Annotated in this window: 47 protein-coding genes (1 of these 47 only partly in view); 33 read left to right on the forward strand and 14 right to left on the reverse strand. The window is 59.3% G+C overall.

Annotation, left to right across the window (positions count from 1 at the left end):
* The 5 genes from nqrE to sthA all read left to right on the forward strand — a co-directional run.
* A protein-coding gene (gene nqrE / locus KQ940_RS14120) for an NADH:ubiquinone reductase (Na(+)-transporting) subunit E (protein ID WP_217414349.1) crosses the window boundary here: on the forward strand, positions 1-214 show its end. 395 nt of this gene lie to the left of the window's left edge; the window shows 214 of its 609 coding nt (coding positions 396-609); its start codon lies off the left edge, out of view; it ends in the stop codon at positions 212-214.
* A gap of 36 nt (positions 215-250) precedes the next feature.
* Positions 251-1,480 carry an NADH:ubiquinone reductase (Na(+)-transporting) subunit F gene (nqrF, locus tag KQ940_RS14125; RefSeq protein ID WP_217414350.1) on the forward strand — a complete coding sequence of 410 codons (1,230 nt, stop codon included), beginning with the start codon at positions 251-253 and terminating at the stop codon, positions 1,478-1,480.
* Positions 1,481-1,485: 5 nt separating this feature from the next.
* Positions 1,486-2,514, forward strand: a complete 1,029-nt coding sequence (locus tag KQ940_RS14130) for an FAD:protein FMN transferase (RefSeq protein WP_217414351.1) — start codon at positions 1,486-1,488, stop codon at positions 2,512-2,514.
* Positions 2,514-2,762, forward strand: coding sequence for a (Na+)-NQR maturation NqrM (gene nqrM / locus KQ940_RS14135; protein WP_217414352.1), 249 nt, complete (start codon positions 2,514-2,516; stop codon positions 2,760-2,762). Before KQ940_RS14130 ends, nqrM begins: the two co-directional genes overlap by 1 nt.
* 91 nt (positions 2,763-2,853) lie before the next feature.
* Positions 2,854-4,254: a Si-specific NAD(P)(+) transhydrogenase gene (gene sthA, locus KQ940_RS14140; protein WP_217414353.1), complete on the forward strand. Its 1,401-nt coding sequence runs from the start codon at positions 2,854-2,856 to the stop codon at positions 4,252-4,254.
* Positions 4,255-4,309: 55 nt separating this feature from the next.
* Here the strand turns inward: sthA and KQ940_RS14145 are convergent, their stop codons facing one another.
* Entirely contained in the window at positions 4,310-4,618 is a 309-nt protein-coding gene (locus KQ940_RS14145; RefSeq protein WP_217414354.1) for a hypothetical protein, read from the reverse strand.
* Complete coding sequence (locus KQ940_RS23085) at positions 4,611-5,174, reverse strand: PilZ domain-containing protein (RefSeq protein WP_217414355.1); 564 nt, start codon at positions 5,172-5,174, stop codon at positions 4,611-4,613. The genes KQ940_RS14145 and KQ940_RS23085 overlap by 8 nt, the downstream gene beginning before the upstream one ends.
* 89 nt (positions 5,175-5,263) lie before the next feature.
* Between KQ940_RS23085 and KQ940_RS14155 the strand changes: the two genes are divergently transcribed.
* Positions 5,264-6,505, forward strand: a complete 1,242-nt coding sequence (locus KQ940_RS14155) for a lipoprotein-releasing ABC transporter permease subunit (RefSeq protein WP_217414357.1) — start codon at positions 5,264-5,266, stop codon at positions 6,503-6,505.
* Positions 6,498-7,190 carry an ABC transporter ATP-binding protein gene (locus KQ940_RS14160; protein ID WP_217414358.1) on the forward strand — a complete coding sequence of 231 codons (693 nt, stop codon included), beginning with the start codon at positions 6,498-6,500 and terminating at the stop codon, positions 7,188-7,190. The genes KQ940_RS14155 and KQ940_RS14160 overlap by 8 nt, the downstream gene beginning before the upstream one ends.
* On the opposite strand, the gene KQ940_RS14165 is transcribed toward KQ940_RS14160, so the two are convergent.
* On the reverse strand, positions 7,181-7,720 hold the full coding sequence (locus tag KQ940_RS14165) for a DUF2062 domain-containing protein (RefSeq protein ID WP_217414359.1): 540 nt from the start codon (positions 7,718-7,720) through the stop codon (positions 7,181-7,183). The genes KQ940_RS14160 and KQ940_RS14165 overlap by 10 nt on opposite strands.
* 74 nt (positions 7,721-7,794) lie before the next feature.
* On the opposite strand from KQ940_RS14165, the gene KQ940_RS14170 reads away from it, so the two are divergent.
* The 8 genes from KQ940_RS14170 (at position 7,795) to murB (ending at position 14,611) form a co-directional block, all read left to right on the forward strand.
* A complete protein-coding gene (locus KQ940_RS14170; RefSeq protein WP_217414360.1) occupies positions 7,795-10,029 on the forward strand; it encodes a DNA internalization-related competence protein ComEC/Rec2 in 2,235 nt (744 codons plus the stop codon).
* 64 nt (positions 10,030-10,093) lie between these two features.
* Positions 10,094-10,714, forward strand: coding sequence for a MotA/TolQ/ExbB proton channel family protein (locus tag KQ940_RS14175; RefSeq protein WP_217414361.1), 621 nt, complete (start codon positions 10,094-10,096; stop codon positions 10,712-10,714).
* 22 nt (positions 10,715-10,736) lie between these two features.
* Positions 10,737-11,156 (forward strand): ExbD/TolR family protein, encoded by a 420-nt coding sequence (locus tag KQ940_RS14180; RefSeq protein ID WP_217414362.1) that lies wholly within the window; start codon positions 10,737-10,739, stop codon positions 11,154-11,156.
* Positions 11,156-12,148: a tetraacyldisaccharide 4'-kinase gene (gene lpxK / locus KQ940_RS14185; protein WP_246590069.1), complete on the forward strand. Its 993-nt coding sequence runs from the start codon at positions 11,156-11,158 to the stop codon at positions 12,146-12,148. The genes KQ940_RS14180 and lpxK overlap by 1 nt, the downstream gene beginning before the upstream one ends.
* Complete coding sequence (locus KQ940_RS14190; protein WP_188750036.1) at positions 12,148-12,339, forward strand: Trm112 family protein; 192 nt, start codon at positions 12,148-12,150, stop codon at positions 12,337-12,339. The genes lpxK and KQ940_RS14190 overlap by 1 nt, the downstream gene beginning before the upstream one ends.
* Before the next feature lie 6 nt (positions 12,340-12,345).
* Entirely contained in the window at positions 12,346-13,119 is a 774-nt protein-coding gene (kdsB, locus tag KQ940_RS14195) for a 3-deoxy-manno-octulosonate cytidylyltransferase (protein WP_217414363.1), read from the forward strand.
* Positions 13,116-13,601 carry a low molecular weight protein-tyrosine-phosphatase gene (locus KQ940_RS14200; protein ID WP_217414364.1) on the forward strand — a complete coding sequence of 162 codons (486 nt, stop codon included), beginning with the start codon at positions 13,116-13,118 and terminating at the stop codon, positions 13,599-13,601. Before kdsB ends, KQ940_RS14200 begins: the two co-directional genes overlap by 4 nt.
* On the forward strand, positions 13,598-14,611 hold the full coding sequence (gene murB, locus KQ940_RS14205) for a UDP-N-acetylmuramate dehydrogenase (RefSeq protein ID WP_217414365.1): 1,014 nt from the start codon (positions 13,598-13,600) through the stop codon (positions 14,609-14,611). The genes KQ940_RS14200 and murB overlap by 4 nt, the downstream gene beginning before the upstream one ends.
* 119 nt (positions 14,612-14,730) lie before the next feature.
* Here the strand turns inward: murB and rne are convergent, their stop codons facing one another.
* The gene (gene rne / locus KQ940_RS14210) at positions 14,731-17,805 is read right to left on the reverse strand and encodes a ribonuclease E (protein ID WP_217414366.1); all 3,075 of its coding nucleotides are present in this window, start codon (positions 17,803-17,805) and stop codon (positions 14,731-14,733) included.
* Between the two features lie 485 nt (positions 17,806-18,290).
* Here rne and rluC point away from each other — a divergent pair, with 485 nt between their 5' ends.
* The 3 genes from rluC (at position 18,291) to cysB (ending at position 21,474) form a co-directional block, all read left to right on the forward strand.
* Entirely contained in the window at positions 18,291-19,289 is a 999-nt protein-coding gene (rluC, locus tag KQ940_RS14215) for a 23S rRNA pseudouridine(955/2504/2580) synthase RluC (protein WP_217414367.1), read from the forward strand.
* A 2-nt stretch (positions 19,290-19,291) separates the two neighbouring features.
* Positions 19,292-20,392 (forward strand): DNA-binding protein, encoded by a 1,101-nt coding sequence (locus KQ940_RS14220; protein ID WP_217414368.1) that lies wholly within the window; start codon positions 19,292-19,294, stop codon positions 20,390-20,392.
* Between the two features lie 107 nt (positions 20,393-20,499).
* Positions 20,500-21,474, forward strand: a complete 975-nt coding sequence (gene cysB, locus KQ940_RS14225; protein WP_217414370.1) for an HTH-type transcriptional regulator CysB — start codon at positions 20,500-20,502, stop codon at positions 21,472-21,474.
* 18 nt (positions 21,475-21,492) lie between these two features.
* Here the strand turns inward: cysB and KQ940_RS14230 are convergent, their stop codons facing one another.
* Entirely contained in the window at positions 21,493-22,554 is a 1,062-nt protein-coding gene (locus KQ940_RS14230) for an LLM class flavin-dependent oxidoreductase (protein WP_217414372.1), read from the reverse strand.
* A 322-nt stretch (positions 22,555-22,876) separates the two neighbouring features.
* On the opposite strand from KQ940_RS14230, the gene thrH reads away from it, so the two are divergent.
* On the forward strand, positions 22,877-23,494 hold the full coding sequence (gene thrH / locus KQ940_RS14235; RefSeq protein WP_217414414.1) for a bifunctional phosphoserine phosphatase/homoserine phosphotransferase ThrH: 618 nt from the start codon (positions 22,877-22,879) through the stop codon (positions 23,492-23,494).
* A 37-nt stretch (positions 23,495-23,531) separates the two neighbouring features.
* Here the strand turns inward: thrH and pabB are convergent, their stop codons facing one another.
* Complete coding sequence (pabB, locus tag KQ940_RS14240) at positions 23,532-24,905, reverse strand: aminodeoxychorismate synthase component I (protein ID WP_217414374.1); 1,374 nt, start codon at positions 24,903-24,905, stop codon at positions 23,532-23,534.
* Positions 24,906-24,988: 83 nt separating this feature from the next.
* Here pabB and KQ940_RS14245 point away from each other — a divergent pair, with 83 nt between their 5' ends.
* The 7 genes from KQ940_RS14245 to KQ940_RS14275 all read left to right on the forward strand — a co-directional run bounded on the left by KQ940_RS14245 (position 24,989) and on the right by KQ940_RS14275 (position 34,530).
* A complete protein-coding gene (locus KQ940_RS14245) occupies positions 24,989-25,909 on the forward strand; it encodes an alpha/beta fold hydrolase (RefSeq protein ID WP_246590071.1) in 921 nt (306 codons plus the stop codon).
* Between the two features lie 289 nt (positions 25,910-26,198).
* Entirely contained in the window at positions 26,199-26,897 is a 699-nt protein-coding gene (locus KQ940_RS14250; RefSeq protein ID WP_217414376.1) for a GntR family transcriptional regulator, read from the forward strand.
* Positions 26,898-26,914: 17 nt separating this feature from the next.
* Positions 26,915-27,808 carry a methylisocitrate lyase gene (gene prpB / locus KQ940_RS14255; protein WP_217414378.1) on the forward strand — a complete coding sequence of 298 codons (894 nt, stop codon included), beginning with the start codon at positions 26,915-26,917 and terminating at the stop codon, positions 27,806-27,808.
* A 61-nt stretch (positions 27,809-27,869) separates the two neighbouring features.
* Positions 27,870-29,000, forward strand: a complete 1,131-nt coding sequence (prpC, locus tag KQ940_RS14260; RefSeq protein WP_217414379.1) for a bifunctional 2-methylcitrate synthase/citrate synthase — start codon at positions 27,870-27,872, stop codon at positions 28,998-29,000.
* Between the two features lie 3 nt (positions 29,001-29,003).
* Positions 29,004-31,610: a Fe/S-dependent 2-methylisocitrate dehydratase AcnD gene (acnD, locus tag KQ940_RS14265; protein ID WP_217414380.1), complete on the forward strand. Its 2,607-nt coding sequence runs from the start codon at positions 29,004-29,006 to the stop codon at positions 31,608-31,610.
* A gap of 106 nt (positions 31,611-31,716) precedes the next feature.
* Positions 31,717-32,895, forward strand: a complete 1,179-nt coding sequence (gene prpF / locus KQ940_RS14270; RefSeq protein WP_217414381.1) for a 2-methylaconitate cis-trans isomerase PrpF — start codon at positions 31,717-31,719, stop codon at positions 32,893-32,895.
* A 249-nt stretch (positions 32,896-33,144) separates the two neighbouring features.
* Positions 33,145-34,530, forward strand: coding sequence for a diguanylate cyclase domain-containing protein (locus KQ940_RS14275; protein ID WP_217414382.1), 1,386 nt, complete (start codon positions 33,145-33,147; stop codon positions 34,528-34,530).
* Positions 34,531-34,770: 240 nt separating this feature from the next.
* On the opposite strand, the gene KQ940_RS14280 is transcribed toward KQ940_RS14275, so the two are convergent.
* Complete coding sequence (locus tag KQ940_RS14280) at positions 34,771-35,673, reverse strand: DMT family transporter (RefSeq protein WP_217414383.1); 903 nt, start codon at positions 35,671-35,673, stop codon at positions 34,771-34,773.
* 94 nt (positions 35,674-35,767) lie between these two features.
* Positions 35,768-36,835, reverse strand: coding sequence for a 3-deoxy-7-phosphoheptulonate synthase (locus KQ940_RS14285; RefSeq protein ID WP_217414385.1), 1,068 nt, complete (start codon positions 36,833-36,835; stop codon positions 35,768-35,770).
* A gap of 268 nt (positions 36,836-37,103) precedes the next feature.
* Here KQ940_RS14285 and dsbD point away from each other — a divergent pair, with 268 nt between their 5' ends.
* A complete protein-coding gene (dsbD, locus tag KQ940_RS14290) occupies positions 37,104-39,014 on the forward strand; it encodes a protein-disulfide reductase DsbD (protein WP_246590072.1) in 1,911 nt (636 codons plus the stop codon).
* On the opposite strand, the gene KQ940_RS14295 is transcribed toward dsbD, so the two are convergent.
* Together KQ940_RS14295 and KQ940_RS14300 are read right to left on the reverse strand one after the other, a co-directional pair.
* Positions 39,015-39,731 carry a response regulator transcription factor gene (locus tag KQ940_RS14295; RefSeq protein ID WP_217414418.1) on the reverse strand — a complete coding sequence of 239 codons (717 nt, stop codon included), beginning with the start codon at positions 39,729-39,731 and terminating at the stop codon, positions 39,015-39,017.
* Positions 39,732-39,741: 10 nt separating this feature from the next.
* The gene (locus tag KQ940_RS14300; protein ID WP_217414387.1) at positions 39,742-42,609 is read right to left on the reverse strand and encodes a cache domain-containing protein; all 2,868 of its coding nucleotides are present in this window, start codon (positions 42,607-42,609) and stop codon (positions 39,742-39,744) included.
* A gap of 229 nt (positions 42,610-42,838) precedes the next feature.
* Between KQ940_RS14300 and KQ940_RS14305 the strand changes: the two genes are divergently transcribed.
* Positions 42,839-44,467 carry an acyl-CoA synthetase gene (locus tag KQ940_RS14305; protein ID WP_217414389.1) on the forward strand — a complete coding sequence of 543 codons (1,629 nt, stop codon included), beginning with the start codon at positions 42,839-42,841 and terminating at the stop codon, positions 44,465-44,467.
* Between the two features lie 216 nt (positions 44,468-44,683).
* Positions 44,684-46,096, forward strand: coding sequence for a xanthine/uracil/vitamin C permease (locus KQ940_RS14310; protein WP_246590073.1), 1,413 nt, complete (start codon positions 44,684-44,686; stop codon positions 46,094-46,096).
* Between the two features lie 50 nt (positions 46,097-46,146).
* Here KQ940_RS14310 and KQ940_RS14315 read toward each other — a convergent pair whose 3' ends face one another.
* The 3 genes from KQ940_RS14315 to ppsR form a co-directional block, all read right to left on the reverse strand.
* Positions 46,147-46,692 (reverse strand): hydrolase, encoded by a 546-nt coding sequence (locus KQ940_RS14315; protein WP_217414391.1) that lies wholly within the window; start codon positions 46,690-46,692, stop codon positions 46,147-46,149.
* Positions 46,693-46,701: 9 nt separating this feature from the next.
* Positions 46,702-47,265 carry a DUF2889 domain-containing protein gene (locus tag KQ940_RS14320; RefSeq protein ID WP_217414392.1) on the reverse strand — a complete coding sequence of 188 codons (564 nt, stop codon included), beginning with the start codon at positions 47,263-47,265 and terminating at the stop codon, positions 46,702-46,704.
* Positions 47,266-47,397: 132 nt separating this feature from the next.
* Positions 47,398-48,216 (reverse strand): posphoenolpyruvate synthetase regulatory kinase/phosphorylase PpsR, encoded by an 819-nt coding sequence (gene ppsR / locus KQ940_RS14325; RefSeq protein ID WP_217414393.1) that lies wholly within the window; start codon positions 48,214-48,216, stop codon positions 47,398-47,400.
* A 231-nt stretch (positions 48,217-48,447) separates the two neighbouring features.
* On the opposite strand from ppsR, the gene ppsA reads away from it, so the two are divergent.
* The 4 genes from ppsA to KQ940_RS14345 all read left to right on the forward strand — a co-directional run bounded on the left by ppsA (position 48,448) and on the right by KQ940_RS14345 (position 53,359).
* On the forward strand, positions 48,448-50,781 hold the full coding sequence (gene ppsA, locus KQ940_RS14330; protein ID WP_425515642.1) for a phosphoenolpyruvate synthase: 2,334 nt from the start codon (positions 48,448-48,450) through the stop codon (positions 50,779-50,781).
* 131 nt (positions 50,782-50,912) lie between these two features.
* Positions 50,913-51,236, forward strand: coding sequence for a 2Fe-2S iron-sulfur cluster-binding protein (locus KQ940_RS14335; RefSeq protein WP_217414395.1), 324 nt, complete (start codon positions 50,913-50,915; stop codon positions 51,234-51,236).
* The gene (locus tag KQ940_RS14340; protein ID WP_217414396.1) at positions 51,233-52,453 is read left to right on the forward strand and encodes an NAD(P)/FAD-dependent oxidoreductase; all 1,221 of its coding nucleotides are present in this window, start codon (positions 51,233-51,235) and stop codon (positions 52,451-52,453) included. The genes KQ940_RS14335 and KQ940_RS14340 overlap by 4 nt, the downstream gene beginning before the upstream one ends.
* Before the next feature lie 75 nt (positions 52,454-52,528).
* Positions 52,529-53,359 carry a CvfB family protein gene (locus KQ940_RS14345; RefSeq protein WP_217414398.1) on the forward strand — a complete coding sequence of 277 codons (831 nt, stop codon included), beginning with the start codon at positions 52,529-52,531 and terminating at the stop codon, positions 53,357-53,359.
* On the opposite strand, the gene KQ940_RS14350 is transcribed toward KQ940_RS14345, so the two are convergent.
* Positions 53,360-54,757 (reverse strand): integron integrase, encoded by a 1,398-nt coding sequence (locus tag KQ940_RS14350; RefSeq protein WP_217414400.1) that lies wholly within the window; start codon positions 54,755-54,757, stop codon positions 53,360-53,362. It lies immediately after the preceding gene.
* Positions 54,758-54,953 lie beyond the last annotated feature (196 nt).

Consider the following 54,953-nt stretch of genomic DNA (forward strand, 5'->3'; position numbering starts at 1 on the left):
TATGGTCGAGCGTGACTACACCTTCGGTGAAAGTGTGGTTTACGGCGCAGGTGCTGGTCTCGGTTGGGCGTTTGCGATTACCGCTTTGGCAGGTATCCGCGAGAAGCTCAAGTACAGCGACGTCCCTGAAGGCCTTCGTGGCCTCGGCATCACCTTTATCACTGTAGGTCTGATGTCTCTGGGATTCATGTCGTTCTCCGGCGTCCAGCTGTAAGGCGGGCATGAACAGTTTTAAGGATGGATTGAACCTATGAATGCAGAAATCATTCTGGGTGTGGTCATGTTCACGGCGATGGTGCTTGCACTGGTTGCCGTGATCCTGGCCGCACGAGCTAAACTGGTCAGTTCCGGTAATGTGACGATCGAGATCAACCATGATCCGGAAAAATCGATCACTGTACCGGCGGGTGGCAAGCTGCTGCAGACCTTGGCCAACAAAGGCATCTTCCTGGCATCGGCCTGTGGCGGCGGTGGCACATGCGCACAGTGCAAGTGTCAGGTAATGGACGGTGGCGGCTCCATGCTGCCGACCGAAGAGTCGCACTTCACCATGCGTGAGGCGAAGGAGGGCTGGCGTCTCTCCTGTCAGGTCGCCGTGAAGCAGGACATGAAGATCCACGTCGAAGACGATGTCTTTGGTGTGAAAAAGTGGGAATGTACCGTCGAGTCCAACCCGAACGTGGCGACCTTCATCAAGGAGCTGACGCTGCGCCTGCCTGAGGGCGAGAGCGTGGACTTCCGTGCCGGTGGTTACGTTCAGCTGGAAGCGCCTGCGCACGAAGTGCACTACAAGGATTTCGATATCGAAGAGAAGTTCCGTGGTGACTGGGACAAGTTCAACCTGTGGCAGTATGTGTCCAAGGTCGACGAACCGGTGATCCGTGCCTACTCGATGGCGAACTATCCGGAAGAGCGCGGTGTCGTGAAGTTCAACATCCGTATCGCGTCTCCGCCTCCAGGCAGTCAGGGTATCCCGCCGGGGCAGATGTCCTCGTACGTGTTCAGCCTGAAGCCGGGTGACAAGATCACCGTGTACGGACCCTTCGGTGAGTTCTTTGCCCGTGAAACCGATAACGAGATGGTATTTATCGGTGGTGGTGCAGGTATGGCGCCGATGCGTTCTCACATCTTTGACCAGCTGAAGCGCTTGAACTCTACCCGCAAGATCTCCTTCTGGTATGGCGCGCGCTCCATGCGCGAGGCGTTCTACGTGGACGAGTTCGACAAGCTGGCTGAAGAGAATCCGAACTTCAAGTGGCACCTGGCGCTGTCGGATCCGCTGCCGGAAGACAACTGGACCGGCTACACCGGCTTCATCCATAACGTGCTGTACGAGAACTATCTGAAGGACCACGAGGCGCCTGAAGATTGCGAGTACTACATGTGTGGACCGCCAATGATGAACTCCGCGGTCATCAAGATGCTGCTGGATCTTGGTGTAGAGCGTGAAAACATCCTGCTCGACGACTTCGGCGGTTGATAGGGATGCGCAGGCTTATCAATAGTCTGGGATGGCCAGTAGCTCTGCTGCTGGCCGTTTTCTTTTTGGCGGGATGCGAAAAGACCCCCGAGGTGGTTGGCTTTAACGGCCTGACCATGGGAACAAGCTTCAGTATCCGCTGGGTCGATACGGATCCGGCACGGGTCGAGGCGCTGCGCCCGAAGGTTGGTGAGGTGCTGAAAGAGGTCAATCAGCATATGTCGACCTACATCCCCGATTCCGAATTGTCGCAGTTCAACAAGGCGCCGGCCGGAAGCCGGGTAGCGCTATCCGAGGGGCTGGCACATGTCGTTGCTGCCGCCCTGGAGCTTAGCGCGCAAACGGATGGCGCTTACGATGTCACTGTCGGACCGCTGGTCAATCTCTGGGGCTTTGGTCCGGATGGTCGCGTCGTCAACGCGCCGTCGCCGGAGCAGCTCGAAGCGCTGCGCTCCCGCGTCGGCTACAAGTCACTGACGCTGTCGCCCGATGGTCGGCTAACCAAGGCGGGTGACCAGTATGTAGATCTCTCCTCCATCGCCAAGGGGTACGGCGTCGACCGGGTAGCCGAGCTGCTTGAGCGCGAGGGGATTGGGAGCTATTTGGTCGAGATCGGGGGAGAGCTACGCGCCAAAGGGCTGAAGCCGGACGGCAGTGATTGGCGGGTGGCGATCGAGAGTCCTGTCGAGGGTGTGCGTGAGATCGAGCGTGTCATCAGCGTCAAGGATATCGGTATCGCGACCTCCGGTGACTACCGAAATTATTTCGAGCAGGATGGTGTGAGATTTTCACACACTATCGATCCGCGTACGGGTTATCCTATTCGTCATCGGCTGGCATCCGTAACCGTGTTGCGGCCTACCTGCATGGAGGCAGATGCGCTCGCTACAGCGCTGATGGTGTTGGGTGAAGAGGAGGGGCTTCGCTTTGCGCAGGAGCGGAATATAGCCGCGTTTTTCATTGTCAAACAGGATAACGGGTTCAGGGAGATATCAACGCCCGGATTTGAGGCATTCCTGAAGGAGGTTAACTGATGGATATCATGATTCTGACGTTCGTGGCCCTGCTGGTGATCATCGGGGCGATGTCGATCGGCGTATTGATGGGGCGTAAGCCGATTGCGGGTTCCTGCGGCGGCATGAGTGCGCTGGGTATGGAGACGGCGTGCGACATCTGCGGTGGCGACAAGGCTCGTTGCGAGAAGGAGCAGCGCAAAGACGACTGCGAGACGCGCAAGAGCATCGAAGAAGAGCTGGCGTACGAAGTGAAAGCCAGAGGGTGAACCATAAATCTAAAGCGTAATGGGATTGCCGGGCGTCAGGGGGTATCTTTGGCGCCGGGTAATAATTGCTTTTTTGCAGAAGGGGAGTTGAATGGCTGAGTATGACTATGATGTCGTGATTATCGGTTCGGGGCCTGCCGGTGAGGGGGCCGCGATGAGCGCCGCCAAGAAGGGCAGGCGGGTTGCGGTGGTCGAGGAGCAGGATACCGTCGGCGGTAACTGCACACACAAAGGCACCATTCCGTCCAAGGCGTTGCGACACTCGGTCAAGCAGATCATCGAATTCAACACCAACCCGATGTTCCGAGACATCGGTGAGCCGCGCTGGTTTTCCTTTCCCAAGGTGCTGAATCGCGCAGAAAAGGTAATCTCCAATCAGGTGATGCTCAGGACCAACTTCTATGCGCGCAACCGGGTCGATGTGTTCTTCGGACGTGCTCAGTTCCGCGACAAGGGCGAGGTAGTCATCGAGGGGCGCTCAGAAGCGCGAGAGGTGCTAAAGGCCAAGAATATTATTATTGCCACCGGCTCCTCTCCGTACATGCCGGCCGATATCGATTTTAACCACCCCCGTATCTATAACTCCGACACCATATTGAAGCTGGGCCATACGCCCAGGACGCTGGTGATCTACGGAGCTGGCGTTATCGGCTGTGAGTACGCATCGATCTTCAGTGGCCTTGGCGTTAAGGTCGATCTGATCGATACCCGTGACCGGCTGCTGTCGTTCCTCGACAGCGAGATCTCCGATGCACTGAGTTACCACCTGCGTAACAACGCGGTTAAGATCCGGCATAACGAGGAGTACTCCTCGGTCGAGGGTGACGCCCATGGTGTCATCATCAATTTCAAGTCGGGCAAGCGCATACGGGCTGATGCCTTCCTCTGGTGTAACGGTCGTACCGGTAATACCGCTCATCTCGGTTTGGAAAATATCGGTCTTAGCGCTAACAACCGTGGTCAGATTACGGTCGACGAACACTATCGCACCGAGTGTGAGGGCGTGTACGCGGTGGGTGATGTGGTGGGCTGGCCGAGCCTGGCATCCGCGGCGCTGGACCAGGGGCGTGCGGCAGCCGCTGATATGCTGAACGGCGAGGATTTCCGCTACATCAACGAGGTGCCGACCGGTATCTATACCATTCCTGAGATCAGTTCGATCGGTAAGACGGAAGAGGAGCTGACGGCGGAGGCCGTGCCTTATGAAGTGGGCCAGGCGTTTTTCAAGGATACTGCGCGTGCCCAGATCTCGGGCGAGCCGGTCGGTATGTTGAAGATCCTGTTCCATCGAGAAACGCTGGCGATCCTGGGTATCCACTGCTTCGGCGACCAGGCATCGGAGATCGTGCATATCGGACAGGCGATCATGGCGCAGGAGGGAGCTGCCAACACGTTGAAGTACTTCGTTAATACCACCTTCAACTACCCGACCATGGCGGAGGCTTACCGAGTCGCGGCGATTGCGGGTCTGAACCGGATCGAGAATCTTTGAGGTCGGCGTTGGTGTGATAAAAAAGGGGGGTATCCCCCTTTTTTGATATCTGCATTCAGCGTTCTTTGTTCGGACTTTGGTCTTTGTCCAGAGAGCGATAGTATTCCTCTTCGAGGTAGCGGCCCTTGATCTGGAGGCGGCGTTCCAGCCAGCGATTGACCAGGGTCCAAAGAGCAAAGGCGGGTGTCATCATGATCATGATTGATAGCATCAATGCGGCGCCGGAGTAACCCTCTGGAGCCACTTTGGTCGCCCAATCCATAACGCCGAGTTCCCGACCCGCATAAAACCAGAGTATGAGGAAGAGGAAACCCGCACCGGTACCGAGATGATGCAGCAGGGTCTGCTTTGAGGGTTTAGCCATGCAGCTGTGCCTGGCGTTCGCGGGCCTGGGCTTCGATAATCAGCCGCGCCAACAGCGTACGGCAGCTTTCCGGCATCTTGTGGAAGGCGATACCGATATCGAAGTTTTGCTCTTTTGGTTCGCAACGCTGAACTTCGGCGTAGAGCAGTAGTCCCAGGCTGTTCTCGGGGAACACCAGTTTAATTGCCAGCAGTGTGCCCAGCTCCAGTGCCTCCTCGGCGGTAAAGGAGAGGCCGCCTTCGCTGAGGTTGATGATCTGCATGTGGGTTGAGTCGACCTCCAGCTGGCTGTCGGCCAGGGTGCGCCCGATGAGATCGATCTTTTTGTTCAGATGTTGCAGATAGGTCGCCAGATGTGGAGTAGACTCTGCGATTTTGTAAACGAGGTGCTGACATTCGGCATCGATGCCGGACAGCTGGCTTTGCAGTAGAAAGTAGGGCGATACGTTGAACTGGTAAGGCTTGGAAGAGCTCGCCACATCCGCCTCAGAGACGATTTTATAATCCAGTACGACCGGGTGGTCGATACGGTAGAATTGTCGGCGGTCCTGATCCACGGTGGGCTCCTTTTGGCTTTCGGTTCGTCGCCAGTATAAACAAATATCCTGCCGGTCTGTTAGCCGGCAACCGTTAGAAAGAGCACTCAATGTATAAACCGCTATCGCTATATGTCGGTCTGCGTTATACAGCCGCAAAACGCGGCAATCACTTCATTTCATTCATATCGCTGGTGTCGATGCTGGGATTGATGCTGGGAGTTGCGGCGTTGATTGTCGTGCTCTCGGTGATGAACGGCTTCGACCGTGAATTGAAACAGCGGATCCTCGGTATGGTGCCTCATGCGACCATAGGGAATTACGGCAGCCCTCTGCCGGATTGGCGCTCTTTGGCCCAGGATGTGGTCAATAGCGAGGGGGTCGAAGGGGTGGCGCCGTTCGTCCAGGCTCAGGGTATGCTGACCCACGCCGGCCGGGTCCAGGGCGTGTTCGTCAACGGTATCAGTCCCCGAGATGAAACCAGCGTCTCGATCATTGCGGATCATCTCAAGGTGGGTCGTCTGGATGATCTGGAAGCGGGCGAATACCGGATTATTCTGGGTGAGCTGTTGGCACGTTATATCGGTGTACGGGTGGGTGACAAAGTGACGCTGGTACTGCCGGAGGCGTCGGTTAGCGTGGCGGGCATTACGCCGCGGATGAAACGCTTCATTGTAAGCGGAATATTTTCGGTCGGCGCCGAACTGGATGCCAACCTGGCGTATATCGATATCGATGATGCGGCCAGGTTGAAGCGGATGGAGCCGGGGACGGTAGAGGGTCTTCGCCTGCGCTACTCGGATCTGTTTCAGGCGCCGCGGTTGGTGCGCCAGTTGGCGCAGTCGAGAGCGCTCAGTGCCAGCGACTGGACTCGAACCCATGGCAATCTGTTTCAGGCGATCCAGCTTGAGAAGCGGATGATCGGCCTGTTGCTGTTGCTGATCGTATTTGTGGCCGCGTTCAATATCGTGTCGACACTGGTCATGGTGGTCACCGACAAGCGCGCGGATATTGCGATCCTGCGCACGATGGGGGCCACACCTGCGACCATACTGCGCATATTTATCGTTCAGGGCGTGGTGATCGGGGTAGTGGGAACCCTGCTCGGCATCTTGTTGGGTATCACTTTGGCCCTGACGGTGACCGATCTTGTGGCCTGGATCGAGCACACTTTCGGTATCCAGTTCCTGTCCGCGGACGTCTATTTCATCAGTTACCTGCCGTCGGAGCTGCAGTGGGGCGATGTCAGCCAGATCACGCTGGCGGCCCTGGCGATCAGCTTTGTTGCCACTATCTACCCCGCCTGGCGGGCTTCAAGGACTCAGCCTGCGGAGGCGTTGCGTTATGAGTAATCCGGTGCTCTGGGTTTCGGATGTACACAAAAGCTACCGGGAGGCCGGTAATGCGGTGCCGGTGCTGGACGGCGTGAGCCTCAGTGTCGCCGCCGGCGAGCGACTGGCGATAGTGGGATCGTCCGGCAGCGGCAAGAGCACGCTGCTGAATATCCTCGGTGGCCTGGATCGCCCCGACGCTGGCGAGGTGAAGGTCGCCGGCGAAGCGCTGTTCCAGATCAGCGAGGCGCGCCGCGCCGCGGTTCGCAATCGTCATCTGGGTTTTGTCTACCAGTTTCACCACCTGCTCAACGAGTTCAGTGCTTTGGAGAATGTGGCGATGCCGCTGTTGATTGCGCGTCGCTCGGCGACCGAGGCGCGCGCCGAGGCGCAGATGCTGTTGGAGCGTGTGGGGTTGGAACATCGTGTCAAACACAAGCCCGGCCAGCTCAGCGGTGGCGAGCGTCAGCGCGTGGCGATTGCGCGGGCGCTGGTCTGCCGCCCCGCCTGTGTGCTGATGGATGAGCCTACAGGTAACTTGGATCGGCACACGGCGGAAGAGGTCGAACTCTATCTCGATAAACTGAATCGGGAGTCGGGAATCGCTTTCGTTACCGTGACCCATGATCTGGCGCTTGCGCGGCGGATGGATAGGGCCGTCGAGATACTGGATGGTAAATTACAGCCTTGGGTCGATCAGTCCTGATCGTGCCGTTTTCGATAGCGGCCGGGCTTGCGCTTACGCCAGTGGTGGTTGACGTGCCAGATCCAGAACCACTGGATACAGACGTAGCTCAGGAGCGCCAGGATTATGCCGGTCAATACGGAACCCAGCAGCAGCGGCCACCAGATGGCGGCCAACTCGGTTTGCAGCGTCGCCAGATCCCAGTGGAACTCTATCTGCTCCTGTATGCGGGTATCCAGCAGCCAGGCGCCAATACGGTAGGTAAAGTAGAATACGGGCGGTATAGTGATCGGGTTGGTGAGCCACACCAGGCCGATGGAGACCGCCAGGTTGCTGGCCATCAGCAGCGCCAGGACTGCGGCGATCAGCATCTGGCCAGGTACGGGTAGAAAGGCACAAAAGATACCGACCAGGAAGGCGCGGGAAACCGATTTGCGGGTAAGATGCCAGAGGTTCGGATTGTGCAAGTGGTCGCCCAGCCAGCGCAGGGAGGGGTGCGCACGCAGTTTGTGCTGATCCGGCATGTACTTCTTGAATATTTTGCGCGGCATACTGAAAGCGTTCACTCATCTTGTGGGGCAATTATGCCGACAGTGACTGCGTAAGCCAACAGTGAAGATCAAGGATGATCGTATTTATCAGCGGGTTACTGGCAGTTGCCTGGTTACCCAGCCTTCATTACACACCCTTGCTGGTGGCGTTTGCGCTGCCGTTCATGCTGCGTCGACGTCTGCGTCAATCGATCCTCCTGTTCAGTTTGGGCGTGGCGTACGCGGCCATCTGGGGCGGTTGGCAGTTGAGTCATCGATTGCCCGACCGTTTCGCTCGTGCCGATGTCGATCTGGTTGGTGTCATCGACGAGCTGCCACGACTGCAGGGGCGGCGGCAGAGCTTCACACTTCGCATTATTTCGATAGACAGCGAGGAAGCTGGGCTGTTGCGTCTGCGTCGTCTCAGTCTATCGCATTATGATGCGAAAGAGGTGTTAAAGGCCGGTGACCGAATAGCGGCTAGAGTCAGGCTTTTTCCGCCTCGAGGATTGAGTAACCCCCATGCGTTCGACAGTGAGCGCCGATTCCTTGTCGAGTCTATCGATGCGCGGGGGTATGTCAGGTCTCTCGAATCGAAGGCGAGATCGGGTTTCACACTGCCCGGAGTGCGCCAGCAGCTGGCCGATCGTCTCGATCACCATTTCGAGCCCCGGGTATCGGTTACTCTGCGGGCGCTGGTATTGGGAGATCGCAGCGGGCTTGATCCCGACGGCTGGAAACTGCTGAGCGAAACCGGTACCGCTCATCTATTGGTTGTCAGTGGTGTGCATATTGCCGTAATGGCTGGCCTGGGTTTGATGTTGGCGCGTTGCCTTGGATTGCTGCTGTTGTGGGGTGGGGGCGATTCACGAACTGTCAGGATGGCGGGGTTGCTGTTTGCCCTGCTGCTCGCGTGCACGTATGCATTGATTGCAGGCATGGGGCTGCCGGTGCAGCGTGCGCTGATCATGGTTGCCGTATTTATCGGCGCCGAATGGTGGTTGCGTCCGGTCACGGCTTGGCAGCGTTGGCGGACCGCCCTGTTGGGTGTCAGTCTGCTGCAGCCTCTTGCGGTGATCGAGCCCGGCGCCTGGCTCTCGTTTGGCGCGGTTGCGCTGCTGATCTGGATCTCTCAACTGGGCATAGGTTCCGGTGGACGCTTGGGCCAGTGGTGGAGCGTGCAGGGGCGGCTGTTTATCGGCATGATGCCGCTGTCGGCGCTGCTGTTCCAGCAACTGGGATTTTTGGCGCCCGTGGTGAACTTTGTTGCGCTGCCCGCCGTATCGCTTCTGATCATGACGTTGCCTCTGCTGCTTCCGCTGGTTTTTCTGGGTGCGCTGTGGCCTGCCGATCTCCTGTCCTGGGCGGTTGAGACGTTCTGGCAGGGTATTGCACTGTCGAGGGCTGAGTTGGGTTTGTATCTGGCACTGCCCCGGACAGAACCTTTCGTGCTGCTCCTGGCTGTCGCGGCAGTGCTCTGGTGGTTGTTCCCGTTGCCTTTGAAGTGGCGTTGGTTGTCGATCTGTATGCTGTTTCCTCTACTGTCCATCGAGGTGGAGCGACCGCCCGAGGGCGGTTTTGAGGCAAGGATGTTCGATGTCGGTCAGGGTTTGGCTGTGCTGATCGAGACAGCGGAAGGGGCCATCATCTATGACACGGGGCCAGGCTACCCGGGCGGCGGCAGCGCCTTCAACTATGCCGTGGCGCCACTGTTGAAGGCGAGGGGGCTGTCCGGTCTCGAGCAGGTCGTGATCAGCCATGGCGACAGCGATCACAGCGGTGGTTTTGCGGCTTTGCAGAAGGGTTACCGCTACCGGGAGCTGGTGCTTGGTCAGCCGCTGGACGGCGTCAAAAATTGGACCGATTGTGCGCGCCAGCCGGGCATTGAGCTCGGTGGCGTGCGTTTTCGGTACCTGCAGGCCTCTGCCGGGGTCCTCGGAAACGACAATGCGTACTCATGTGTACTGGTTGTCGAGAGTCGGCGCTGCGTGCTGGTGATTCCCGGTGATCTGGAGATAGAAGGTGAGAGGGATCTTGTGCGCCGATACCGGTTGCCGGGCGCCGACTGGCTGGTGGCTGGTCATCACGGCAGCCGAACCTCCACCTCTACGGAATGGTTGGATGCATTGCAGCCGAAAGAGGTGCTGTTCAGCCGTGGCTTGTTTAACCGCTTCGGACACCCGGCGGCGGATGTGGTTGAGCGGGTGCGTGAGGCGGGGGCCGTGATCCATGATACGGCAAGGGAGGGCGCGTTACGTCTTGAGGCGGGTGAGGAGTGCAGGACCAGTGCCTGGAGGCAAAGGAAAAAACGTTACTGGACAGCAGGTTAACGCCCTACTCAGGTTTGCGGCGGCTGTGGTAAAGTAGCCCTTCGAACGAGCAGGAGGAAGCGTAGTGTTTGAGTTGATTCGGGCTGGCGGCTGGCTGATGGTGCCGATTATCGGATGCTCCATTCTGGCGTTGGCGATCGTCACAGAGCGATTCATCACCCTGCGCGATTCCCGGGTGGTACCCAAAGGCCTGCTGGCCCAGGTGTGGGAGTTGGTTCGCAGTGGCGAGATGACACCGGAGCGGATGCGCAGCATCAAACATGAAAGCCCATTGGGCGCCATCGTGGTCGCCGGACTCAACAGCTCGGCCCACGGTCGAGAGGTGATGAAAGAGAGCATCCAGGAGGCCGCGACACTGGTCGTGCATGAGCTGGAGCGATTTCTCAATAGTCTCGGCACCATCGCGGCGATCGCACCTCTGCTGGGTCTGCTGGGCACGGTAATCGGCATGATCAAGGTGTTTACCGAGATCATGATGCAGGGTACCGGTAACGCCAACGTGCTTGCTGGCGGTATCTCGGAAGCGCTGATCACCACAGCGGCGGGGTTGTCGGTGGCGATTCCCACCTTGGTGCTGCACCGCTATTTTCAGCGCAAGGTCGATACGCTGGTGCTGACCATGGAGCAGGAGTCGATCAAGCTGGTTGAGATCGTGCATGGTGAGCGCGATGTCGATTTTCGTTGATACTGGATCGATGGAGGTCTGAATGCGATTCCAGCGTCAACGTCGGGAAGAGGTCAGCGTAAATCTGACGCCACTGATCGATGTGGTATTCCTGCTGCTGATCTTCTTTATGGTGTCGACCACCTTTACCAAGGAAACCCATCTGGAGGTCGATCTGCCCGAGGCCAGTTCGGCCCAGACTCAGAGCGAGGTCGAGTCGGTCGATGTAGTGATCAACGCCGATGGCAACTACAGCGTCAACGGCCAGGCGCTGGTCAACACTCAGGCGATGACGCTCAAGAGTGCGATCCTGAAAGTCGCCGGTGAAGATCGTACGCTACCCTTTGTTATCACCGCAGATGGCAGTACGCCGCACCAGTCGGTCGTGACCGCCATGGATGTGGCCGGTCAGTTGGGTTTCGCCAAGCTCAGTATCACCACCAGGGTGCCGGAAACCCGCTGATGTCGCTGGAGCGTAGTTGGTACGCAGATGCCTGGTGGCTGAAGCTCTTGCGTCCCGTTTCTGTGCTTTTCCGCACCCTTGCCGCCCGACAACGTCGCGCCCGAACGGCGCAGCAGTGGCGAGCTCCCGTGCCTGTGATCGTCGTCGGCAATATCACCCTGGGTGGCAGCGGCAAAACCCCGGTCACGCTGGCGTTGATCGAGATGCTGCGTGCGCGTGGGTACACGCCGGGGGTGGTCAGCCGCGGTTATGGCGCGAAGCCGCCGCATTACCCCTTCATCGTCAGCGCCGATACCTCTCCCGCCGAGGGCGGCGATGAGCCTTGCCTGATCGTGCAGCGCACCGGCGTGCCACTTGTCATCGATCCCGACCGCCCGGCCGCCGTCCGTGCACTGTTGGCCGCTAGCGACTGCAACATCGTGATCAGTGACGATGGTCTGCAGCACTATGCGCTGGGGCGTGATCTGGAGCTGGCCGTGGTGGATGCCCGGCGTGGCTTGGGAAACGGTCGCTGTGTGCCGGAGGGGCCGCTGCGCGAACCGCCCGAAAGGCTGCTGCAGGTCGATCGGGTGATCCTCAATGGCGCAGGCGAGTTTGCCTTTGACGGTGCCAGCCATATGCAGCTTGTGCCGGGTAAGCTAGTCGAACTGGACACCGGGCGTGAACTGATGAGCGATCAATGGATCGACTCACATCAAGTGCATGCGCTGGCCGGAATAGGTCATCCGACACGTTTTTTCGATACACTACGTACATTGGGCTTCGATCCTGTCGAACATCCACTCAAGGATCACGCATCCATCGAGCCTGGCCAGCTTAGGTTCGAGCCCGAGCTGCCGCTGATCATGACCGAAAAAGACGCGGTCAAGTGTCGAGGCTGGGCGCCGGCAAACTGCTGGGCGCTGCGCGTGGATGCTCAATTCGATGCTGAATTCGAACCCTGGCTGGATCTTCAGCTGAACCGATTGCAACAACTTTACGGGAGTCCGTGATGGACCAGAAACTGCTTGATATCCTTGTGTGCCCGGTTTCCAAGGCGCCGGTGGAGTGGAACCGGGAGACCAATGAGTTGGTCTGTCGTACCAGTGGACTCGCTTATCCGATCCGGGATGATATCCCGGTCATGCTGGAGAGCGAGGCGAGAACCCTGACCGCCGACGAGCGTCTGCACGAGAAGAAGTGAGCGACAATGAGCTTTTCCATCATTATCCCCGCGCGTTACGCGTCGAGCCGTTTCCCCGGTAAACCACTGGCGCAGCTGGCCGGTAAGCCGATGTTGCAGCATGTATACGAGCGCGCCTGCCAGAGCGAGGCGAAGCGGGTTGTCATCGCGACCGATGATCCGCGTATTGCCGAAGCCGCGAAGGCGTTTGATGCCGAGGTGTGCATGACCCGAGACGACCACCCGTCAGGCACAGACCGGCTGCAGGAGGTGGTAAAGACTCTGGGGTTTTACGCTGACGATATCGTCGTCAATGTGCAGGGTGACGAACCGATGATCCCGCCGCGGATCATCAATCAGGTGGCGCACAACCTGGCGGCGGTACCGGAAGCGAGCATCGCGACACTGTCGGAGCCGATCGAGAGCGTCGAAGCGCTGCTGAACCCGAACGTGGTCAAGGTTGTCACCGATAGTCGCGGTATGGCGCTCTACTTCAGCCGTGCGCCTATCCCCTGGCCCCGGGATGCTGCGCTGGCGCATGGCGAGAAGCTTGATCACCTGCCGACGGGGTTCAACTGGCAGCGCCATATCGGGCTGTACGCCTACCGCGTCAAGCTGCTCAACGATTTCGTGGCCTGGCCGGCGGCGGCGGTGGAGCAGACCGAATGTCTTGAACAGCTACGGGCGCTCTATAACGGCGCGGGTATCCATGTCGAAGAGGCGCTTGAGGCACCGCCTGCGGGCGTTGATACGCCGGAAGACCTGGCGCGTTTGCAGCAGTTGCTGGGGGCCACTGAATGAGCCAGACCGGTGTGCTGTTCGTCTGTCTGGGTAATATCTGCCGTTCTCCCACCGCCGAGGGGGTGTTCCGGGCAAAGTTGGCGGAACATGCCGATCTTGCGCAATTGCTTGATGTGGACTCGGCCGGTACGGCGGCGTATCACGTGGGTAATCCGCCGGACTCGCGCAGTGCGGCGATCGCGGCGCGCCGGGGCTATGACCTGTCGGCACTGCGCGCCAGGGCGGTCAGCCACGATGATTTTTCTCGCTATCGCTATATTCTGGCGATGGATCATGAAAACCTGCTCAATCTCAAATCGATCAGCCCGTCGGGCTTCGACGGGCATCTGGGTCTATTCCTGGATTTTGCGGGTATGGCGGGGGCTGAAGTGCCGGATCCCTATTACACCCGAGGCGACGCGGGATTTGAGGAGGTGCTCGATCTGGTCGAGGCTGCCGCCGAGGGCTTGATCGGTCATCTGCGCGGGGAGCTCCTCGGTTGAGTCTGCAGCTTTACTCCGATTATCCGCTGCGTCGTCTGAATACCTTCGGGTTTGAAAGCTATGCGCAGTGTTTCACCCGCCTTGAGACCGCGGGTGACGTGATCTCGCTGCACCGTTATGTCGATGAGCATCGGCTGCCGCTGCTGTTGATCGGTGGGGGCAGTAACCTGATTCTTGGGCCGAAAGTGCCGGGCGTGGTGGCCCAGGTGGCGATCGCGGGGATGGAGCTGGAGGCGTTGGCTGGCGACGCCGTCAGGGTGACGCTGGGAGCCGGCGAGAATTGGCATGGCAGTATCGAGCGTCTGCTTGAGCAGGGCGTTTACGGGCTGGAGAATCTGGCCTTGATCCCGGGCTGCGCAGGCGCCGCGCCGGTGCAAAATATCGGTGCCTACGGTGTCGAGGTGAAAGATCGTTTGGAGGCTGTCGAGGTCTACGACTGGCAGCAGCGCCGATTCTACTGGCTCGATAATGCCGAATGCAGATTCGCCTATCGAGACAGTATCTTCAAGCATGAGACCGATCGCTACCTGATTACACGGGTGCGTTTTCTGCTTAGCCGCCAGCCTGACTGCGTATTGAGCTACAAGCCTCTGCGTGATGCGATCGAGCCGGGTCAGGAGGGCAATCCTCGGGCGATATTTGATGCCGTATGTCGTATTCGGCGCGCCAAATTGCCCGATCCGACTCTGTTGGGTAATGCCGGCAGCTTCTTTAAGAATCCGATCGTAACGGCTGGTCAGTATCAAGCATTAAGGCAGCGCTATCCTGATATGGTGGCCTATCCGGAGGGTGAGGAGTTCAAATTGGCCGCTGGGTGGCTGATCGATCGACAGGGCTGGAAGGGCTATCGGCAGGAGGGTGTAGGGGTGCATGAGCACCAGGCACTGGTCTTGGTCAACTATGGCGAGGGTAACCGCCAGCAGATCGAACGTCTTGCCGAGCGCATTCAGTCGGATGTGCTGGAGCAGTACGGTGTTCAGCTTGAGGTGGAGCCGCGTTTCTATCCATAACGGACTCTGATAACGGCGGGATGAGGTGCCGGGTAGGGCGTTCGAATCCGGTATGCTCGGTTAATTGAATAATGAAAAAGCCCGCCAATCGGCGGGCTTTCTGTTACCTGGCGTCAGCCTCAGCTTTCGCTTTCAGCGTCGGAGCCGGCTGGGGCCGTCTCTTTCTGCTGCTGGCGGCGACGTACCTCGCGAGGATCGTTTGGGGCGCGCCGGCTGCGGCGACGGCGGGCGGACTGTGCCTGTTCCGCTTCGTCGCTGGAGGCATCCTCTTCCGCGACCGCTTCAGCACTCTCCTGAGTCGCGTCTGCAGCGTTCTGCTCTTCGGTTTCCGCGCTTAGGGCTGCCGGCTCGACGGCTGGCGCTGTTTCCGGTTCGGATGCTGCTGTCTGCTCGGGCTTTGCTTCAGCCTCGACGCTGTCGTCAGCAGTTTCGCTTACGGCCACAACTTCTTCTGTTGCCTCGGCGACAGTCTCCTCTTGTACGCTTTCAGCGGAGGTTTTCTTTGCTGTATCGGTCGACTCTTCATCGGCAGTGGCGGGTTCGGCAAGCTGCGCGCTAGTCTGCTCGGGCTCGGCTGTGCTTTCCTCCGGCTGGGCCGCCGTTTCCTCAGGCTGCTCGACCTGAGTGTCAGATGCAGTCGAGATCTCGGCAGAGCCCTCTTCTGTTTCGGACGGCTTGGTCTCCTCCTGAGCTTGAGACTCTTCAGCCTGAGCGGAAGTCTCCTCCGTCACCTCGGCAGCGGCGCTATCCTCTGCCTGTGTATCGGTTTCGGACACGGCTACCTCTTCCGGCTGGGCGGTAGAGATCTGAGCCTCGGCCTCCGTTTCACGTTTTGGCTCAGCCGTATCGTCGGACTGCGCGGCGATGGTCTCGCCAGCTGCGGCCTGTTCGGCATCCTGCGAGCCGGGCTCTTCCTGCTGTGTAGCGACGGCGTCTGTCGTTACCCCTTCGCCTTCCTGATTCTCTAGCGGAGTGCGCAGCGCGGTGCGTTCATCGCTCTTGCGGCGACGGCGGCCACGACGACGGCTGCGGCCTTCGTCACCTTCAGCAGCCGTGTTGTCGGACGAGCGGGTCTCCGCATCCTGCTGCTCCGGCTCTTCCTCCTGCTGCTCGCTCTGCAGATTCTGATCCAGATCATCGGACTGGGCGGTCGCTTCATTATCGCTGCGACGACGGCTGCGGCGGCGACGACGTGAGCGGCCGTTACCTTCCCCTTTTTCCTGTTCCGAACGTTCGTCGGAACCCTTGTCGCCGATCTTGGGCAGCGCCTGCTCCTGCTCGATCGTAATGATCTCGTCGTTGTCGCGGGAGCGGCGACGGTCGCCACCACGGCGATCGTCGCTTCGGCGGCGGGATTTGCCTGAACCGCCGCGGCTGCGAGGTTCCTGAGTCGATTTGGCGCGAGGCTTCTCTTCCTCGGCCTCTTTTTTCGGCTCGGGTTTAACCTCTTCCGGCTTCTTGCCGAACAGGCGACCCAGGGTTGCGACCACGCGCTCGCCGAAGGAGAGGGTGACCGGAGCCGGTGCTGCAACAGGTGTTTGCTGCTGTGTCTTGGGCTGCTCGGTCTCCGCTTTCTCTTCCGCGGATTGCGGCGCACGTGCTGTTGGGATTACTGCCTGGACCGCGGCCTTTTCCCGCTTTACCGGTGTCGTGGCGGCTTCAGGTTCCTCTTCAACGGCTTCCGGCTGCAGGGTGTAGCTTGGGTCGTGGGTGGTCGATACGCTGTGGTCATCGCGCAGGCGCACCACTTCGTAGTGAGGTGTTTCCATGTTCGGGTTGGGCACGATGACGATCTGTACCCCATTGCGCAGCTCGATGGCGTGAACTTCACGACGCTTTTCGTTGAGCAGGAAGGTGGCAACGCTGACCGGCAGAATGGCGCGGATCTGGGCGGTGCGGTCCTTGGCCGACTCCTCTTCGATCAGGCGCAGGATCGACAGTGCGAGCGACTCGGTATCGCGAATCGTGCCCTGGCCGTTACAGCGTGGGCATACATGTCCGCGGGATTCGGCGAGGGAGGGGCGCAGGCGCTGACGCGACATCTCGAGCAGGCCGAAGCGGGAGATACGGCCCATCTGTACGCGGGCGCGATCCAGTTTCAGGGCATCGCCCAGGCGCTTTTCGACTTCGCGCTGATGCTTGATCGGCGTCATGTCGATAAAGTCGATCACGATCAGGCCGCCGATGTCGCGCAGACGCAGTTGGCGGGCGATCTCTTCGGCCGCTTCCAGGTTGGTGTTGAGCGCGGTTTCCTCGATATCGCCGCCGCGCGTCGCGCGTGCCGAGTTGATGTCGATCGAGACCAGTGCCTCGGTCGGATCGATAACGATGGAGCCGCCGGAGGGGAGTTTGACCTCACGCTCGAAAGCGGTCTCGATCTGGGTTTCGATCTGGAAACGGTTGAACAGCGGAATCTGCTCTTTATAGAGTTTGATGCGATTCTCGTAGCTGGGCATCACCTGGCGCACGAACATCAGCGCCTGGTCGTAGACGGTCGGATCGTCGATCAATACCTCGCCGATATCCGAGCGCAGATAGTCACGGATGGCGCGGATGACGACATTGCTTTCCTGGTAGATCAGGAAGGGGGCGGAGCGTGTTGTTGTCGCCGTAATTGCTTCCCAGAGTTGAACCAGGTAATCCAGATCCCACTGCAGTTCTTCACTGCTGCGGCCGATACCGGCGGTGCGCACGATAGCGCCCATCTGATCCGGGATGTTGACGCCCGACAGGGCTTCTTTCAGTTGGGTGCGCTCGTCACCCTCGATACGGCGGGAGATGCCGCCGGCGCGGGGGTTGTTGGGCATCAATACCAGATAGCGACCGGCGAGGCTGATAAAGGTGGTCAGCGCCGCGCCCTTGTTGCCGCGCTCCTCCTTGTCGACCTGTACGATAACTTCGGTGCCCTCTTTGACCATCTCCTTGATATTTGGACGCTGGCCCCGTTCGGGTTGTTTGCTGAAGTATTCGCGGGAGATCTCTTTGAGGGGCAGGAAGCCGTGGCGCTCGGCACCGTAATCGACGAAAGCGGCTTCAAGGCTGGGCTCTACGCGGGTGATACGGCCCTTGTAGATGTTGGCCTTCTTCTGCTCGCGGCTGTCGGATTCGATATCGAGGTCGAAAAGACGCTGGCCATCTACCAGCGCGACGCGCAACTCTTCGGGTTGAGTTGCGTTGATAAGCATTCTCTTCATGTTGTTATGCGTTCTCAGCAAAACGCAACGCTGCCACCGCCGGATCTGCTCCGGAGTGTGAAGATGACGCCCAGTCTTTCTGATCGCTACCTGCTGCTTGGGTTTTGTTGACCCAAAGCAACAGGGCGGGCAGTCGCTATCGCGGCTGCTCGTATATCGGCGGTGGAGGAAACGCAGACCTCTGTCGTTATAGTTGCTGGCTGTGGCTGCCTTGGGGGCAGGTTCCGGGTCAGCGTGCATCTCCACCTTCAACTGGGCCTTCGGATTCAGGCGAAGGCCGTGAAAGCGTTACGTAAAATAAGGTTTGATTTCGTAAGAAACCATCAATCTCTGCCGCCGATCGGATCGTGCGCGGCCACGCTTCGAGGTGTGGGTGAGGGGCCGGCGACCTGGATTCAAAAATAGCTAAAGCCAACCGCCTGCGGCATCGCTAGAATATACCAGCTAACCCCAAGAGCATCAACGAACGGACATACCAGTAACTGATGGCAAATGAAAGTACAGGCATCCAGAGCGGGGTGCAGTTTATTACCGTTGAAGAGGATCAGGGTGGGCAGCGTATCGATAACTTCTTGCGCACCGCGTTGAAGGGCGCGCCGAAGAGCCTGATCTATCGTGTTTTGCGCAAGGGTGAGGTTAGAGTCAATAAGAAGCGCATCAAGCCCGAGTACAAGCTGGAGCCTGGCGATCTGATCCGTATCCCGCCCATCCGCCTGCCGGAAAAGGGCGATGCACCTATAGTCGGTGACAAACTACTCGAATTTCTGGAGCGTGCGGTGGTGTACGAGGATGATGCTTTGATGGTCATCAACAAACCCTCCGGTCTCGCCGTTCACGGTGGCAGTGGCGTCAATCTGGGTTTGATCGAAGCGCTGCGCCAGCTGCGGCCGCAGCAGCGTTTTCTGGAGCTGGTTCATCGCCTGGACCGGGATACCTCCGGCTGCATCATGATCGCCAAGAAACGATCGATGTTGAGGTATCTGCACGAGCTTCTGCGCGAACATCGGGTGCAGAAGGTCTATCAGGCGCTGGTTCAGGGGCGCTGGGAGAGCAAGGATAAGCGAGTGGACGCTCCGTTGCTCAGAGGCGAGCTCAAGTCGGGTGAGCGGATGGTCAAGGTGGATGCCGAGGGCAAACCGTCGCTAACCGATTTTCGTATCATCAGGCGGTTCGGCAACGCCGCCACACTGATCGAAGCGCGGCCGAAGACCGGGCGTACGCATCAGATTCGAGTACACACTCAATTTGTGGGGCATCCGATTATTGGCGATCCCAAGTACGGTATAGATGCCATCAACCAGCAGTATCGTGAGTTGGGTTTCCGCAGGCTGATGCTGCATGCGGCCGCGCTTGAATTGAAACTGCCGGATGGAACCCCACTTAAGGTAGAGGCGACTCTCGAGCCGCAGATTGAGACAGCGCTTGAACAGTTGCTCCGCAGTGTTGAGAAACAGGATCAGAGTCAAACAGGATCAGGATGTTAAATGTGAACGAACGGGACATGGCCCGTATTTTTTCCGCCGCCGATCAGCTGCTTATAAGTGGAAAAAGGCCTGATGTCGGTGCGATTTCGGCCCAGGTTGAGCTCGCCCAGGGTGAGATAGAGCAGTTGCTCGAGCGCTGGTGGCATGCTTTGCCGGGGCGGATTCAGCTTGGCGACCGCAATGCCAGGGCGTTTCCGGATATGCCGGACACTCTGGCGCAGTCCTTTATGCGTGTCTGGCAGCAGGCGGTTCAGGAGGCGCAAGCCAATGTCAGGCGGGACCGACAGCAGCATGAGGTCGGCGAGGAGGAGAGCAGGCGCATCAACGAAGAGGCCCTGCGCCAGTCGCAAGGGGTCTATCAAGAGCTCGAAGCGCGTTACCGTGAGCTGGGTGTTCGACTGGAGCAGTCGGAACAGCACGGAAAGTCTCTGGAAGCGGAGATCGCCGTGTTGAAAAATAATCTCTCTACCGAGACCAATGAGCGTAAGCGCGAAGAGCAGCTGCGCGCCAATCTCGATCATGAGCTCAACCAGTTGCGTAAGCAGTATGAGGACTACCGTCGCAGTACCGAACAGCGCTTGAAGGAGGAGCAGCGCAAGGGGGTCGAGGCGATGGCGAAAGCTGAGGTTGAGGTTAGACACTTCCGAAGCATGCTGGACAAGGTCAGGGACGAGGCCGGCCGAAAAGAGGCGGCGCTGACCCGGGATCTGCACGAGCATCAGGGGGAGCTGGCGCGCAAAGAGGTGAAGCTCGAAACCCAGGCGAGCCAGATCAAGGCGTTGGAAACCGAGCTCAACGCGATCAAGCAGGACGTGGGTGTGCAACATCGCGACCTGACCAAGATCAATAGCGCCTTGCTTTCGGAGTCCAATAAAAACAAGCGCTTGGAGGATAAAATAAAGGAGCTTTCAGAAGAGCTGCAGCGCTCCAATCAGCGAGCGCTTACGGCGGGAAGCGATGGTGCGCGGCGGGAAAACGCACTGCGGACTCAGCTCAAGGAGCGCGATGAGGCGCTGATGAAGGCGCAGGCGCGTATCGCGGCACTGGAGAAGCGGTCGGTGACGCAGGACGAGGAGATTCGAAGGCTCAGTGCTCGCCTGTAATCGAGTCATCGAAGGAATGGACGTAGGGACTTAGCGCTGCTATACATATTCGTTAAGGTTATATGAATGTGTTTTTTTGATTACCAAAAAACGGATGATGCGCTGCGATGAAGCTTCAGCAACTGCGATATATCTGTGAGGTTGCACGACATGATTTAAATGTTTCGGCGACGGCGCAGAGCCTCTATACCTCGCAACCCGGTATCAGCAAGCAGATTCGTCTACTTGAGGATGAGCTGGGCGTCGAGGTGTTCGCACGCAGTGGCAAACATCTGACGCGCGTCACTCCCGCCGGGCAGGCGATCCTCTCCGTGGCGGAGGAGATTCTGCAAAAGGTGGAGAGTATTCGTCAGGTTGCCCAGGAGTTCAGCGATGAAAAGAAGGGCAGTCTGTCGATAGCCACGACCCATACCCAGGCGCGCTACGCGCTGCCCAGTGCAATCAACGAGTTCATCAAAACCTATCCCGACGTATCACTGCACATGCATCAGGGGACTCCGATGCAGATCTCGGAAATGGCGGCGGATGGAACGGTGGACTTTGCCATCGCAACCGAGGCTCTGCAGCATTTCAGTGACCTGATCATGATGCCGTGTTACCGCTGGAACCGTTCGGTTATGGTGCCCAGGAATCACCCACTGACACAGGTGTCGAAACTGACGTTGAAAGACGTTGCCGCTTACCCGATTGTCACCTACGTGTTTGGCTTTACCGGTCGCTCCAAGCTTGACGATGCCTTCCGCCATCACGGGTTGGAGCCGAAGGTGGTGTTTACCGCGGTGGATTCGGACGTAATCAAGACCTATGTCAGGCTCGGCCTGGGCGTGGGTATCGTCGCTTCGATGGCGTATGAACCCGGTGTCGACGACGATCTGGTTGCGCTGGACGCAAGCCATCTGTTCGAAGCCAGCACGACCAAGATCGGTTTCCGTAAGGGCACCTTCCTGCGCGGTTTCATGTATGACTTCATCCGTCTGTTTGCCCCCCATTTGACCCCTGAAGTGGTGCGTAAGGTGCAGGCCTGCGACAACCGCGCAGAGGTCGATGCGCTGTTCGAGGGGCTTGAGCTGCCGGTACTCTGATACCGGCAGTGCATCTGGTCAGCCAACCCGGGTCAGCGCTGGAGCGCTGTGTTCCGGGTTAAGCTCCATTACCTTCGCCAACTCCTCATAGCACTTCACCCGGTCGGAGAAGCGGTAGGTCACGTTGATTGCCAGGATCTCGTCAACCGCATATTCGTCGCTCAGCAGTTCAAGCTGATCGCGACATTGACCGGGAGTGCCGAGGATCATCGTACGTAGGGTTTCGTCGAAGTAGGCTCGGTCCGATGGTGATAGCTGTCGATAGAGTGTCTGCACCTCTTCGGGCGGGCGTAGCCCCTCTCTGTTGCCGTGCAGGTGGGCTTGCAACTTCCAATAGGTGTGTGTCGAGGCGACAAATTTTGCCTCTTCCATTGAATCGGCACAGATCACGGCCGTTGCCAGCATGGCGCTGGGCTGGTCGCCGAAACCGCCTGGACGGAATGCCTTGCGGTAGCTGCGAATGATCTCGGGCGATCGATAATCGGTGCCGATAAACAGAGCGAGTACAAATCCCGCGCCCAGGGATGCGGCCAGTCGGGTACTGCCGCTACCGGAGCCAAGTACCCAGGGGGCAGGTGGGGTCTCGGTACCGGGCATCGCGCGCAGCCCCTGATACTGATGACCGTCAGGCAGCTGATTGCGGACCAGGGCCAGGAGGTCCGCCAGTTGCTCGGAATAGAGCTCGCCTCCCGAGGGGAATCCAGGGTAGGCCAGAGCATGAGTGGAAAGGCTGCTGCCTCCTGGGGCGCGGCCTACGCCCAGATCGATCCGGCCCGGAAACAGCGCCTGCAACGAGCTGAAGGTTTCGGCGACCTTCAGCGGGCTGTAGTGGGACAGCATTACGCCACCGGATCCGACGCGAATCTGTCGGGTCTGACTGGCGATCGCCGCGATCAGGATCTCCGGTGCCGGACTCGCATAACTGGGTGTATTGTGGTGCTCCGCCACCCAGTAGCGACTGTAGCCTGCAGCTTCGCATCGCTTGGCCAGTTCGACGCTGCGGCGCAGTGCTTCGGCGGCTGGCCGGCCGTCGTATACCGGTGACTGGTCTACTACGCCGATTCGCAACGACCTGCTCAAAGCAATACCTCCAGGGCTCGGGTTGCGACCTCAACGTCTTGTTCGGCAGCCTCACGCCCGCGTGCCAGTATCCGGTCATTTATCTGGTTATCGAGTTTCATCTTTATCCGTCCGTATCTGCTGCGGCTCCAATAGTAAGGTATAAGAGCGGTGCTGCCCTCGGCCTGGATCTGGATCTCCAAATCCCGCATTTGCAACTTGGACGCTTGTCGGATCCGTGTGCAGGCCTAAGGATCGCCGAACCGGGTGGTGCGTTGAAAGGGCGCCGCCTTTCGGGGTAGAGTTGCCCACTATTTTGATCAATAAAATGCGGAGAATGAGCGTGGAGCTGGCTTGTCTTGACCTGGAAGGTGTACTTATCCCCGAGATCTGGATCGCATTTGCCGAAGAGACCGGCATCGAGGCGCTGAAGGCCACGACCCGCGATATTCCCGATTATGACGTGCTGATGAAACAGCGTCTGTCGATTCTCGATCAGCATGGCCTGACCCTGCCGCAGATCCAGGACACCATCAGCCGTCTGAGCCCGCTTGAAGGGGCGAAAGAGTTTGTTGACTGGCTGCGTGAGCGGTTCCAGGTGGTGATTCTGTCCGATACCTTCTACGAATTTGCCGCGCCGCTGATGAAACAGCTGGGCTACCCGACCCTGCTGTGTCACAAGCTGGAGGTCAACGATGAAGGACGCATCACCGATTACACCCTGCGTCAGCGCGACCCCAAGCGGCAGTCGGTGCGCGCCTTCCAGCTGCTCAACTACCGCGTGATCGCGGCCGGTGATTCCTACAACGACACCACCATGCTGGCCCAGGCGGAAAAGGGGATTCTGTTCCACGCGCCGGATAACGTGATCGCCGAGTTTCCGCAGTTTCCGGCCGTGCACAGCTATGAAGATTTGAAGAAAGAGTTCCTCAAGGCGAGTAATCGCGATCTTTCCCTGTAGTCGCGGTCAGGTTTGTTGTAACGAAGAGAAGGGGCTGTTATAGCCCCTTCAGTGTATCCAGCAGGTTGTTCACCTTGTCGAACGACTCCTGGTACTCGGCATCAGCCTCCGAGTCGGCGACGATACCGCCGCCGGCCGAGCAGTAGATCTTGCCATCTTCAACCAGCAAGGTGCGGATGCAGATGCTGGTGTCCATTGTGCCGTCAGCACTGATATAGCCGATCGAGCCGCAGTAGATGCCGCGGCGGTGCGGTTCCAGCTCGTCGATGATCTCCATCGCCCTGATCTTTGGCGCGCCGGTGATGGAACCGCCGGGGAAGCAGTGCTGAAGCAGGTCGAGACTGCTGAAGCCCTCCGCCAGTTGTCCGGTAACGGCGCTGACCAGGTGGTGCACGTTGGGGTAGCTCTCGATCTTGAACAGCTCCGGTACCCTGACGCTGCCGGGCCGGCACACCTTGCCCAGGTCGTTGCGCAGTAGATCAACGATCATCAGGTTTTCGGCGCGGTCCTTCTCCGCCTCAGAAAGCTCGTCGGCCAGCGCCTTGTCCTCCTCCGCTGTTCTTCCACGCGGACGGGTGCCCTTGATCGGTCGCGTCTCCACCTCGCCCTGAGCGGAGCTTTTCAGGAAGCGCTCGGGAGACAGCGACAGGATCGCGCCATCCTCCGACTCCAGGTAGGCGCCGAATGGGGTGGTTGCACGCTGTCTCAGTGCGCGGTAGGCGTAGAATGGGTCGCCTTCGCAGCTGGCGCTCCAGCGCTGGGTCAGGTTGATCTGGTAACAGTCGCCGGCGCGAATATATTCCTGGATGCGCTCGAAGGCCTGGCGATAGGCATCGGCGGGAAGATTGCTGGTAAATTCCGACGTCAGTTTGAACGGGGTTGTTGCCTCGAGGTCGCCGGATTTCGTCAGCAGCTGGTTCAGCATCTCGATCTGACGCGGATCGGCTTTGGCATGTGAAACAAGATAGCTTTGCCGTTCAGCGTGATCGATGACCACGGACCATAAGTAGCGACCGACTCTCATCTCCGGCAGGCACAGGTCATCCTTGGCCAGGTTCGGCAGGCGCTCGAAGGCGCGGCCAAGATCATAGCTGAAGTGTCCCAACAGTCCGCAGCAGAAGGGGAGTTCAGTGGTGCCGGGTGCAATCGCGATCTCGGCATGCAGTTCCTTGAGCAGGCTTACCGGATCTCCGCCCAGATTCTGCCAAAGCCCCTGTCTGCGTACCGCGACCTCGCCCCGGTTGTAACGCACCATCAGATCCGGCGCTGCGGCGATGATGTCATAGCGGCCAAACCGAGGGTCTGTCTGTGGGTAGGCGCTGTCCAGCAGGACAGGGTCGCCAAACGGGCGCAGGCGATCCAATACGACAAAGGCGTCAAGCGGATAGGGGAGCGGGTGACAGTTGAGCACGCGACAGGATCCTGACCGAAAAACATCGATTTTAACGCTGCTAAACAGCGCTTGCGAGTCCGCGAGCGACGCATACAGGTATAATGGCCTCCCGGAAGAGCAATCTATGGAATCTCTGCGAGATGAAGGCGCCGCACTACACTGTCGATCAACGAACCCTTAATCTTTCCGATCAGCAACTGGTCTACCGGCTCTACAAACATGCTGGTGTCAGCAGCGGACGTCGACTTGTGCTGGTGCATGGTGCCGGCGTCGGCGGACGCGATACCTGGGAGATGCTGCAGTCATTCCTGACCCATTGGGACGAGATTCTGGTGCCGGATATGCGTGGGACCGGCGATACCCGATACCCGGATGGGCTGGAGCATGAGTTTAGCGTGCAGCAACTGGTGGCCGATCTGAATGCGCTGGTCGATCACCTCGGTTGGTGGCAGTTCGATCTCGGCGGCTATTCCCTGGGCGGCATGGTCTGCATGCTGTTCAAGCAGCAGCACCCGGACCGGGTGGGCAAGCAGTATCTGTTGGAGTCGGCCGCACTGGATCGGCCCGACTGGCGGAGCACCGTTACATTGCGAGAGCGCTACTCGGATGCGGCCGTGCATCTGCGCACCGCGAATCGGGAAGCGGGTATTCGCCAGTTCCTGGATACCATATCCCCCAATCGCCGCATTACCGAACAGACGGAGCGCTTGACCATCGCACGTCTCGGTTATCGCCCGGAGGGGTTTGCGAATGCGCTGGACGCCGTGACCAAGGGGATACGCGACCTGGATCGAGAGGCGATCCTTGCTGCGCAGGGCGATGTCAGCAGTTTTATCGGTGGGCAGAGCGTCGAGTTGATGCACCAGTTGCATATGCATCTGGCCGACGGCATGCCGAACTGGCATTACTTCCATGTGGCTGGCACCGATCACTCGCTGCCGTTCCAAAAACCTCGACAGATCGCGCGTATCATGAACGCTGAACTGGAACGTTATCTGTCTCAGCGCAACAAAACCGCATAAGGTTCAGCTCCACCCACCCCCAAACCCCTGTCGGCGGCTGTTGCATGGTCAGATGGCCTGGCAGGGGTGTTGTTGACAATCCATGCTGTCAGCGATGGTATGTTCCCGCCGGAGAGATTCGCCGAATCGCGGCGGATTCCGTGAGTTATCGCTCCATATGGTTCATAATTCTCCTATTCATACTTTTGTCTGATGTTGACAATTTGACCGCCAGATTGGGTTGACTGCCCGTTTTTCCAACTGTAATGTGTCGACAATCTAACATTGTCGACAATCTTGAAGGGTTGCGATGAATACAGAAGCTAAAGAAAGTTCAGTGCTTGAGATCGACCAGGAGAGCCGCACGCTTGCTGACCGGGTGTGCAAGCAGATCGTAACGGCGATCGTCAAAGGTGATCTGTTACCGGGGCAGAAGATCAGTGAGCCGGAGCTGGCGCGTACCTATGGTATCAGTCGTGGCCCTCTGCGAGAGGCGATGCGCCGTCTCGAGGGCTGGCGCCTGGTCGAGCGCAAACCGCACATCGGTGCGCGTGTCGTCAAGCTCAGTGCGCAGGAGCTGATCGAGATCTACCGGGTGCGCGAAGCGCTGGAGGGCATGGCCTGCCGGTTGGCGGCCGAGAACATGACGCAGACCGAGATCGACAGTCTCAAGGCGCTGCTCGATGCCCACGAACAGTCGATCGAACAGCGGGAGGGGCGCTCCTACTTTCAGAAGGAGGGCGATCTCGATTTTCACTACCGCGTCGTCAAGGGCAGCAAGAATGCCAAGCTGCAGGAGATGCTCGGCGCGGACCTATACCACCTGGTACGCATGTACCGTTACCAATTCAGCGTTTCCAGCTCACGGCCGAAACGTGCCCTCAAGGAGCATCGACAGATCATCGATGCCATTGAAGCGCGGGATGCAGAGCTGGCTGAGATGCTGATGCGACGCCATATCAGCGCGGCGCGCCAGAACATCGAAGACAAGCTGAACGCCAAAGAGTAAACCTCAAGGGGATCATAATGGCTGAGAAACTGACTGCGGGTGCGCGCTTCCGTAAAGCGCTGGCTGAGAACCAGCCACTGCAGATTGTTGGCACCGTCAATGCGTACAACGCAATGATGGCAACACGTGTGGGTCACCAGGCTATCTACCTGTCCGGTGGCGGCGTTGCCAACGCTTCTTACGGTCTGCCCGACCTGGGCATGACATCGATGAACGACGTGCTGGAGGATGTGCGCCGTATCACCAGCGCTGTCGACACGCCGTTGATGGTCGATATCGATACCGGCTGGGGCGGTGCATTCAATATCGCGCGTACCGTCAAAGAGATGATCAAGGGTGGTGCGGCTGCTGTTCATATCGAGGACCAGGTGGCGCAGAAGCGTTGCGGTCATCGCCCCAACAAGGAGATCGTGTCCCTTGAGGAGATGGTCGATCGGGTGAAAGCCGCGGTTGATGCCAAGACCGACGACAGTTTCTTTATCATGGCACGTACCGACGCCTTCCAGATGGAGGGGCTCAACGCCGCCGTCGAGCGCGCTCAGGCCTGCCTGGAAGCCGGTGCCGACGCTATCTTCGCCGAAGCGGTGCACACCCTGGATGATTACCGGGCGTTCTCCACCGGCATCAACGGCGCGCACCTGCTGGCCAATATCACCGAGTTCGGCGCCACGCCGCTGTTCAACAAGCGTGAGCTCGCCGAAGTGGGTGCCACCATGGTGCTCTACCCGCTCTCCGCTTTCCGTGCCGCGAATAAAGCCGCACTGAACGTATACGAACATCTGCTCAATGACGGCGATCAGAAAGCCGTTGTCGATACCATGCAGACCCGCATGGAACTGTACGATTTCCTTAACTACCACGACTTCGAACAGAAGTTGGACGCGTTGTTTGCCGAAGGCAAAAACAAATAAGTGTCGCGTCTTGTATAGAAAAGAGCGCGTCAGACGCTCGAGACAGAATTAGGAGATAACCATGGCTGAAGCGAAGAAACTTGGTGGCGCAGGCTTGCGCGGACAGTCCGCAGGTGAAACCGCGCTGTGTACGGTAGGTAAAACCGGTGCGGGTCTGACCTACCGTGGCTACGACATCAAGGAGCTGGCAGACAAGGCGCAGTTTGAAGAGGTGGCATACCTGCTGCTCTACGGCAAGCTGCCGAACCAGGCTGAACTGGATGCCTACAAGACCAAGCTGAAAGGGATGCGTGGCCTGCCCGGGGCGCTGAAAGCGGTGCTGGAGCAGATACCGGCGGATGCTCACCCGATGGACGTGATGCGTACCGGCTGCTCGATGCTGGGTAACCTGGAAACCGAGCAGGATTTCAGCGAGCAGCACGACAAGATCGATCGCATGCTGGCCGTGTTCCCCTCGATCATCAACTACTGGTACAACTTCGCCCACAAGGGCGAGCGGATCGATACCGAGACTGAGGCCGACTCCATCGGTGAGCATTTCCTCTGGACCCTGCATGGCAAGAAGCCTGAACCGCTGCACGTCAAGGTGATGCATGCGTCGCTGATCCTCTATGCCGAGCATGAGTTCAACGCCTCCACCTTTGCTGCCCGCGTCTGTGCGTCGACCCTGTCGGACATCCACAGCTGTGTCACCGGAGCGATCGGTACCCTGCGTGGCCCGCTGCACGGCGGTGCCAACGAAGCGGCGATGGCGATGATCGAGAACTGGACCTCGCCGGATCAGGCGGAAGCCGAGATCATGGGGATGCTGGAGCGCAAAGAGAAGATCATGGGCTTCGGACACGCGATCTACCGAGACTCCGATCCGCGCAATGCGATCATCAAGACCTGGTCAAAGCAGCTGGCCGAGCAGGTGGGCGATACCGTGCTCTACCCGGTGTCCGAGCGTGTCGAGGCGGTGATGTGGCGCGAGAAGAAACTGTTCTGTAACGCTGACTTCTTCCACGCCTCGGCTTACCACTTCATGGGCATTCCGACCGAGCTGTTCACGCCGATCTTTGTCTGCTCTCGTGTGGCGGGCTGGACCGCGCATGTGATCGAGCAGCGCGCCAACAACCGCATCATCCGTCCGTCGGCGGACTACACCGGTCCGGAAGCGGCCGAGTGGGTGCCGATCGAGCAGCGAGCCTGAGCTATGAATACTGAATTTCGCAAACCCCTTCCGGGCAGTTCACTGGATTACTTCGATACCCGCGCGGCGGTCGAGGCGATTCAGCCGGGCGCCTATGACACACTGCCCTACACCTCACGCGTATTGGCTGAGCAGCTGGTGCGCCGCTGCGAACCGGAAGCGCTGACCGATTCGCTGAAACAGATTATCGAGCGCAAGCGTGATCTGGATTTCCCCTGGTATCCCGCCCGCGTGGTCTGTCACGATATCCTCGGACAGACGGCGCTGGTCGACCTGGCCGGCCTGCGCGACGCGATCGCCGAACAGGGTGGTGACCCCGCCAAGGTCAACCCGGTGGTGCCGACCCAGCTGATCGTCGACCACTCACTGGCGGTGGAAGCGGCGGGGTTCGATCCCGATGCCTTCGAGAAGAACCGTGCCATCGAAGATCGCCGTAACGAGGATCGCTTCCACTTTATCGAGTGGACCAAGACCGCGTTCAAGAACGTGGACGTGATCCCCGCCGGTAACGGCATCATGCACCAGATCAACCTGGAGAAGATGTCACCGGTGATCCAGGCGCGCGATGGCGTGGCCTTCCCTGATACCTGTGTCGGTACCGACTCCCACACCCCCCATGTGGATTCCCTCGGTGTTATCGCCATCGGCGTCGGCGGTCTGGAAGCGGAAACCGTGATGCTGGGGCATCCGTCGATGATGCGTCTGCCCGATATCGTCGGCGTCAAGCTGACCGGCAAGCGCCAACCAGGCATTACCGCAACCGATATCGTACTCGCCCTGACCGAGTTTCTGCGCCAGCAGCGTGTGGTCGGTGCCTATGTGGAGTTCTTCGGAGAGGGGGCTGCCAGCCTCACCATCGGCGACCGTGCCACCATCTCCAACATGTGCCCGGAGTTCGGTGCCACCGCGGCGATGTTCTACATCGACGAGCAGACCATCGATTACCTGAAACTGACCGGTCGCGAGCCGGAGCAGGTGGAGCTGGTCGAGCACTACGCCAAGACCACCGGTCTGTGGGCCGATGCCCTGGTAGGCGCCGAATACGAGCGGGTGCTGGAGTTCGATCTGTCCACCGTGGTTCGCAATATGGCCGGCCCCTCCAATCCTCACCGCCGCCTGCCGACCAGTGCGTTGCATGAGCGCGGTATCGCCGACGAAGCGAAACTGGCGGCCGCCAAGGCCGAGGAGGCGGAAGGGCTGCTACCGGACGGTGCCGTGATCATCGCCGCCATCACCTCCTGCACCAACACCTCCAACCCGCGCAACGTGGTCGCCGCAGGCCTGCTGGCCAAGAAAGCCAACGAGCTGGGCCTGGTGCGCAAGCCCTGGGTGAAGAGCTCCTTCGCGCCGGGATCGAAGGTGGCGCGCCTCTACCTGGAGGAGGCCGGTCTGCTGCCCGAACTGGAGAAACTCGGCTTCGGTATCGTCGCTTACGCCTGCACCACCTGTAACGGTATGTCCGGTGCGCTGGATCCGAAGATCCAGCAGGAGATCATCGATCGCGACCTGTACGCCACCGCCGTGCTGTCCGGTAACCGCAACTTCGACGGCCGTATCCACCCCTATGCCAAGCAGGCGTTCCTGGCCTCGCCGCCGCTGGTGGTGGCCTATGCCATCGCCGGTACCGTGCGTTTCGATATCGAGAAGGACGTGCTGGGCAGCGACAAGCAGGGTAACCCGGTGACGCTGAAGGATCTCTGGCCGTCGGACGAGGAGATCGATACCATCGTCGCGACCTCGGTCAAGCCGGAGCAGTTCAAGCAGGTGTATATTCCGATGTTCGACCTGGGCGAGGTAGAGGAGGCGGAGAGCCCGCTCTACGACTGGCGCCCCATGTCCACCTATATCCGTCGTCCGCCGTACTGGGAAGGGGCGCTGGCCGGCGAGCGCACGCTGAAGGGGATGCGTCCTTTGGCGGTATTGCCGGACAACATCACCACTGATCACCTGTCGCCCTCCAACGCGATCCTGGCCAGCTCCGCGGCCGGTGAATACCTGGCGAAGATGGGGCTGCCGGAGGAGGATTTCAACTCCTACGCCACCCACCGCGGCGACCACCTGACCGCGCAGCGTGCCACCTTCGCCAATCCGAAACTGTTGAACGAGATGTGCCGTGACGAGAATGGCGAGGTGATCCAGGGTTCCCTGGCCCGCGTCGAGCCGGAAGGGCAGCAGATGCGGATGTGGGAGGCGATCGAGACCTACATGAACCGCAAGCAGAACCTGATCATCGTCGCCGGTGCCGACTACGGTCAGGGATCTTCCCGCGACTGGGCGGCCAAGGGCGTGCGCCTGGCCGGTGTCGAGGTGATCGTGGCGGAAGGGTTCGAGCGAATTCACCGTACCAACCTGGTCGGCATGGGTGTACTGCCGGTGGAGTTCAAGCCGGGCACCACCCGTCTGACCCTGGGTATCGACGGCACCGAAACCTACGACATCAAGGGTGAGATCTCGCCGCGTTGCGACCTGACGCTGGTGATCAACCGCCGCAATGGAGAGGTAGTCGAGGTACCGGTGACCTGCCGCCTGGATACCGCGGCCGAGGTCAGTGTCTACAACGCCGGTGGCGTGTTGCAGCGCTTTGCCAAGGATTTCCTCGGCCAGGCCTGACAGGAGGCGCCCAGGCTCTTGCCGGTACAGGCGGAGGTGGGCGCGCTTCGCCCCAGCGTCGAGCGGGCGCTGGGGGCACTCAGTTTAATAGAAAGGTAAAGTGCAAATGGCTCAGGTACCTCAAATCAAAATTCCGGCGACCTATATCCGCGGCGGCACCTCCAAGGGGGTGTTTTTCCGTCGCCAGGACCTGCCGCCTGTGGCGCAGGAGCCGGGTGAAGCGCGCGACAAGATCCTGCTGCGTGTGATCGGCAGTCCCGATCCCTACGGACAGCAGATAGACGGTATGGGTGGTGCAACCTCCAGTACCTCCAAGACGGTGATCCTGGACAAGAGCAGTCAGCCGGACCACGACGTGGACTACCTGTTCGGCCAGGTGGCGATCAACAAGGCGTTTGTCGACTGGTCCGGCAACTGCGGCAACCTGACCGCCGCCGTCGGTGCCTTTGCCATCGCCTCCGGTTTTGTCGATCCCGAGCGGATTCCGGACAACGGTATCTGCACGGTGCGCATCTGGCAGAAGAACATTCAGAAAACCATTATCGCTCATGTGCCGATCACCAATGGTGAGGTGCAGGAGACCGGTGACTTCGAACTGGATGGTGTCACCTTTCCGGCGGCGGAGGTGGTGATCGAGTTCATGGACCCGGCCGACGGCGAGGGTTCCATGTTCCCCACCGGCAATCTGGTGGATGACCTGGAGGTGCCGGGTATCGGCACCTTCAAGGCGACCATGATCAATGCCGGCATCCCGACCATCTTCCTTAATGCCGCCGATATCGGTTACACCGGTACCGAGTTGCAGAAGGATATCAACTCCGATGCCGAAGCGCTGGCGCGCTTTGAAACCATGCGTGCCTATGGCGCGGTGAAGATGGGCTTGATCTCCGATATCGCCGAGGCGGCCGCCCGCCAGCATACGCCGAAGATCGCGTTTGTGGCGCCGGCTACTGCCTATGAAGCGTCGAGCGGCAAGCAGATCGCTGCCGGTGATATCGATGTGTGCGTACGCGCCTTGTCAATGGGTAAGCTGCACCACGCGATGATGGGTACCGCCTCGGTAGCGATCGCGACGGCGGCGGCAGTGCCTGGAACGCTGGTCAATCTGGCCGCGGGCGGCGGTGAGCGTGATGCGGTTACCTTCGGACACCCCTCTGGGACCCTGCGCGTCGGCGCGGCAGCCGAAGTGGTAAATGGCGAGTGGACAGCGACCAAGGCGGTGATGAGCCGCAGTGCCCGCGTTTTGATGGAGGGGTGGGTGCGTATCCCGGGAGATGCGTTCTAGCCTTAAATGCCCTCCTGGCATGGAGGGAGGTGGATGATGAATCCACCCTCGCCGATTTTGGGGAGGTGCCGTTTTGATACGGTTTACCCCAGGCGCCGGAGGGTCCCTGTCAGCTCTGCCGGCTAGCTTCCAGCCCGCATTCGCGGGCTTTTTTATTTTAGAGATAAAGGATAAGGGTTAATATAGTAGCCAGGTCGTTACAGTTGTTGGATCTGCGGACGCATCCGCTGGATCGGGAGTAGATTGCCGTTGAATTTAAACCAGAGAAAACGTCATCTTATCCCTTATGTCGCCATCGCCATCTTGTTTCTCGTCGGTGTGGCGATTACTGAAGCCCTGCAGAAAGTTGTTGCCGACCGCACCTTCCAGTTACAACGAACCGAGGCTCTCGGTGTCATCTCTCAGCTGCGTGCGCAGCTTGAATCCGAAATCAACAGCGTGCTCTATCTCAGCAGTGGCTTGATCAGTTACGTCACCGTACAGCCGCAAACCGACCAGGCTCAGTGGAATGCGCTGGCGGCCGAGATCATGCGTGGCACCGCGCATGTGCGCAATATCGGCCTGGCGCCCGATAATGTGATCCGCTTTGTTTATCCGCTGTATGGTAATGAGGCGGCGCTGGGTCTGGATTATGAGAAGAACGTCCAGCAGTGGCCTGCAGTCAAGCAGGCGATCGATAGGGGTGGGATGGTGCTTGCCGGCCCGCTGAAACTGGTGCAGGGCGGACTGGGTCTTATCGCGCGTACTCCTATCTTCACGCATGGAGGGGAATTGGAGGCATCGCGTTACTGGGGGTTGGCATCGGTGGTGATCGATGCCGAGTCGATGTTCAGATCGGCCGGTATCCGGGAGCAGGTATCCGGATATCGTATCGCAATCAAAGGCCGCGATGGCCTGGGTGAGCAGGGCGAGATGGTATATGGCACACAAGAGGTGTTTGCCCAGAGTATCGCCAAGATGAAGATCTTTTTTCCGAACGGTCACTGGGTCATTGCAGCACTACCCGATGCGGCGGGCGGATCATTCTGGCTGGGGCCTCAGCTGGCGCGTGTGGTGGGATATGGTTTTCTCTCCGTGCTGTTGCTTCTGCTCGTGATCCTGGTCCGGCTCTACCATGCCAGTCAGGGGGAGGCGATGCACGACCACCTGACCGGCCTGCCCAATCGGCGGTTGATGATCGAGCGACTGACCCAGCTGGCTGCGCTGAGCGAGAGGGCCGAGTTTAGTTTTGCACTCTATTTCGTCGATCTTAATGGTTTTAAGGCGATCAATGACAGTTTTGGCCACGTCACAGGGGATGCGGTCTTGATCGAAGTTGGCAAGCGCTTGACGCATACCGTTCGCTCATCCGATACGGTGGCAAGAACCGGCGGCGATGAGTTTATGGTGCTGCAGCCGGGCGTGAAGTCGGCCGTTTCAGCGCAGGCCGTGGTCGAAAAAATAGAGGCCGCACTTCGGGAGCCCTTTCAATATCAGTACGTGTCGATCGATCTCTCGGCGGCGATCGGTGTGGCGATCTATCCCAAGGACACGGCGACTATCGACAAGCTGATCATGGTCGCGGATGACCGGATGTACGAGCGCAAGGCAGAGATGAAAGCAGCGGGATCGGTCAGCGGGAGCCTGGTTGACTGAAGCGGTGCGACCGTTCGGGCAAAAAAATGCCGCACAATGTGGTGTGCGGCAATACGATAACTAGAGATAAACGCAAGGAAAAGCAAAAAAACCGAAAGTGGCGCGGGACAACGTCCTGACATCCCCGTGTGTACCCCAACAACAACGACAGGATGCACGCCCCTTCCGAATAGCTGTTATCCTAAGGTCGAATGGTGCGGGCGACAAATGATGCTTTATTTGAGATTTGTTGAAAAAAACTCACTCTATTCCGACGGGTTCCGCACGCCCTGAACGGGTCCGCCTCTGCTGTCGTAGCGACAGAATCGCATTAAGTGCTATCGCCCCTACAATCAACGTGCCGCCCAACAGGGTGGGCGCGGGTAGCGCTTCATCCAGTGCCCACCATACCCAGACCGGACCGAGCACGGTTTCGATCAACAGGAACAGACTCACCTCTGCGGATGGCAGGTGGCGAGTCGAGCTGAATATCAACAGTGAGGCCAGCGGCATCTGAATCAGGCCCATCAGCGCCAGCCAAGTGTAACTGGCAGCGTCCAGTGAGAAGGGGCTGGCGAAGGGGAGGCAGATCAGTGCCGTCACCAGTCCGGAACCGGCGACCAGCGGCAGGCGCGGCAGCTCTGGCATCCTGCGCAAAAGGGTCAGTGCCATAGCCATCACCACTGCAAGCAGCAGCGCAAGCAGATCGCCCAGTTGGCCCGGTTGTCCCAGCGATGAATAGAAGACGCAAAGCACCCCCACTATTGCCACCAGTATGGCGATCAGTGTGCGCCTGGAGGTCTGTTCGCGAAACAGTAGCCAGGATATGGCGGCAGCGAATAGCGGTGAGCTGGCCAGGATCACAACGGTGTTGGCAACCTGGGTGTGGCTGACGGAGAGCACGAATAACGCCGAGCTCAAGCCATACAGCAGAGTGGCCACCAAGGCGCCGATCCAGAGCCCGCGTGTGTCGGGCCAGCGGATATGCCGACGGCGTAAAACACAGATAAAACCGGCCGAGAGCAGTACCAGCGTACCGCGCCAGACGCCGACATCGGTGCCATCGGCATTTGCGAGGCGGATCAGAAGGGCATCGAAGCTGAGAACAAGAACCCCAATGGTAGCCAGTAACATGCCTTGCTGGCGGCTGGTGGAGGCGGTCATGGTCGTTTCCAAAAGATGTTGAGGTGCCGATTGTGCGGGGAGGTGCAACGGCTGCAGGAGGGTGGAGGCTGCGGTGTTGCAGCCTCCACTGCTGTTAACGCTTGGGCAGAACGTCCGCGAGCTTGTGGCTCATCTCGCGCAGACTGGTTTCCGTGGCTTTCCAGTCGATGCAGGCGTCGGTCACGGAGACGCCGTATTTCAGGTCTTCCAGCTTCTCCGGAATCGACTGGTTGCCCCACTCCAGGTTGCTCTCGATCATCAGGCCGATGATAGAGCGGTTGCCCTCCAGGATCTGGTTGGCGGCATTTTCTGCCACCAGCGGCTGCAGTCCGGGATCCTTGTTGGAGTTGGCGTGACTGCAGTCGATCATGATGTTCTGGCTAAGCTTGGCTTTCTCCAGTGCCTGCTCACACAACTTGACGCTGACGGAGTCGTAGTTGGGCTTGCCGTTGCCGCCACGCAGCACAACATGGCCATACTGGTTGCCACGGGTACGCACGATCGACACCTGGCCTTCAGCGTTGATGCCGAGAAAACTGTGCGGATGGGAGACCGATTTCATGGCGTTGATCGCCACATCGAGACCGCCGTCGGTACCGTTCTTGAAGCCGACCGCGCAGGAGAGGCCAGAGGACATCTCGCGGTGGGTCTGTGACTCGGTGGTACGGGCGCCGATCGCTGACCAGCTGATCAGGTCCTGGATATACTGCGGCGAGATCGGGTCGAGCGCTTCGGTGGCCAGTGGCAGGCCGAGCTCGGACAGGTCGATCAGCAGCTTGCGTGCGATGTGCAGCCCCTCTTCGATATCGAACGAGTCGTTCATGTGCGGATCGTTGATCAGGCCTTTCCAGCCCACGGTAGTGCGGGGCTTCTCAAAATAGACGCGCATCACCAGATAAAGCGTATCTTTGACCTCATCCGCCAGTGTCTTGAGGCGACGGCCATACTCCAACGCTGCTTCCGGGTCGTGGATCGAGCAAGGACCGACCACCACCAGTAGGCGTTTGTCGTTGCGATCGAGAATATCGCGGATCACCTGTCGGCCGTTCATCACCACTTCGGCAGCCTTGTCGGAGATCGGCAGTCTTTCCTTCAGCTGATCCGGGGTTACCAGTGCCGTGTTCGTTTCGATATTGAGGTCTTCTACGCGTTTATCTGTCATGTTCCTGTCCTGACGGCAATAAGGTAGGGCGTCTACACACACCACGGTCGATCTTTTTACCATATCCGCGGCGCTATTACAGGCCTCCATCGGTCTAATCCCGGTGGTCAACGCCGATCGAAAGCGAAAACCTGCTCTGCGGCAATCTGCCTCACTGCCGCGCAGGTTGTTCGGTGGTACACTGCAACCGTGGCACAGTCGCCGAACCCGCCTCGGTTTGCGGGGTCATACAGTCATCTCCAACGTCAGGCGAAAGAAGGAAATCCGTTTGTATTCGTTGTTATCGCTGTTATCCAACGCGCGTTCACTCACCTCCCGATTGCTGGGCTTGGTTGCGTTCGGCCTGACCTTTCTATATTCAGTATCGGCGGTGGCGGGTCTGTTCGATTCGATCGCCGGCGATAATGCTCAACCGCTCCCGGTTAACGAAGCCTATGTACTGCGCCTTGAAAGCGCGGCCCCCGGACAGGTGGACCTGGTCTGGCAGATTGAGCCCGACTACTACCTGTATCAGGACAAGGTGGTGGTTACGCCGGGAGAGGGGGTGGCGATAGTCGACCGCCGTGATGCCCCTGCGAAGCCCAAGGATGACCCCCTGTTCGGTCGGGTTCAGGTGTATTACGACGAGGCGCGTGTCAGTTTGTTGCTGGGCTCCACCGGGGGCGCGGAGCAGGGCGAGTTGACCGTCACCTACCAGGGTTGCTGGGAGGGCGGTATCTGTTACCCGCCGGTGACGGAAAAAGTCGATCTGGTCGATCTGGTGGCGGCTGCCGGTTTGAGCTGGCCGGGTGAGGGGCCGCAGAGTAGCGCAGCCGCGGCTTCGCCGGTAGCCCCGGTTGGCGTCATTCCCGACCTTCCTGCCAGTGAACAGGATCGTTTCGCGGGTCTGCTCACCGGGGCCTCGCTGGCAGCTGTCCTCGGGGCCTTCTTCCTGGCGGGGCTGGCGCTGTCGCTGACCCCCTGCGTGTTCCCGATGATCCCGATCCTGTCTGGTGTGATCGTCGGCCATGGCCACAAGATGACCACGCTGCACGCTTTTCTGCTGTCGCTGGTCTATGTGCTGGCGATGGCGCTGACCTATACCGTCGCAGGTGTGGTGATAGGGCTGTTCGGTGCCAATGTCCAGGTGGCACTGCAGAACCCCTGGGTGATCTCGGCTTTCGCACTGCTGTTCGTACTGCTGGCCTGCTCCATGTTCGGGTTCTACGAACTGCAGATGCCGAAGTGGTTGCAGAGTCGGGTCAGCGAAGTCAGTTCGCATCAGAAGAGCGGGTCGGTGCTTGGGGTGGCGATCATGGGCTTTCTGTCGGCACTGATCGTCGGGCCCTGTATGGCGGCACCGTTGGCCGGCGCCCTGATCTATATCGGTCAGTCGGGCGACCCGGTTTTGGGCGGCGCGGCGCTCTTCGTCATGTCGCTCGGCATGGGCGTACCGCTGTTGCTGGTGGGCGCGTCCGCCGGGAAGCTTCTGCCCAGGGCGGGCCGCTGGATGGAGGGGGTCAAGGCCGCATTCGGTGTCGTTCTGCTGCTGATGGCGGTATGGATGCTGGACCGAATCCTGCCGGTGGAAGCGACCATGGCGATGAGCGGTATCATTCTGATCGTCAGTGCTGTTTACCTCAACGTGTTCGAGCGACTGGGTGAGCATACCGGCGGCTGGCATCGGCTCTGGAAAGGGCTGGGGATGATCCTGCTGGTGTACGGTGCGGCGCTGCTGATCGGCTTGCTGTCCGGCGGCCGAAGCCTGATCTATCCGCTGCAGGGGCTGGCGGGAGCCCAGGCCGTGCAGTACGGTTCCGTCGCCAGCGGCGTAAAGGCGCAGCTGCCGTTCACCAAGGTGACCAGTATGGCTCAGCTCAACCCGCTGCTTAAGCAGGCGGCAGAGGTCGGGCAACCTGTGATGCTGGATTTCTATGCCGATTGGTGCGTCAGCTGCGTGGAGCTGGAGTATGTCACCTTTGCCGACACCGAGGTTCAGCGCCGGTTGGCGGGGGTCAAGCTGATCAAGGTTGATGTGACCGCCAACGACGATGACGCCAAGGCGCTGAATCAGCGCTATCAGGTGTTTGGCCCGCCGGTGCTGTTTTTTATTGATGCGTCGGGTCAGCCGCGGCCGGATATGACCATCGTCGGATTCGTCGAACCGAGCGAATTTCTGACCCGAATAGCGACGCTCTGATCAGCCGTTGTTCCACTCCACCTCGGCAGTCAGGATGTAACCGGCGCCATAGACGGTCTTGATGATCGTCGGGTGGCGCGGGTCCTGTTCAATCTTCTTGCGGATTCTCGACATGCGGACGTCGATACTGCGGTCGAACGGATCGGCATACCCCTGCAGCAGCTGGTCCCTTGACAGAATCTGCCGTGCCGAGCGCAGCAGCAGCGTGAGCAGGGCGGCTTCAGCGGCGGACAGGATCTCGCTCTTGCCGCGTTCAGGGTGATTGAGTGTCAAGGTGCCGGGATCGAACGACCAGCCGGCAAAGCTGGCCTTGCGCGATTTATCGCTACGGCTGGCCGCTGTCTCGATATGCTCCAGGCGACGAAACAGGCTGTTGACCCTGGCCACCAGTTCGCGCGGGTCGAACGGCTTGATCAGGTAGTCATCGGCGCCGAACTCCAGGCCCAGTACTCGGTCGCTGGTGCTGTCGCGACCGGAGATGATGATTACCCCCATGCCCAGAGAGTCGCACAGCTCTCGCACGATCGAGATACCGTCCATGTCGGGCAGGCCAAGATCGATGATGCAGAGATCCGGTTTGCGCCGATTCAGTGCGTGGGTCGCCTGCGCGCCGGTCTGAAAGCTGCGCGTGTCGTAACCGTGTCGATGCAGTTCGGTCGAGATCAGATCACAGATGTCGGCTTCATCATCGATTATATAGATCAGTTTTTTCTGCACCTTGGACTCTCTATCTCTCTTGTTCTTGTGTGAGGGGGTTACGCGCTTCGCCTCCCTGCAGGGCCCTGCCCAGCTGATCCCGGGTAAAGGGCTTGCGCAGCAGCGGCAGCAGTCGGCAATCACTGGGGCGTTCATCGTGCCGCGATGCAAAGCCGCTGATCAGCACCACCGCCGATTGCGGATGATGCTGACGCATGCGGCGGGCTACATCGTAACCGTTGATGCCACCCGGCATCACGATATCGCTGACCAGGCCGTTCAGTTCCGGCAGGCTGTCGATCAGCTCACAGGCCTCCCTGGGCTCACGGCTCTCGATCACCTGGTAGCCGAGGTCGGACAGCTGGTTGCGCACGACCTCCCGCAGGTCATCCTCGTCGTCCAGCAGCAATATCAAGCCTCTCTCGGCGCTGGTATCGCTGTCGCCTGTTCCGATAGCCCTGGATTCCGGCACCCGGCGATCCGCCGGTAGCAGAATGGTGACACAGGCACCACCACCGGTATGGTTGGAGAGAGCGATATAGCCGTTACTCTGTTTGACGAAGCCGTACACCATACTCAGCCCCAGGCCGGAGGAGTTTTCCACTTTGCGGGTGGTAAAAAACGGCTCGAAGGCGCGCTCCATACCCTCCTGACTGAAACCGCAGCCGGTATCGCAGACCGAGATCTCGACATAGTCGCCGAGTGCCACCTGCTCGTCGAGCAGCAGGGTTTGGCTGACGCTGCGATTGCTGATATGGATGCGCAGCTCGCCGCCTTCAGGCATTACGGTACGGGCATTGAAAGCGAGGTTGACCAGTGCGTCCTCCAGCTGACCTGGGTCGGCCAGGGGTTGCCATAAATCGTCATCCATCACCAGCGTCTGGGTAATGTTGGTCGGTAGCGAACTGCCGATCAGCGCCAGGCAGTCGCCCATCAATGCGTTCAGGTCGATGCGGCTGGGGGAGAGCGGCTGGCGCCGGGCAAAGGCCAGCAGGCGTTGGGTGATATCGGCGCCGCGACGGGTGGCACGGATCGCCGGCTCGATATGACGCAGCAGCTCTTTCGGCGTCGCCGGGTTGTCCTGGATGGCCAGCAAGTTACCTTGAAGTATCGAAAGCAAGTTATTGAAATCATGAGATAAACCGCCCGCTATCTGGCCCACCGTGTGCATCCGTTGAGCCGCCTGCAGGCGGCGTTCACCCTCGCGTTCGGCGGTGATATCGAGGGACAGGTTGATCAGGCCCAGCACGCGTCCGGGTTCGGGTTCGAACGGCATCAGCGTGCGCTTGGTGATACTGGTCTTGCCGTCGATCTCCAGTGGATACTCGAAAGTACTCGACGTACCTTCAAGCGCCCGCTCCACCTGCGGGTGGATATCCTCATACATCTTCGGGCCGACGATCTCGCGCAGATGGCGTCCGATCACCTCTGGCTTGGACAGCCCGAAGGCGCTGGCATAGCCCTCGTTCACGAACACATAACGCTGCTGGTTATCGACATAGGCGATCTGAGCAGGCAGGGCGTCCAGAATCAGACGCTGGCGCTCTTCGACCAGCTTCAGGTTGCGGCTTGCCGCGCTGATCTCCTCCATCGCCTGGTGCAGCTGCTGGTTGCGGTGGTCCAGCTCCAGCGTGCGCTCATTGACCTTGTCATCCAGCAGGGCGATGTTCTGACGCAGGCGATCCACCATCCGGTCGAAGGCGCCGGCGAGTACGCCTATCTCATCGTCGCGTCGGATCTGAGTCGTTGCCTCCAGTTCGCCGGCACTGATGCGAACGGCGGTTTCGGAGAGCTTTCGAATCGGGCGCGTGACCATGTTGACGAACACAAAGGCGAGGATGCTGGCGGCCAGCAGCGCGACAGTGGCGATGATCAGGATCCGATCGGCCAGTACTTCTGAGCTGGCTTGCAGCTCCTCCAGATAGATGGTTGAACCGATATACCAGTCGAACCCCGGCAGGTAGCGCACCAGAGAGACTTTCTCGTAAACATAGTTGCCGGGATCGGTGGGTCTGTCCCACTTGTAGTAGAGCTCCTTGCCGGTATCGGCAACGGAGATCAGGTCCTGCATGATGGTGTTGCCGGTGACGGGGTTTTTCAGGGTATGGAAGATCGATCCGTCGATGTTCCGGTTGGGGTGTACCAGCATGCGGCCGCTGCTGTCGAAGATAAACAGATAGCCGGTTTTGGCGATCTTGATCTCGGCAAAGGCTTCACGCAATTCGGCGAGCGCTGCCTCCCGGCGGGCAGCCACCTCCGCATCGACATCGTCGATGTAGACACCGGCGCCGATCACGAAGTGCCACTCGGGGAAGTGCTTCACATAGGAGAACTTCTCCTGCTTTTGCTTTTCGTTGAGTCGGCTCCAGCGGTACTTGTAGAAACCCTCGCCGTCGGCGAGGGCAGCATCGATCACCGGCGGGATGATCAGTTGGCCATTTTCGTCGACCAGTTCGTAGGTGCTGCGCCCCTGATAGGCGGGGTCGGGGTGGGATACCAGGGTGAACGAGTCGTCCACTATCCAGACATAGTCGCCTTCGCCATAGGTCAGGGTGCGCAGTTGCTGGAAGATGTAGCGGCGGGCCTCTTCGTCGCTCATGCCGCTATTGCGCGCCAGTTCGTACTGCCTGGCGAAGAAAAATGCCGCCGAGTCGACCACCGCGCGCAACCGCTGGCGATGGGATTCGAGTACCTGCTCCTGGTACTCCCGGGAGCTGGAGTGCATCTTGGCGGCCAGCTCAAACACGTTGTTCAGCGCGATGTGGTTGGCGTTGCGCTCGATCTCGAACACCTTGCTCTTGATCAGCGGCACGGAGTAAAGATAGAACGCCGCGATAATCGCCGCGATGATGGCGAAAATGACCAGTAGAAAACGTTGTGTCAGATTTGACTTGAGCACGTGGGCATCCGAGGCGGTTATTGTCGTTGCCCAGGATTCGAGGTCGCCCTGAGCTTTTATCTGCCTGATTCCGCCATATTAACGCACTTTGCCGCAAGGCAAAGCGGGACGTTACATTTCGTAAGATTTGCGAAAAAGTGTCGAAAAACTCCTGCCCTAGAGTCCAGCCTATCGACCCCTCCCTCCATTCGGTATGTCGCCGGAGATAACAATAACGAGGTTATAGGATATGCCTGCAACACCCATGAGTATCTTCGATCAGCAACTTGACCAGAACAGCGCAAACTATGCCACGCTCACGCCGGTCAGTTTTCTGGAGCGCTCGGCACAGGTTTACCCCAAGCGCACGGCGATCGTACACGGCACATTGAGGCGCAGTTGGCTGGAGACCTGGCAGCGCTGTCGTCGCATGGCCAGCGCGTTGCAGGGACTGGGCATTAAGGCAGGGGAGACGGTGTCGATCATCGCGCCCAACATTCCCGAGCATTACGAAGCGCACTTCGCGGTACCGATGAGCGGTGCGGTGTTGAACAGCATCAACACCCGGCTCGATCCCGAGGCGGTGGCGTTTATCATGGAGCATGCGGAAACCCGAGTGCTGCTGGTCGACCGCGAGTTCTCCACTGTGGTATCGCGGGCGTTGAAACTGATGCCGCGCAAGCCGATCGTGATCGATATCGACGACCCCCAGTATGAGGGCGGCGAGTTGATCGGCCAGATGAGCTACGAGGCGTTGCTGGCGAAGGGTGATGAGCAGTTCACCTACACACCGCCCGATGACGAGTGGCGCGCGATCTCGCTCAACTACACCTCCGGTACCACCGGCAACCCCAAGGGCGTGGTCTATCACCATCGCGGCGCCTACCTGAATGCACTGAGCAATATAGTGTCCTGGGGGATGACCGAGAAGCCGGTTTACCTCTGGACCCTGCCGATGTTCCACTGCAACGGCTGGTGTTTCCCCTGGGCGCTGGCCGCCGTCAGCGGTACCAACGTCTGTCTGCGCCAGGTCCGGGTCGAGCCGATCTTCGAGCTGATCCGCAATGAGCGCGTCGACCACTTCTGTGGTGCACCGATCGTCCTCAATATGCTCAACGGCGGTCCGCAGGAGCTCAAGGTCGGCATCGACCATAAGGTAAAGGTGATGACCGCCGGTGCAGCGCCGCCGGCATCGGTGATCGAGGGGATGGAGGAGCTCGGATTCTCCGTGACCCACGTCTACGGCCTGACCGAAACCTACGGCCCCAGCGTGGTCTGCGCCTGGAAGGGGGAGTGGGATGAGCTCAGCCTGACCGAACGTGCACGACTGAAGTCCCGTCAGGGGGTCAAAGCGCCGATGTTGGATGGGCTAATGGTCGCCGACCCGGTGACGCTTGAGCCGGTTCCGGCGGATGGCGTCACCATCGGCGAGATCATGATGCGCGGCAACCTGGTGATGAGCGGTTATCTGAAAAACCCCAGTGCCAGCCAGGAGGCGTTCGAGGGCGGCTGGTTCCACTCCGGCGACCTGGCGGTCTGCCACCCCGATCATTACATCGAGATCAAGGATCGCTCGAAAGACGTGATCATCTCCGGCGGTGAGAATATCTCCAGTATCGAGGTGGAGGATATTCTCTACCGCCATCCGAAGGTGCGCGAAGCTGCCGTGGTGGCGCGACCGGACGAGAAGTGGGGCGAGACCCCCTGTGCCTTTATCGATGCCAGCGGTGAGGTGACGGCGGAGGAGATCATCGAGTTCTGTCGTGCGAACATGGCGCACTTCAAGGTGCCGAAGACGGTGATCTTCGGCGAGCTGCCCAAGACCTCGACCGGCAAAATCCAGAAATTCATGCTCAGAAACCGCACCAAAGAGCTTTGATACCCGGACACTCATGGTGACGCCAAGGCACCCCATTCCTGGCTATTTCGGGCGCGTTTATCGCGCCCTTTTTTTGCCTCGTTAGAGCAACAATTCGTTGCGTTTGCGAAAAACTGTCGACGTATTCGCAGGTTCTACTAGTGCAGTACAGCCCGGAATTGAACACCGAGTCCCTGGCTTCCCCGCAATAGCACGCACTGGAATAAGGAAACCCTGATGTCGATCGTCAACCGAAAGCACGGCGCCGAGCAGCCCTACTGGCCGCTGGGGCCTTTTAAACTGCGCCTTCCGCTTATTCATTATCGCCTGGAGATGCCGGAGATGATCCAGGGGCTGATCATGTTTGTGGTTGGCCTGGCGATGATACCGCTACTGGAAAACTACCTGGGCATGCCCTACGAGGCAGCTCTGGCGTTCACCTTCGTTGCCGGTCTCGGCTATATCCTGCCGGCGCTGCTCGGTGTTCCGCTGGTGCCGGGCTGGATCACCCCGGCGATACCGGTGGTGCTGCTCTACCTCAAGGGCTTCGAACCGGGACCCGAGGCGATCAAGGCGATGTTCGCGCTGCAGCTGGAGGTGACGTTGATCTTTCTGTTCCTGGGTATTACCCGGCTGGGCTCGAAGCTGGTGGATCTGATCCCCAATTCGCTGAAGGCGGGGATCATCATCGGCGCCGGCATCGCGGCACTGATGGGCGAGCTGAAAACCGGTGGCCGGATCGACTCTACCCCGATCTCGCTGCTGCTCGGTGCGATCATCTCGGCGTATATTCTGTTCTCGCTGTCGTTCAAGAACGTGGTCACTGCCAGCCCGCTGGCCAAGCGGATCGCCAATTTCGGTATGGTGCCGGGCATGATCATCGCCATGCTGATCGGCTGGGGCAGCGGTGAGTACGCGACGCCCGATATCCAGTGGGGGATCACCCAGCCCGACTTCGCGCTGATGTGGCAGTACCTGACCTTTACCGTCGGCTTCCCCGGTTGGGACGTGTTCCTGCTGGCGATACCGACAGCGGTGATCGCCTACGTGATCGCGTTTGGCGATATCATTGTCGGCTTCACCCTGGTCAAGCGTATCGATCATCTGCGCGAGGATGAGAAGATCGACGGCAGTGTCGACCGCGTTCACCTGGTGACCGCCTTGCGCAACCTGCTGCACGCCTTCCTGGCGCCCTGGCCCGGACTGGCAGGTCCGTTGTGGACCGCTGCACACGCGACGGTAGCCGAGCGTTACGCCATGGGGCGCAAGGCGATGGACTCGATCTACAGTGGCGGCGGCACCTTCTGGATCACCGGCTTCGTCGCACTGTTTATCCTGCCGCTGGTGACGCTGTTCAAGCCGGTACTGCCGATCGCGCTGTCGCTGACGCTGATCCTGACCGCCTATATCTGCATCATGGTCGGTATGGAGCAACTGAAAAACCCCACCGAGCGTGGTGTGGCGGGAATCGTGGCAGTGACCTTGGCGATGCCGGATCCCAAGTCGACCGTGTATGCGGTGGTGATCGGTCTGGTGCTCTATTTCCTGATCGAGCGACCGAAGCTGTTCGGCAAGCATGCGCCGGAGGATGAGGTGATCTTTGCCGATGGAGCTCAGGCCGATAACAAGGAGCGCGCCGAGATCTCCTGACACCCCTCTATGCAGGACAGGGCCCGCACTTGCTGCGGGCCTTGCTGTTCTTAACGCAGGAATTCGCGACTGATTTCACGGAACCGGTCGTTACCGGCCTTGCGCAGCCACTCGAAGGCGACCATCTCGCGGGTGACGATCTGCACACCGTTCTGTCTGAGTCGTTCGATACCGGCGGCCTTGTTGGCCGGCGCACGCGAGCCGACACAGTCCTCGACCACGAACACCTCCCGTGCCTGCTGTTTCAGCTCCAGCGCGGTTTGCAGCACGCAGACATGGGTTTCCATGCCGGCGATGATCACCTGTCCCATTTTCAGTTTTTCGATTGCCGCGGCGCAGGCGGGTTCCGATGCGCAGGAGAACGCCTGTTTGGTGTAGATCTGCTCTTCAGGCAAGCGCTGGCGCAGCACCTCAACCGTCGGCCCCAGCCCCTGCGGGTACTGCTCGGTGGCGAGCACCGGAATGTGCAGTCGATTGGCAACGTCGGTCAACCAGCAGCAGTTGTCGACCAACTGCTGGCTGTTGTCGATGGCCGGTGCCAGTCGTTCCTGGATATCGACCAGCAGGAGCAGCGAGCGGTCCGGGTGTATCAGCATGGCCTATCCTCAATCGTCGCTATCGTTATGGGGCTTATAGTGCTTGGGCCAAAAGCCTTTCACCACATCGGAATCCTCGGCGAACGCGTGGCAGCTGTTCAGCAAGGGGGGCGGTGTCGAGCCGGTATGCCAGTCCTCCAGGTATTCGCGCTCCTGGTGCGTCGCCTGGAATGCGGTGGTCGCCAGGGGCCCCAGCAGCTCAAGCAGGTGGGTGCAGCCCTGAGTGCCGGAGAACAGTTCGCGGGTCTTGCGGGTAAAGCCGGGGGCGATCTGCAGTCCTTTCAGCAGCTTGTAACGATCGGCAATGTTGGGGCACATCCTGAACGGGGTGTGATCCATGACCGCCTCCGCCTCGAGGATGTTGAGATCGAGGTCGACGGTGATGCGGATCGCCATCTCATGCAGCGGTGCACCCGCCGGCAGAAGGCCGCCCTCATGCATATCCATGTTGAACGATTTTGTATCCAGCAGATAGGCCTCGATATCCCAGAGACCGTCCGTGCGTTTGTATCCGCGGCAGCTGACTTGGCGCGTATGCGACAGCTGGCGCTCAACCGGTTCGGACAGGGGCATGGTTACTCCTGTTAACTGTTGTGAAACCTCGGATTATGCCAGATAGCGCCGTATCAGGTGCGTATCGGTTGGCATCAATATGGGAACAGTATAAATGCCAGAGACAACAATCGACTGAAACCGCCACGTTAATCAGTTGAGGCGGCGGATCAGGCCGGTATGGGCAATGATGCGGGTGGAGATCTCCTCGATGGAGAAATTGGTGGTATTGATGAACGGCAGGTCTGCCTGCTGGAACAGCCGCTCGACCGTGCGTACCTCAAAATCGCACTGATCCAGTGAGGCGTAGCGGCTGTTGGGGCGGCGCTCATGGCGGATTGCCGCCAGTTGGAACGGATCGATGGTCAGCCCGTACAGCTTGTGCCGATAACGCTGCAGCACCTCAGGCAGCCGGGGCGACTCCATATCCTCGTCGGTAAGCGGGTAGTTCGCCGCACGCACGCCGAACTGCAGCGCCATATAGAGGCAGGTAGGCGTTTTGCCGCAGCGTGAGACCCCGACCAGGATGATATCGGCGCGGTCGTACTGCTGGGTGCGGGCACCGTCATCGTTATCCAGTGCGAAGTTGACCGAATCGATCCTGTCCTTGTAGCGGTTCATCTCGATGATGCCGTGTGACTTGCCGACGGTATAGGAGGAGTGGGTTTTCAGCTCCTTCTCCAGCGGCTTGAGGAAGGTCGAGAACACGTCGATCTTGAAGCCGTTGCTGCTGGCCAGCAGTTCCCGAATATCTTCATCGACGATGGTGTCCAGCACGATCGCCGGTTCGCCATCCTCTATAGAGGCAGCGTTGATTCGCTCGACTGTGGCCTGAGCCTTTTCCACGGTATCGATGTAGGGCAGGGTGATCTTGTTGAACTTGATCCCCTCGAACTGGGAGAGCAGGCTGTTGCCCAGGGTTTCAGCGGTGATGCCGGTGCCGTCAGAGATAAAAAAGGCGGTTCGTTTCATATCGCGGGAACTCAAAATCCGTCTAATCCCGTTTCGCACTGTACGGGTATTTTGGCAGCAGAATCGCCGATTTTTGTAAAAAAATTACATTTATTTCCAACCGGCGATTTTTGTTTTCAGCTGGAGTATCATCCCTGCCTTCACACAAAATAACAATAACTATTCAGGTAGACGTCCAACTCAGGAGAAACGGCTTTGCGGCAATATGTACTGCGCCTGGATCAGTCAGGCATGGGGGATGTAGACAAGGTTGGCGGTAAGAATGCTTCCCTTGGAGAGATGATCAGTCAGCTGAGCGACGCGGGTGTACGCGTTCCGGGCGGTTTCGCAACCACCGCCGAAGCTTACCGTGAGTTTCTTGACCATGGCGGACTTGCAGGCAAGATCAACGCGGCGCTAGATGCCCTGGATGCTGAAGATACTCGGGCGCTGATCGAGACCGGCAGCCAGATCCGCAAGTGGATCATGGAAGCGGAGTTCCAGCCCGAACTCGACGCGCAGATCGAAAAAGCCTGGGCCGAGATGTCCGCCGGCAACCCTGATATGGCCGTGGCCGTGCGCTCCTCCGCAACCGCCGAGGACCTGCCGGATGCCTCCTTTGCCGGCCAGCAGGAGACCTTCCTGAATATTCGCGGCCTGGATAACATCAAGCATGCGATCAAGGAGGTGTTTGCCTCCCTGTATAACGACCGCGCCATCTCCTACCGCGTACATAAAGGCTTCACCCACGCCGAAGTGGCGCTGTCTGCCGGTATTCAGCAGATGGTGCGCAGCGAAACCGGCGCCTCCGGGGTCATGTTCACCCTCGATACCGAATCCGGTTTCCAGCATGTTGTGTTCATCACCGCCGCCTATGGTCTGGGTGAAACCGTGGTGCAGGGTGCGGTGAACCCGGACGAATTCTACGTATACAAACCGACCCTGGCTCAGGGTATACCGGCGATTCTGCGCCGTACCCTGGGTTCCAAGGCGATCAAGATGGTCTACACCGACGAAGGCAGCGCCGGGCGTGCCGTGGAAACCGTCGATGTACCGATGAGCGAGCGTCAGCGCTTCTGTATCTCCGATGCCGACGTGGAGCAGCTCGCCCGCATCGCCGTGATCATCGAGAAACATTATGGCCGCCCGATGGATATCGAGTGGGCGAAGGATGGTGACGACGGCCAGCTTTACGTGGTCCAGGCGCGTCCTGAAACCGTACGCAGCCAGGGCAGCGCCACCGTGATCGAGCGCTACCTGCTGAAAGAGAAGGGCAAGGTGCTGGTCGAAGGCCGCTCCATCGGCCACCGCATCGGTTCCGGCCCGGTCCGTATCGTCAGCGGCCTGGAGGCGATGCATGAGGTTCAGCCCGGCGATGTGCTGGTCACCGACATGACCGACCCGGACTGGGAGCCGGTGATGAAGCGCGCCTCAGCGATCATCACCAACCGCGGCGGACGTACCTGTCATGCGGCGATCATCGCCCGTGAGCTGGGCATCCCGGCCATCGTTGGCTGTGGCGATGCCACCGAGCGTCTGAGCAACGGCCAGGAGGTCACTGTATCCTGCGCCGAGGGCGATACCGGCCGTGCCTACGAAGGTCTGCTGGCGTTCGAACACCAGACCAACAGCGTCGAGTCGATGCCGAACCTGCCGTTCCACGTGATGATGAACGTGGGCAACCCGGATCGCGCGTTCGACTTCCAGGCACTGCCCAACGCCGGTGTCGGCCTGGCACGTCTGGAGTTCATCATCAACCGCATGATCGGTGTGCATCCGAAAGCGCTGTTGAACTTCAATGAACAGCCGCGCGATGTGAAGCAGATCATTGAGCGCCGTATCGCCGGTTACGCCAGCCCGGTGGACTTCTATGTCGACAAGCTGGTCGAGGGTATCTCGACACTGGCCGCCGCCTTCTACCCGAAGAAGGTGATCGTGCGCATGTCCGACTTTAAGTCCAACGAGTATGGCCACCTGATCGGCGGCGACCGCTACGAGCCCAGCGAAGAGAACCCAATGCTCGGTTTCCGGGGTGCGGCGCGCTACATCTCCGATGACTTCCGCGATTGCTTCGAGCTTGAGTGCCGGGCGCTGAAGCGGGTGCGCGACGAGATGCGCCTGACCAACGTGGAGATCATGGTGCCGTTCGTGCGTACGCCGGGCGAAGCCAAACAGGTGGTGGACCTGCTGGCCGACAACGGCCTGCGTCGTGGCGAAAACGGCTTGCGCCTGATCATGATGTGCGAGATCCCGTCCAACGCGCTGCTGGCCGACCAGTTCCTGGAGCACTTTGACGGCTTCTCCATCGGCTCCAACGACCTGACCCAGCTTACCCTGGGGTTAGACCGCGACTCCGGCATCATCGCGCACCTGTTCGACGAGCGTAACGATGCAGTGAAGAAGTTGCTTGGTATGGCGATCGAAGCCTGCCGCAAGCAGGGCAAGTATATCGGCATCTGCGGGCAGGGCCCGTCCGATCACCCCGATCTGGCCCGCTGGCTGATGGAGCAGGGGATCTCCAGCGTCTCCCTGAACCCCGATTCGGTACTCGATACCTGGTTCTTCCTCGCTAACGAAACGCCCTGATTTCAAAGGGGCTTTTCAGTCGATCAGCCGGGCGAAAATGGACAGATACGCCCGGCTGACTCTATCTTCTTAAGTATGTCGTATCCGATAACGGCCTGTTCTGGCCGTTATCTGCTTTACAGGATAACGAGATGGTTAAGATCACCTACATAGAAGCGGACGGACGTAGCTACGAGATCGAAGCGCCGGAGGGTTGGAGCCTGATGGAGGCCGCCTTTCACAACGGTGTCGAAGGTATCGAAGCTGAATGTGGCGGTGCCTGCAACTGCGCCACCTGCCACGTCTACATCGACGAGAACTACCTCGACAAACTCCCGCCGATCGGCCCCACCGAGGAGGAGATGCTGGAATGCACTGCGGCCGAGCGCAGGCCGAACAGCCGACTCTCCTGCCAGATCGAACTGACCGCCGAACTTGACGGCATGGTGGTCGACCTTCCGGAAACCCAGATATGAGCGATGCCGGCATCGTGATTGTCGGCAGCGGTCATGCGGGGCTGTCCACCGCCGAAACTCTGCGCCGTCGCGGCTACCCGGGGCGGGTGCGGCTGGTCGGTGACGAAGCGGGACTGCCGTATCAACGTCCGCCGCTGTCCAAGCAGTTTCTCAAGGGCGAGTGGGATGAGACTCGCCTGATCCAGCGCAATGCCGAGTTTTACGTCAAGCACGATATCGAGCTGATCCAGGGGCATAGGGTGATCGGGGTGGATCCTGATCATTACAGCCTGGAGCTGGATTCCGGTGAGCAGCTGACTTGGGACAAACTGGTGCTGACTACCGGCTCCCGACTGAAAAGGTTGCCGGTGCCGGGTGAAGGTGCCGAAGGCGTCTATTATCTGAGAACACTGGCGCAGGCCAAAGCCCTGCGTGCCGCCTTGACCGATGTGACACGGGTTGTCGTGATCGGGGGCGGCTTTATCGGGCTGGAGGCCACTGCTGCCTTTGTCGACGCCGGTAAACAGGTCTGCGTGTTGAATGGTGCCGATACGCTGCTGCCGCGTGCCGCCAGCGCACTGGTTGCGCGTTATATGGCGAGCCTGCATCAAGCGCGGGGCGTGCAGATCGAAAACGGTATAGCTGTTGCAGCCATCAATGCGCATAACGGCCGTGTTCTCGACGTGGCGCTGCAAGATGGCCGTACCTTTCCCGCCGATATCGTGTTGGTGGGGATCGGTGTCGAACCCGATGCCACGCTCGCTGAGGCTGCAGGTCTTAAATGCAAAGATGGCGTGCTGATTGATGAGCTGTGTCGAACCTCCGCTCCCGACATCCTGGCCGCGGGGGATTGTGCTCGTTTTCGTCACCCGCTCTATCATCGCCTGGTACGGCTGGAATCGATTCAGAACGCAATCGAACAGGGCAAGCATGTCGCCGCGACCCTGCTGGGCGATAGCGAACCCTACGCTGCCGTACCCTGGTTCTGGAGCGATCAGTACGACACCAAACTGCAGATCGCGGGGCTGGCGGACGGCCATGATCTGGAAGTGATCCGGGGCGACGAGCAGGGCGGATCCTTCTCGGTGTTCTGCTATGCCCGGCGACGCCTGCTTGCGGTGGAGTCGATCAATGCGCCTGCCGACCATATGATCTCCCGGCGACTGATCCAGTCCGCTATATCACCGACGGCGGACGATGCCGCCAACCCCAACTTTAATCTGCGCGATCTGCTCTAAGCCTTAATGCCCGGTGATCCGGCGTGGTACAGTATCGCCCCTGAACCCAGCCCACCCGCACATAGAGATAAAGACGTGATCGAGATCGGAAAACTCAACAGGCTTAAAGTGATGCGTGAAGTCCCGTTCGGCGTCTATCTCGATGGCGGTGAGGCGGGCGGTGTACTGCTGCCCAAGCGGGAAGTGCCGGAGGGTTGCCGCATAGGCGATCGCCTGCAGGTGTTTGTCTATCTGGACTCGGACGACTTCCTCGTCGCCTCCACCGCTAAACCCAAGGCGATGGTGGGCGAGTTCGCCAACCTCAAGGTCACCGACGTGAACAAGGTCGGCGCCTTCCTCGATTGGGGCATGCCGAAGGAGCTGTTTCTGCCCTATGGCGAACAGCTGCGCCCGCTCAAGCCCGGCGACTGGTGTACCGTTTACCTCTATATCGACAACACCGACCGCATTGCGGCCTCGGCCAAGACCGACCGCTTCCTGGAGAAAAGCCCCACCGACCTGCAGGTCGGTCAGCTGGTCGAACTGCTGGTCCTGCGCCGCACCGATCTGGGCTACCCGGTGATCATCGATCACCGTTACCCGGGCCTGCTGCATCACCAGGATCTGTTCCGCGACGTGCGACCGGGCCAGAAACTGAGCGGCTTCATCAAGCAGGTGACACCCGAGGGCAAGATCGACGTTATGCTCGACAAACCTGGCTACGCCCGTGTCGACCCGCTGGCGCAGAAGATCCTCGACTACCTCGACGCCCACGGCGGCCATTGCCCGCTGGGCGACAAGAGCGACCCGGACGCCATCCGAGACGCCTTTGGCGTCAGCAAGAAGGCCTACAAGATGGCGCTGGGTTCACTGATGAAGGAGGGTAAGATCAGGCAGGACGAGCAGGGTATTCACCTGATCGGCTGACTAGAAATCCAGCGGACTCCGCACGCCTGCACCGCCACGGTTCAGTACATGGGTGTATATCATCGTGGTGGACACATCCGCGTGCCCCAGCAACTCCTGTACGGTACGGATATCGTATCCATTCTCGAGCAGATGGGTCGCAAACGAGTGGCGCAGTGTATGGCAGTTTATGCGCTTTGCTAAACCTGCTGCCCGTGACGCACTTTTTACCGCTTTTTGCAGGACAGACTCATGCATATGATGCCGTCGTACCTTCCCGCTACGAGGATCGACGGCCAATCGAGCACTCGGAAAGACATATTGCCACTCCCAACTGGCCGCAGCCTTCGCCCATTTACGCTCCAGCGCTTCCGGCAGCCACACCTCGCCATATCCCTGTTCAAGATCAACCCTATGTTGGAGGCGTACTTCTTCTAACTGATGGGTAAGCCGCTCTATCAATCGTTCAGGCAGAGGCGTAACTCTATCCTTGCCTCCTTTCGCATTACGCACATGAACCTGTCGATATCCAAAATCGAGATCTTTTACCCGGAGACGAATAACCTCCATTAGCCGCATGCCTGTTCCATACAACAAAGAAGCCATTAACTCATTGCGGCCATCCAACTGAGACAACAGCGCTTGAATCTCCCCTCGGGTCATCACCACCGGTAGCCGTCGTTGGCGTTTCGAATGGGCAAAATCCCCCAGCTCGCCAAGCTCACTCATGAAAACCTTTCTGAACAGAAATACCAATGCATTCAGCGCCTGATTTTGCGTACTGGCAGCGACGTTTCGCTCAAGCACCAGATAATCGAGAAAGCTTCTGACACTGCTCGCGGCCCTGGTATCAACCTTACGACTGGTACAATAGCTTACGTAGCGCTGTAGCCAGGCTGTGTAGCTCTGCTCGGTTTTATAGGCCAGCCCTTCGCGACGAACAGCGCGAACGTAGGCGTCGGACAAAGAGCGGGGCTTTGATTCAACACTATCAGCGTCCTCAGGTACCGCGATGTTGCTGGATGGCTCGATTACCGCATGGGTTATTGGCGTGTTATTCCGGCCGGTAGTCGGGTGATTATTCTCAAGGGCGACACCACCCGCTAACCAGAATTTCCAATCGACCTGGTCAATAGCGGGTGCCTGGGCAACCCGCATCAGAATACCCACGGCTTCGACACACTGCCTGAACTGCCAATCTGTGAGCGTGGTTTTGCGGCCTAGTTCGGATAACCACTCGGTTACTTCGCGCGCACCATGCTCGGAGATCGGGCGGCGCTGAACAGCCGAAAGGTATTCCTCAACGCGGCGCATGTACCAATGGGCATGCTGTTGCGATTTTGATAATGTATTGATTTTATTGATAATTGGCTGTAAAAGCTCGGAGGGGACAAGCGGAGAGGCCTGGTTGGGTACCATCAAACGAATCCTTTCGTTTATAGTGGGTTTATGAAAATGAAATTTAGCTAAGACAGCTCTTTTCTGTCAACTAGGCTAGAACGAACTATACGGCGTGCCGACTAGTAGTGGCCTACCCCGCATGCCGACTAATACACTGTTGAACTAAACCGCTTCGCGGTAGCTCTCCTCCGATCCGCCACCGCAGGTTGATCGT

The organism is Marinobacterium ramblicola, from assembly GCF_019084545.1.
Taxonomy (GTDB): Bacteria; Pseudomonadota; Gammaproteobacteria; order Pseudomonadales; family Balneatricaceae; genus Marinobacterium_D; species Marinobacterium_D ramblicola.

Excerpts from the sequence above, each read along its gene's own strand:
- prpB (WP_217414378.1), top strand. The coding sequence starts at position 26,915 with ATGGCTGAGAAACTGACTGCGGGTGCGCGCTTCCGTAAAGCGCTGGCT.
- acnD (WP_217414380.1), top strand. The coding sequence starts at position 29,004 with ATGAATACTGAATTTCGCAAACCCCTTCCGGGCAGTTCACTGGATTAC.
- KQ940_RS14315 (WP_217414391.1), bottom strand. The coding sequence starts at position 46,692 with ATGCTGATACACCCGGACCGCTCGCTGCTCCTGCTGGTCGATATCCAG.
- ppsR (WP_217414393.1), bottom strand. The coding sequence starts at position 48,216 with ATGAAACGAACCGCCTTTTTTATCTCTGACGGCACCGGCATCACCGCT.
- prpF (WP_217414381.1), top strand. The coding sequence starts at position 31,717 with ATGGCTCAGGTACCTCAAATCAAAATTCCGGCGACCTATATCCGCGGC.
- KQ940_RS14350 (WP_217414400.1), bottom strand. The coding sequence starts at position 54,757 with ATGGTACCCAACCAGGCCTCTCCGCTTGTCCCCTCCGAGCTTTTACAG.
- KQ940_RS14160 (WP_217414358.1), top strand. The coding sequence starts at position 6,498 with ATGAGTAATCCGGTGCTCTGGGTTTCGGATGTACACAAAAGCTACCGG.
- KQ940_RS14245 (WP_246590071.1), top strand. The coding sequence starts at position 24,989 with ATGGCCTCCCGGAAGAGCAATCTATGGAATCTCTGCGAGATGAAGGCG.
- rluC (WP_217414367.1), top strand. The coding sequence starts at position 18,291 with ATGGCAAATGAAAGTACAGGCATCCAGAGCGGGGTGCAGTTTATTACC.
- cysB (WP_217414370.1), top strand. The coding sequence starts at position 20,500 with ATGAAGCTTCAGCAACTGCGATATATCTGTGAGGTTGCACGACATGAT.
- prpC (WP_217414379.1), top strand. The coding sequence starts at position 27,870 with ATGGCTGAAGCGAAGAAACTTGGTGGCGCAGGCTTGCGCGGACAGTCC.
- nqrM (WP_217414352.1), top strand. The coding sequence starts at position 2,514 with ATGGATATCATGATTCTGACGTTCGTGGCCCTGCTGGTGATCATCGGG.
- KQ940_RS14145 (WP_217414354.1), bottom strand. The coding sequence starts at position 4,618 with ATGGCTAAACCCTCAAAGCAGACCCTGCTGCATCATCTCGGTACCGGT.
- KQ940_RS14190 (WP_188750036.1), top strand. The coding sequence starts at position 12,148 with ATGGACCAGAAACTGCTTGATATCCTTGTGTGCCCGGTTTCCAAGGCG.
- nqrF (WP_217414350.1), top strand. The coding sequence starts at position 251 with ATGAATGCAGAAATCATTCTGGGTGTGGTCATGTTCACGGCGATGGTG.
- ppsA (WP_425515642.1), top strand. The coding sequence starts at position 48,448 with ATGGGGGATGTAGACAAGGTTGGCGGTAAGAATGCTTCCCTTGGAGAG.
- KQ940_RS14310 (WP_246590073.1), top strand. The coding sequence starts at position 44,684 with ATGTCGATCGTCAACCGAAAGCACGGCGCCGAGCAGCCCTACTGGCCG.
- KQ940_RS14280 (WP_217414383.1), bottom strand. The coding sequence starts at position 35,673 with ATGACCGCCTCCACCAGCCGCCAGCAAGGCATGTTACTGGCTACCATT.
- KQ940_RS14165 (WP_217414359.1), bottom strand. The coding sequence starts at position 7,720 with ATGCCGCGCAAAATATTCAAGAAGTACATGCCGGATCAGCACAAACTG.
- KQ940_RS14180 (WP_217414362.1), top strand. The coding sequence starts at position 10,737 with ATGCGATTCCAGCGTCAACGTCGGGAAGAGGTCAGCGTAAATCTGACG.
- sthA (WP_217414353.1), top strand. The coding sequence starts at position 2,854 with ATGGCTGAGTATGACTATGATGTCGTGATTATCGGTTCGGGGCCTGCC.
- KQ940_RS14340 (WP_217414396.1), top strand. The coding sequence starts at position 51,233 with ATGAGCGATGCCGGCATCGTGATTGTCGGCAGCGGTCATGCGGGGCTG.
- lpxK (WP_246590069.1), top strand. The coding sequence starts at position 11,156 with ATGTCGCTGGAGCGTAGTTGGTACGCAGATGCCTGGTGGCTGAAGCTC.
- KQ940_RS14155 (WP_217414357.1), top strand. The coding sequence starts at position 5,264 with ATGTATAAACCGCTATCGCTATATGTCGGTCTGCGTTATACAGCCGCA.
- KQ940_RS14305 (WP_217414389.1), top strand. The coding sequence starts at position 42,839 with ATGCCTGCAACACCCATGAGTATCTTCGATCAGCAACTTGACCAGAAC.
- KQ940_RS14130 (WP_217414351.1), top strand. The coding sequence starts at position 1,486 with ATGCGCAGGCTTATCAATAGTCTGGGATGGCCAGTAGCTCTGCTGCTG.
- KQ940_RS14170 (WP_217414360.1), top strand. The coding sequence starts at position 7,795 with ATGATCGTATTTATCAGCGGGTTACTGGCAGTTGCCTGGTTACCCAGC.
- KQ940_RS14335 (WP_217414395.1), top strand. The coding sequence starts at position 50,913 with ATGGTTAAGATCACCTACATAGAAGCGGACGGACGTAGCTACGAGATC.
- KQ940_RS14285 (WP_217414385.1), bottom strand. The coding sequence starts at position 36,835 with ATGACAGATAAACGCGTAGAAGACCTCAATATCGAAACGAACACGGCA.
- KQ940_RS14250 (WP_217414376.1), top strand. The coding sequence starts at position 26,199 with ATGAATACAGAAGCTAAAGAAAGTTCAGTGCTTGAGATCGACCAGGAG.
- KQ940_RS14200 (WP_217414364.1), top strand. The coding sequence starts at position 13,116 with ATGAGCCAGACCGGTGTGCTGTTCGTCTGTCTGGGTAATATCTGCCGT.
- kdsB (WP_217414363.1), top strand. The coding sequence starts at position 12,346 with ATGAGCTTTTCCATCATTATCCCCGCGCGTTACGCGTCGAGCCGTTTC.
- KQ940_RS14320 (WP_217414392.1), bottom strand. The coding sequence starts at position 47,265 with ATGCCCCTGTCCGAACCGGTTGAGCGCCAGCTGTCGCATACGCGCCAA.
- rne (WP_217414366.1), bottom strand. The coding sequence starts at position 17,805 with ATGAAGAGAATGCTTATCAACGCAACTCAACCCGAAGAGTTGCGCGTC.